This is a genomic window from Bilophila sp. (assembly GCF_057864385.1).
The window spans coordinates 57,672-114,960 of the sequence record NZ_DBMAFI010000003.1 but is presented as its reverse complement, the minus strand read 5'-3'; the positions used below and the strand labels follow the sequence as shown (position 1 = coordinate 114,960).

At 59.9% G+C, this 57,289-nt stretch carries 47 protein-coding genes and 1 pseudogene (1 of these 48 running past the window's edge); 26 read left to right on the top strand and 22 right to left on the bottom strand.

From position 1 onward, the window contains the following. Positions 1–48 precede the first annotated feature (48 nt). Positions 49–1,029 (top strand): LysR substrate-binding domain-containing protein, encoded by a 981-nt coding sequence (locus tag ACZM8Y_RS01755; RefSeq protein WP_482334424.1) that lies wholly within the window; start codon positions 49–51, stop codon positions 1,027–1,029. A gap of 370 nt (positions 1,030–1,399) precedes the next feature. Further along, the gene (locus ACZM8Y_RS01750) at positions 1,400–1,753 is read left to right on the top strand and encodes a hypothetical protein (protein ID WP_489501521.1); all 354 of its coding nucleotides are present in this window, start codon (positions 1,400–1,402) and stop codon (positions 1,751–1,753) included. An 889-nt stretch (positions 1,754–2,642) separates the two neighbouring features. Here ACZM8Y_RS01750 and ACZM8Y_RS01745 read toward each other — a convergent pair. After that, on the bottom strand, positions 2,643–4,541 hold the full coding sequence (locus ACZM8Y_RS01745) for a hypothetical protein (protein ID WP_489501520.1): 1,899 nt from the start codon (positions 4,539–4,541) through the stop codon (positions 2,643–2,645). Positions 4,542–4,773: 232 nt separating this feature from the next. Then, positions 4,774–5,565: a ParA family protein gene (locus ACZM8Y_RS01740; RefSeq protein WP_302554665.1), complete on the bottom strand. Its 792-nt coding sequence runs from the start codon at positions 5,563–5,565 to the stop codon at positions 4,774–4,776. A gap of 286 nt (positions 5,566–5,851) precedes the next feature. Between ACZM8Y_RS01740 and ACZM8Y_RS01735 the strand changes: the two genes are divergently transcribed. Continuing rightward, entirely contained in the window at positions 5,852–7,288 is a 1,437-nt protein-coding gene (locus ACZM8Y_RS01735) for a hypothetical protein (protein ID WP_479859332.1), read from the top strand. A 1,837-nt stretch (positions 7,289–9,125) separates the two neighbouring features. Here ACZM8Y_RS01735 and ACZM8Y_RS01730 read toward each other — a convergent pair. After that, a complete protein-coding gene (locus tag ACZM8Y_RS01730; protein WP_482334101.1) occupies positions 9,126–9,572 on the bottom strand; it encodes a flavodoxin in 447 nt (148 codons plus the stop codon). Positions 9,573–10,773: 1,201 nt separating this feature from the next. Next, positions 10,774–12,123: a replicative DNA helicase gene (dnaB, locus tag ACZM8Y_RS01725; protein ID WP_482334099.1), complete on the bottom strand. Its 1,350-nt coding sequence runs from the start codon at positions 12,121–12,123 to the stop codon at positions 10,774–10,776. Positions 12,124–12,337: 214 nt separating this feature from the next. On the opposite strand from dnaB, the gene ACZM8Y_RS01720 reads away from it, so the two are divergent. Beyond that, on the top strand, positions 12,338–12,646 hold the full coding sequence (locus ACZM8Y_RS01720; RefSeq protein WP_489501518.1) for a hypothetical protein: 309 nt from the start codon (positions 12,338–12,340) through the stop codon (positions 12,644–12,646). A gap of 14 nt (positions 12,647–12,660) precedes the next feature. On the opposite strand, the gene ACZM8Y_RS01715 is transcribed toward ACZM8Y_RS01720, so the two are convergent. Beyond that, a complete protein-coding gene (locus ACZM8Y_RS01715; RefSeq protein ID WP_482334097.1) occupies positions 12,661–13,587 on the bottom strand; it encodes a GGDEF domain-containing protein in 927 nt (308 codons plus the stop codon). Between the two features lie 3 nt (positions 13,588–13,590). Beyond that, entirely contained in the window at positions 13,591–14,112 is a 522-nt protein-coding gene (locus ACZM8Y_RS01710) for a V4R domain-containing protein (RefSeq protein ID WP_482334095.1), read from the bottom strand. Positions 14,113–14,485: 373 nt separating this feature from the next. Between ACZM8Y_RS01710 and ACZM8Y_RS01705 the strand changes: the two genes are divergently transcribed. From ACZM8Y_RS01705 to ACZM8Y_RS01685, 5 genes are all read left to right on the top strand, one after another. Then, positions 14,486–15,277 (top strand): hypothetical protein, encoded by a 792-nt coding sequence (locus ACZM8Y_RS01705; RefSeq protein WP_487480191.1) that lies wholly within the window; start codon positions 14,486–14,488, stop codon positions 15,275–15,277. 544 nt (positions 15,278–15,821) lie between these two features. Beyond that, positions 15,822–17,309, top strand: a complete 1,488-nt coding sequence (locus tag ACZM8Y_RS01700; RefSeq protein WP_482334845.1) for a helix-turn-helix transcriptional regulator — start codon at positions 15,822–15,824, stop codon at positions 17,307–17,309. Positions 17,310–17,930: 621 nt separating this feature from the next. Then, complete coding sequence (locus ACZM8Y_RS01695; protein ID WP_482334898.1) at positions 17,931–18,866, top strand: ABC transporter substrate-binding protein; 936 nt, start codon at positions 17,931–17,933, stop codon at positions 18,864–18,866. Between the two features lie 6 nt (positions 18,867–18,872). Next, complete coding sequence (locus ACZM8Y_RS01690) at positions 18,873–19,847, top strand: ABC transporter permease (RefSeq protein WP_487480140.1); 975 nt, start codon at positions 18,873–18,875, stop codon at positions 19,845–19,847. 62 nt (positions 19,848–19,909) lie between these two features. Then, a complete protein-coding gene (locus tag ACZM8Y_RS01685) occupies positions 19,910–20,614 on the top strand; it encodes an ABC transporter ATP-binding protein (protein WP_482330794.1) in 705 nt (234 codons plus the stop codon). Positions 20,615–21,024: 410 nt separating this feature from the next. Here the strand turns inward: ACZM8Y_RS01685 and ACZM8Y_RS01680 are convergent, their stop codons facing one another. From ACZM8Y_RS01680 to ACZM8Y_RS01660, 5 genes are all read right to left on the bottom strand, one after another. Continuing rightward, entirely contained in the window at positions 21,025–21,681 is a 657-nt protein-coding gene (locus ACZM8Y_RS01680; protein ID WP_479859914.1) for a GntR family transcriptional regulator, read from the bottom strand. 933 nt (positions 21,682–22,614) lie between these two features. Next, positions 22,615–23,616, bottom strand: a complete 1,002-nt coding sequence (gene cuyA / locus ACZM8Y_RS01675) for a D-cysteate sulfo-lyase (protein ID WP_482330802.1) — start codon at positions 23,614–23,616, stop codon at positions 22,615–22,617. Positions 23,617–24,000: 384 nt separating this feature from the next. After that, positions 24,001–24,375: a RidA family protein gene (locus tag ACZM8Y_RS01670; protein ID WP_482330805.1), complete on the bottom strand. Its 375-nt coding sequence runs from the start codon at positions 24,373–24,375 to the stop codon at positions 24,001–24,003. 58 nt (positions 24,376–24,433) lie between these two features. Then, positions 24,434–25,186 carry an aspartate/glutamate racemase family protein gene (locus ACZM8Y_RS01665; protein WP_482330807.1) on the bottom strand — a complete coding sequence of 251 codons (753 nt, stop codon included), beginning with the start codon at positions 25,184–25,186 and terminating at the stop codon, positions 24,434–24,436. 73 nt (positions 25,187–25,259) lie between these two features. Beyond that, complete coding sequence (locus ACZM8Y_RS01660) at positions 25,260–26,495, bottom strand: dicarboxylate/amino acid:cation symporter (protein ID WP_302553760.1); 1,236 nt, start codon at positions 26,493–26,495, stop codon at positions 25,260–25,262. 595 nt (positions 26,496–27,090) lie between these two features. On the opposite strand from ACZM8Y_RS01660, the gene ACZM8Y_RS01655 reads away from it, so the two are divergent. Further along, positions 27,091–28,485, top strand: a complete 1,395-nt coding sequence (locus ACZM8Y_RS01655; RefSeq protein ID WP_482330816.1) for a Na+/H+ antiporter NhaC family protein — start codon at positions 27,091–27,093, stop codon at positions 28,483–28,485. Between the two features lie 368 nt (positions 28,486–28,853). Here ACZM8Y_RS01655 and ACZM8Y_RS01650 read toward each other — a convergent pair whose 3' ends face one another. Both ACZM8Y_RS01650 and ACZM8Y_RS01645 read right to left on the bottom strand, forming a co-directional pair. Continuing rightward, positions 28,854–30,293 carry an aminotransferase class V-fold PLP-dependent enzyme gene (locus ACZM8Y_RS01650; RefSeq protein ID WP_479859072.1) on the bottom strand — a complete coding sequence of 480 codons (1,440 nt, stop codon included), beginning with the start codon at positions 30,291–30,293 and terminating at the stop codon, positions 28,854–28,856. A 54-nt stretch (positions 30,294–30,347) separates the two neighbouring features. Next, positions 30,348–31,099 (bottom strand): annotated as a pseudogene (locus tag ACZM8Y_RS01645) (NADH:flavin oxidoreductase). 343 nt (positions 31,100–31,442) lie between these two features. Between ACZM8Y_RS01645 and ACZM8Y_RS01640 the strand changes: the two are divergent. Together ACZM8Y_RS01640 and ACZM8Y_RS01635 are read left to right on the top strand one after the other, a co-directional pair. Then, a complete protein-coding gene (locus ACZM8Y_RS01640) occupies positions 31,443–32,384 on the top strand; it encodes a LysR substrate-binding domain-containing protein (RefSeq protein WP_482330826.1) in 942 nt (313 codons plus the stop codon). 689 nt (positions 32,385–33,073) lie between these two features. Beyond that, positions 33,074–33,550, top strand: a complete 477-nt coding sequence (locus tag ACZM8Y_RS01635) for an N-acetyltransferase (protein ID WP_482330831.1) — start codon at positions 33,074–33,076, stop codon at positions 33,548–33,550. A gap of 525 nt (positions 33,551–34,075) precedes the next feature. Here ACZM8Y_RS01635 and ACZM8Y_RS01630 read toward each other — a convergent pair. Further along, positions 34,076–35,449 (bottom strand): dihydroorotase, encoded by a 1,374-nt coding sequence (locus ACZM8Y_RS01630; protein WP_482330835.1) that lies wholly within the window; start codon positions 35,447–35,449, stop codon positions 34,076–34,078. A gap of 80 nt (positions 35,450–35,529) precedes the next feature. Here ACZM8Y_RS01630 and ACZM8Y_RS01625 point away from each other — a divergent pair, with 80 nt between their 5' ends. Continuing rightward, positions 35,530–35,790, top strand: coding sequence for a hypothetical protein (locus ACZM8Y_RS01625; protein ID WP_482330840.1), 261 nt, complete (start codon positions 35,530–35,532; stop codon positions 35,788–35,790). Here ACZM8Y_RS01625 and ACZM8Y_RS01620 read toward each other — a convergent pair. After that, entirely contained in the window at positions 35,761–36,513 is a 753-nt protein-coding gene (locus tag ACZM8Y_RS01620; protein ID WP_302553767.1) for an IclR family transcriptional regulator, read from the bottom strand. The genes ACZM8Y_RS01625 and ACZM8Y_RS01620 overlap by 30 nt on opposite strands. Positions 36,514–36,740: 227 nt before the next feature. On the opposite strand from ACZM8Y_RS01620, the gene ACZM8Y_RS01615 reads away from it, so the two are divergent. Further along, a complete protein-coding gene (locus ACZM8Y_RS01615) occupies positions 36,741–36,965 on the top strand; it encodes a hypothetical protein (RefSeq protein WP_482330847.1) in 225 nt (74 codons plus the stop codon). Here ACZM8Y_RS01615 and ACZM8Y_RS01610 read toward each other — a convergent pair. From ACZM8Y_RS01610 to ACZM8Y_RS01595, 4 genes are read right to left on the bottom strand one after another with little or no spacing between them, the layout of a single operon-like run. Further along, positions 36,962–38,542 (bottom strand): N-acyl-D-amino-acid deacylase family protein, encoded by a 1,581-nt coding sequence (locus tag ACZM8Y_RS01610; protein WP_479859252.1) that lies wholly within the window; start codon positions 38,540–38,542, stop codon positions 36,962–36,964. The genes ACZM8Y_RS01615 and ACZM8Y_RS01610 overlap by 4 nt on opposite strands. A gap of 40 nt (positions 38,543–38,582) precedes the next feature. Continuing rightward, on the bottom strand, positions 38,583–39,170 hold the full coding sequence (locus ACZM8Y_RS01605; RefSeq protein WP_009369029.1) for an indolepyruvate oxidoreductase subunit beta: 588 nt from the start codon (positions 39,168–39,170) through the stop codon (positions 38,583–38,585). Positions 39,171–39,183: 13 nt separating this feature from the next. Beyond that, a complete protein-coding gene (locus ACZM8Y_RS01600; protein WP_482330852.1) occupies positions 39,184–40,956 on the bottom strand; it encodes a thiamine pyrophosphate-dependent enzyme in 1,773 nt (590 codons plus the stop codon). A gap of 19 nt (positions 40,957–40,975) precedes the next feature. Beyond that, positions 40,976–43,171, bottom strand: a complete 2,196-nt coding sequence (locus ACZM8Y_RS01595; protein ID WP_482330854.1) for an acetate--CoA ligase family protein — start codon at positions 43,169–43,171, stop codon at positions 40,976–40,978. 190 nt (positions 43,172–43,361) lie between these two features. Between ACZM8Y_RS01595 and ACZM8Y_RS01590 the strand changes: the two genes are divergently transcribed. After that, the gene (locus tag ACZM8Y_RS01590; protein WP_489501517.1) at positions 43,362–43,574 is read left to right on the top strand and encodes a hypothetical protein; all 213 of its coding nucleotides are present in this window, start codon (positions 43,362–43,364) and stop codon (positions 43,572–43,574) included. An 81-nt stretch (positions 43,575–43,655) separates the two neighbouring features. Here the strand turns inward: ACZM8Y_RS01590 and ACZM8Y_RS01585 are convergent, their stop codons facing one another. Both ACZM8Y_RS01585 and ACZM8Y_RS01580 read right to left on the bottom strand, forming a co-directional pair. Next, positions 43,656–43,817, bottom strand: a complete 162-nt coding sequence (locus ACZM8Y_RS01585; protein WP_487480003.1) for a hypothetical protein — start codon at positions 43,815–43,817, stop codon at positions 43,656–43,658. An 850-nt stretch (positions 43,818–44,667) separates the two neighbouring features. Continuing rightward, a complete protein-coding gene (locus ACZM8Y_RS01580; RefSeq protein WP_489501516.1) occupies positions 44,668–44,880 on the bottom strand; it encodes a hypothetical protein in 213 nt (70 codons plus the stop codon). Positions 44,881–45,198: 318 nt separating this feature from the next. On the opposite strand from ACZM8Y_RS01580, the gene ACZM8Y_RS01575 reads away from it, so the two are divergent. The 8 genes from ACZM8Y_RS01575 to ACZM8Y_RS01540 all read left to right on the top strand — a co-directional run bounded on the left by ACZM8Y_RS01575 (position 45,199) and on the right by ACZM8Y_RS01540 (position 53,409). Continuing rightward, a complete protein-coding gene (locus tag ACZM8Y_RS01575) occupies positions 45,199–46,008 on the top strand; it encodes a substrate-binding periplasmic protein (RefSeq protein WP_479859814.1) in 810 nt (269 codons plus the stop codon). Between the two features lie 48 nt (positions 46,009–46,056). Then, positions 46,057–47,043, top strand: a complete 987-nt coding sequence (locus tag ACZM8Y_RS01570; RefSeq protein WP_479859813.1) for an amino acid ABC transporter permease — start codon at positions 46,057–46,059, stop codon at positions 47,041–47,043. Then, entirely contained in the window at positions 47,019–47,762 is a 744-nt protein-coding gene (locus ACZM8Y_RS01565) for an amino acid ABC transporter ATP-binding protein (RefSeq protein ID WP_009369024.1), read from the top strand. The genes ACZM8Y_RS01570 and ACZM8Y_RS01565 overlap by 25 nt, the downstream gene beginning before the upstream one ends. 8 nt (positions 47,763–47,770) lie before the next feature. Next, positions 47,771–48,790: an amino acid ABC transporter permease gene (locus ACZM8Y_RS01560; protein WP_279139219.1), complete on the top strand. Its 1,020-nt coding sequence runs from the start codon at positions 47,771–47,773 to the stop codon at positions 48,788–48,790. Positions 48,791–48,866: 76 nt separating this feature from the next. Continuing rightward, positions 48,867–50,051, top strand: coding sequence for a M24 family metallopeptidase (locus ACZM8Y_RS01555; RefSeq protein WP_347865187.1), 1,185 nt, complete (start codon positions 48,867–48,869; stop codon positions 50,049–50,051). Between the two features lie 160 nt (positions 50,052–50,211). Beyond that, the gene (locus ACZM8Y_RS01550) at positions 50,212–51,369 is read left to right on the top strand and encodes a M24 family metallopeptidase (protein ID WP_479859467.1); all 1,158 of its coding nucleotides are present in this window, start codon (positions 50,212–50,214) and stop codon (positions 51,367–51,369) included. 1 nt (position 51,370) lies between these two features. Continuing rightward, positions 51,371–51,823 (top strand): RidA family protein, encoded by a 453-nt coding sequence (locus ACZM8Y_RS01545; RefSeq protein WP_479859466.1) that lies wholly within the window; start codon positions 51,371–51,373, stop codon positions 51,821–51,823. Between the two features lie 719 nt (positions 51,824–52,542). Continuing rightward, a complete protein-coding gene (locus tag ACZM8Y_RS01540; RefSeq protein WP_482330875.1) occupies positions 52,543–53,409 on the top strand; it encodes a PhzF family phenazine biosynthesis protein in 867 nt (288 codons plus the stop codon). Between the two features lie 213 nt (positions 53,410–53,622). Here ACZM8Y_RS01540 and ACZM8Y_RS01535 read toward each other — a convergent pair whose 3' ends face one another. Beyond that, positions 53,623–54,804 carry a hypothetical protein gene (locus ACZM8Y_RS01535; RefSeq protein WP_487480001.1) on the bottom strand — a complete coding sequence of 394 codons (1,182 nt, stop codon included), beginning with the start codon at positions 54,802–54,804 and terminating at the stop codon, positions 53,623–53,625. Between the two features lie 416 nt (positions 54,805–55,220). On the opposite strand from ACZM8Y_RS01535, the gene ACZM8Y_RS01530 reads away from it, so the two are divergent. The 3 genes in view from ACZM8Y_RS01530 to ACZM8Y_RS01520 are tightly spaced (at most 50 nt apart) and all read left to right on the top strand, a layout consistent with a single transcriptional unit that may run on beyond the window. Then, positions 55,221–55,868 (top strand): FadR/GntR family transcriptional regulator, encoded by a 648-nt coding sequence (locus tag ACZM8Y_RS01530; RefSeq protein ID WP_482333941.1) that lies wholly within the window; start codon positions 55,221–55,223, stop codon positions 55,866–55,868. Continuing rightward, positions 55,865–56,113 carry an apoptosis regulator Bcl-2 gene (locus tag ACZM8Y_RS01525; RefSeq protein WP_302552224.1) on the top strand — a complete coding sequence of 83 codons (249 nt, stop codon included), beginning with the start codon at positions 55,865–55,867 and terminating at the stop codon, positions 56,111–56,113. The genes ACZM8Y_RS01530 and ACZM8Y_RS01525 overlap by 4 nt, the downstream gene beginning before the upstream one ends. A gap of 50 nt (positions 56,114–56,163) precedes the next feature. After that, positions 56,164–57,289: the 5' portion of a hypothetical protein gene (locus ACZM8Y_RS01520; protein WP_302552225.1), read on the top strand. Its footprint extends 278 nt past the window's final position; 1,126 of the gene's 1,404 nt are visible here — the first part of the coding sequence; the start codon lies at positions 56,164–56,166; its stop codon lies beyond the right edge, outside the window.

Sequence of the window (57,289 nt, the reverse complement as noted above, 5' to 3'; positions counted from 1 at the left end):
TGGCATTGCGGTTTGCCGCAGACAACCGGCAGCAAAGAGGAGGGGTTTATGACGCTTCGGTATCTGGAAGTTTTTTTGGCCCTGGCGAGGACGCCGAATATGCGGGACACTGCGGCCAAGCTGTTCATATCGCAAGCGGCGGTTTCCAGTGCGCTCCGGGATTTTGAGGCGGAGCTGGGGGTTTCTCTGTTCGACCGGATGGGCCGGGGCATCCGGCTCAACGACAAGGGGCGGCTGCTCGAAGAACGGCTGGCCCCGCTGTACAATCAACTCAAGAATGTGCTCGCGCTGGTGGCGAGTGACGAGCTGGCGGGCAAAATCCGCATCGGCGCGTCCACCACGCTGTCCGACTTCGTGCTGCCGCAAGTGCTGTATAATTTCAAGATGCGGCATCGCCATGTCGAAATCGAATGTGAGTCGGGGAATACGGCGGATATTGTGCGCCATGTGGAACACGGCCTGCTCGACGTCGGATTTGTGGAAGGGGACGTCCACAACCTCGCCGTGGAGATCACCCCCCTCGCCAAGGAATCCCTCGTGATCGTTACCGCGGACAAGGCTTTGGCCGAGGCCGGGCCGTACCCCATTGAGGCCCTGCTCAGCCGCCATTGGCTGCTGCGCGAACCGGGATCAGGGACGCGGGAAACATTCCTGCGCCAACTTACCCCGCGCGGCCTGCGTCCGCAGATCCTTCTCGAATTTGAGCATAACGATTCCATCAAGCAAGTTCTCCGCAATCCGGGCATGCTCTCCTGCCTCTCCCCGCGCATCGTGCAACGGGAAGTCCGCGCCGGCGAACTGTTCATCGTCGGGGTAAGCAACGCCCAGTTCGACCGCACCATCTACCGCGTTGAGCACAAGGCCCTCCCCTTTTCAAGCCTCAAGGAGGCGCTCTCCAAAGAGGTGGAATCCTGTCTTGAAGAAGAGGAACGCCTATGCCATCTCGCCTTGAAGGGCAACGAGCCTTTTCCGAAACATGAAACGGAAAAGGCGGCATCCCGGAAGGCGGCGCAACATGCTCATGTGTGAACCGTTTTCCGGCTCCTCCCATGCCGTGAAGCTGCGGGGCCGAGCACAACTAGCCTTCGTTCCCGGCCATAGACAGAAAGAGACCCCGCCAGCTTCCCCGCCGCTTTTTTTGGAATGCGGAGCCCGCTTTTTTACCTGCTCATAAGCAGCATGATACGGAGAACCCCCAACTCCGGATCAAAAGGGGAAACGATAACCTTTTCCCGCTTCCATCCCAAAGAGAGCCGATACACAGATCGAACGTAGGAAAATCTGGACAAAGATAATAAACGCGTGTTCGCTTCATGCGGCGAACGGCACTCAAAAAACAGCAGGCGGAGAAAATATTTTCCCCGCCTTTTTCATATCCTCCCCGGAAACCCGTCTTTCAATGATTCAACATCACACGGGAACCTTTTCTAAAGGGATTCATCACAGTTTCCATTCTCTACTTTCTTCATCATCCCTTCATTTTTCGCATATCTTTTTAAGTATGGTTCCAGCAGGTTGCCTGCACACAAATTATGGCACGCAAAAACTTTGGCAAACAGAGGAGGCCATCACCCTGCTTTCCGTATGTTCCTGCCTTAAGGCCAGTTACCACATTTTACTCTGCTGTAACATATTTTATGTTGATCCAAACATTACCGAAAAGGAAGCGCTGACCCGCTTTTGGGTTCCCCCATTGCGGCAATACGGGAAACAGGCTCTTTCTCATATTCGTCATAATGCCCACTTTCGGTAAAATGGCTCCCCATGTACGGTCAAATGACCACCTTTTTTCGGTAAATCCCCCACTTGAATACGGCTAAATGCCCACCACCAGCCTTTCAAATCCCTTGAGCATCAAGGGCTGAACGGGCCCCTATAAGGATTTCAATATTCCAAAGGAGTTCAATAAGAAAATAATTTTCCCTCTGCGGAAAACAGCAACTGCTAAGAATGAACACAGGTAGGTAGGAGAGAGAGAGAGAGAGAGAGAGAGAGAGAGAGAGAGAGAGAGTGTGTGTGTGTGTGTGTGTGTGACACTCAGCGGCGGAGGTTCAAAGCCGTATTATATGTGCTGAATGATGGTCATCGACAAATAATTACTCTTGATGATAGCTGATGATGGTCAGTAACGGTTTTTATAGTACAAAGGGAATTTTTTAGATAACTATTAATGACGGTCGATAACTGTCATTAGCTATTCCAAACAGTAAATTTTTTTAAAAGGTTTGGCTGTGTCATGATATGTGCTTGTTCCATCTCCACAGCACGCGGAAAATACGGCTTTTTTATCCGGTTTTCCCATTGACGGAATCCACAGCTAAAACATGTTGTTGGTTATCCCTTTGGAACTTCAAAGAAAAAAGCAGCAGCCATTTTCTATGGCACAGCCAAATGTTTTCACGTCGAAAATACTCTTCCAACTGCGGGAAACAGGCGGTCGCCGGAAGGCATAAGCCCCATTTATTTGCGCTGGCAATGCCGGATCGAGCGTCCCTTAAACTTTAAAATTATAACATAATTGTAATATGTTATAATGAATTGCTCCAGAGCATCCGGTGTGCCTAATGCTGGGGACAAGGGGCGGTCTGGTCTGTACTACATCCAGACCGGCCGCGGTTTTCTTTTGGTGAAAAAAGAGCGAATTACTTAAAGAGGCTGCGGGCTTCCGCGAGTTCACGTTCCTCTTCGGCTTTTTGACGGAGACGCAGCACTTCAGGATCTACATACCCTTCAGGACGCGGATAGTGCCCTTGCCGCTGCATGATGCGCAGCCATAGGGTGACATGCTCAGGGCCTGAGGAGACGCCATTGGCAAGCTCCCAATCAAGGTAGCGCAAACACCGCGGCACGTTTTCCGGTTCCCATCCCTGCAACTGATAGGCACGCTTAAGCTGTGTCAGATGGGCTGGCCCGAACCCCGCAGCCGCAGCAAAAGGCCACAAAATGGCGATGAAGTCTCCATCAGTATTCCATATGCAGGTGTCATCCAGCGGTAACGCAGGTGCCGCTTCAGGCGTTTTTGTGACTGCCTGTGATTGTTGCTGATAGGTTGTTGACTGTTTGATACGTGAAGGGACAGTCATTGTCGGTAATGGATTGTCATCAATGAATTCGACACATACGCCGTGTGCATCTCCGGTGCGGACTTGCGTTGTACAGATGACGCCTTCGCGTACAAGGCGGCTTATGGTGTTGCGGACTGTGCCGTAGGAAAGCCCGATCGCTGGGGCTAGGCGTTTAAGGTTGACGACGACTTGGGGGGATTGTTGCCTCAATGCGGTGAGCGCATCTAGAAGTATCTGCCGTGCTCCGCCAAGATGGGCATTTTGAAGTGTGGCCGCAGCTATGGACGGCGAAATGCCTTGGGGGACGGCGGATTGCGTGGACGTATGTTTTATTTGCTCTGAATGGAAAGAACTATCGGGGTGATCATGGGGAGTTGCTACACTGATGACTGTTTGTGACGATTTGAAGCTGTCATTTTGAGATGCGGGACGTGCAGCCACAGCGTTTGGGGAGACAACGGTCTTAGATTGAAAAGGTTCCGCTAAGAGTGGAGATTGCCCGTCAGGATAAAGGGACTCCATTCCTGTTGTCGTATAGAATTGATAGTCAGTGACAGTTTGTGACTGAGTATGTGATGCCTGTGTGTCTGCTGCGTGGCTGGCTATATCCTCCGGCTGTCTTACCGGATCAGCATGAGCGGAAGGCGCTTGGCAAATATCCTGCGATGTGTCTGTCACGATGTCAGACGATGACTGTTTGTGATAGGTGTATGACAGTTGTTGACAGTCTATATCTCTGGAAAGAAGAACCGTTGGCTGGCATGGGGCGGATTGTTTTTGACTGTCGTCAGTTGTTGTTTTCTGTATTAAGCTGTCATCAACTGACATTGATGCTTTTATACAATCCGAGATGTCATGCGCTGCCTGAATCTGTGCGGCAGAAGGTTCATCCCGGCTAGCTGAGTGGGAATATGCGGGGGGGGCATCCGGTGTGCAGGCAGCATTGAAAACCTCCCCTGAAGCTGGATGGGGTTCAGGGGAAGGGCTCAGGAATGGTTCTGTCTTCGCAACGGTGGCAGGGAGGGGGATTTCCTTTTCAGAAGCAGCAGGCAGCTCAGAAGGCTCTGCCGTCCCTTGTCCGGCTGTTTGAGAGGGGGTGGAGCCCGTCCCTTCAAGAGGCTGCAAGCCGCTGTCTGCTGCGGCACAAGCGGAGTCTGCGGGGGCACAAGCGGAGTCTGCGGGGGCAAGATTTCCCTCGGAGGGCCCAGCTACGGCAGATGTGCAGGGGGCCGCCTGAGGCGGCTCTTCGCAGATGGGCGCATCGGGATTGGGGGCCGGCGTTATTTCTTCCTCAGCAATGGGGGGGGCCGCTACTGGGGATTCGACGGTGCTTTCCGCATCGCCGGACATGGCATCTATGGCCTCATCAGATTGATGCTTCGGCGGCTGGCTCATTTTACGCATCTTGGCGGCCGCTTCCCGAAGGTCGGCACCTAGAGCGAAGGTAAAGTCCGGCATGCTTGATTTCTTAGCCATGTCAGTTCCTTACGGAAGGAAGAGGATAAAGTGCACCGGGAGGGGGAAAGCTGTTTCTGGCGGAGAAAGGATATTACTCATAAGTAGCATGGTACGGCTAATAACGAGATTCAATCCCTAACGGTACACGTTGCCTCTTCCGGGAAAGAATTAGATGTTACCAATCATTCAAATTAAAAAGAGGAATATGAAGCGCCAAAACAGGCCTTGCCCGCATGCCCATTTGGGATGCTCAGGCATTTTTGGGATCAAGCCGGGCTTCTATTTCTTGTGCCAACTCACGGTAGCTGCGGCAGGAAGAACAACCGTCATCGTAGTCGCAGACGGCAAGATTGCTCATAACGGCCTTGTTCAGCGTAGTATTTCTTGGGATGGTCGTACGGAATACCATTTCCTCGCCGAAAGTCCCAATCGCCACGTTGCGGATGGTCTTCGCGGCATTATTGCGGCCGTCGTACATAGTCAGCAGTACGCCCATGATCGCGAGGTTCGACTCGGTATCGGCACGCAGGGTTTCCGCGACCTTGATAAGATGGCTCACGCCGGAAAGGGCATAAGTGTCCTCAACTCCAACCGGAATAATGATATAGTCCGTAATGATAAGCGCGTTCGTCAGGAGCGCGCCCTCAATAGTGGGCGGGCAATCCAGCAGGATGTAATCGTAGGTGTTCAGTGCCGCCTTATCGAGCGCCTGGCGGAATCCGAAAAAGCGCTTGATGGAATTGGAAAGCGTACTTACCGTAGCGTACACGTTCAGATTGGCGGGGATCAGATCCAGCCCTTCATATTTGGAAGGCACGGCCGCCGCCGAAAACGAAAGCCCGGTAAAAAGATTTGCCACGGTGCGGGGTTGCTCGTATGGAGATATGGTTCCGAGGGTCAGCGAGGCGTTCCCCTGAGGATCACAGTCCACAACAAGCACACGGCGTTTGCGTTTAGCGAGGCAATACGCTACGTTAACAGTGCTCGCGGTCTTGCCCACGCCACCTTTGTGGTTTGCAAAAGCGATGACTTTCGCTGCCATGAGATCCTCCGATTTACGTATGATGTGTCGATTTTTTTGCACGATACACAAAAAAAGTCAATGATCATCCTGAATAAAAGCGGTAAATGTATGCGGAGAATGGCCGCCATCAACATTTTCTAGAGTCGGAAATGAGCGGCGAGGGCTGGGGAAAGAAAGGCCTTTTGCGGAGTTTGACACCTTTTTCTTCTATGGATGCGCGCCCGGCGCCTCCGGGTTTCAGCACCTTCCGGCGGCCCTTGTGCCGTTTGGACGGCAGGCTGGTGCTCTAATGCGGAATATTGCTATGGCCAATAAGATGAAATCCGTAGGTGAAGCGTTGCAGGGCTTTCTTGAGGCGGCTGGCCCCTCCCCCCTTTCCCCTGAGGAGCGGGAGCGCCTGAGGCTGTACAACCCCACGCTTGCCGCGCAGATCGATGCACTCGACTGGAAGGATGTTCCGGCTTTTATCGTTGCGATCATTGAAGAGTGGCGCAGAAATGGAAGCCCTTCCTCTAAGGCTTGCCGTCCGCTTGCCGCGCCTGATGAGCGGAAACGGCCCTTGCCTGTGAGCCTTGAGGAGCTCGCCCGCGAACAGGCGAGGGAGGCGGCGTGTGAAGTCGTCAGGGCGGCTTCACCGAAGCCCGTTCCTGCGCCCAGCCCTGTTGAGGCCGCTCCTCCAGCCCCCCTGCCTGCCCCTAAAGCTGAGGAACGCCCTTCACTTTGGTGCGGCTATCCAACCAGCATTGCACGCGTTTCGCCGTTTTTTCCGATGAATAACCTTGAAAAGGGGCGCCGGGATGCGCTGATGCGTGATCCCGACATTACTTCGCGTGAAAAAGGCGGCATTGCGGCGTCTGGGGCTTTCTTCTTTAAGGAACGCATCTCTTCTGGGCCGTGGGGTGATATCCTTTATACGGGGCCGAAACTCAGCGTTGAGGAGGAGGATGTGCTGATGGCTCTGCTGGCGATCATTGAATCCGGGGCTGAGGGGGTCGAGGCACGCCATGCCCGCTCGGCCGGAACGCTTCCCGCAAAGGATACGGAAGAGGGTTTTGTGCCTGTCGCCCCGGAGCTCCCCGAAGCCCCGTATGTTTCCGGAGGCGTGGAGGCTTTTCCGGAACCTGTGCGGTCGGCGTTCCCGGAGAGCGGTACGGGAAAATTTACCTATCGCGGCCCGTTGCTGCCGATCCTGCGTTTGATGGGGCATAAGAGGCCGGGGAAGAACCATTATACGCGCTTGGTGACAGGGCTCACATGCCTTGCGCACGGAACCATCGAATTGGTGGTGCGTGAAAGGGGGCAGGAGACGTTCTACGACCTTACGCACATTATCTCGAATTTGCGCCTGCGCGGAAAAAATGATGCGGAACGGGATATTTCAGTGACAATCAGCCCGTTCTTCCGGGAAATGTACGTGGCGAACAGGCTTACTTGGATTGACGTGGCCAAGCGCTTCCAGATCAGGGGAAGCATTGCGAAGGCCATGTACCGCTTCTGCCAGTCGCACAGGGAAAACCCGGTTTTCCGGGGGGATATCCGCACGCTGGCATTGGCGCTGAATATGGATCCGCGCTCGCCGTTAAAGGAAACGCGCCGGCAGATTCGGGATGCCATCGCGGAATTGGCGGAAAAGAAGGTGCTGGAGAAAACCAGTATCCTGACCAAGGGGAATATCGTGATCCTCAACCGTACAGCCGAAGCCCTTCCATCCCGAAGGCGGGGGCGCAGGAAAGAAGACTAGACAAACGAGGCCGTGTAAACGGCCTTTTTTATGCGTTGTCCTTTTGATGCCGCTCCGCCATTTCCATATCCGTATATACTCTTGGCCGTGCCGGGTTCCCTTCCCTGCACGGTGGGCGTTCAGACGTTTTGGGTATTTTTGAAAAATAAATATATTTTTCAATCTATTATCGTCAATCAGTGGGCATATTGCCGTATAGCTTCCCGTCGTGCGCTGTCCTTCGTTTTTTCTCTGGAAAGCCATATGACAGCTAATGTGCGTCATAAGCCGTCACGAACGCACTTTAGCTGTCACTGTCGATAACGTATTGTTTTCGTTGACACCTAAAAAAGGTTTTCGTGGATTTTTTATTGAGGCTCTCTGAATCCTTAGGAAAGGCGGATGCAGGGGGAAAACAGTTTCTATAATTAAATTTTTCATAATATTTCAATGTAATATATACAAAAAGCGAATATTTTGCCGAATCGTTTCCGATAGGAAGGAGCGGACATCCTCAGCTTCTTCGATGACACCTCGATAGCACATCTTCCCTGTTGTTTCTTTATATAAATATATTTTTATTCTACATGGTTATTGAGTATTAGTGGCCGTTTTGACGTGCTCCGTTTTCGTGTCTGGCAATGCCTGTCCGAAGCTATCATTGTCAGTCATTCACTGCTGGTTGCAGATGTTGTCTGACGGTAACAGATGGTGATGAACAGAAACAGTCCTTTCAAGGAAACTGAGGGAAAATTTTTCTGGATGGATGCCTGTTGCAAATTGTCAATGACAGATGCTGACTGGTGAAGATTCCTATGAAGACAGGGGAAAACAAGGGACTCCTCACGAAGGATCTGCCATAGTATGTGGTTGCTTCATCCTCACCGCACGGTGAAAAGACGGCCTTTTTCTCCAGCTTTCCCCTTGGCGGAATCCCCGGCTAAGGCATGTTGCTTGTTCCTTTGGAACTTCAAGGAAAAAGTATCAGCCGCTTTCTAGGGCACAGCCAAATGCGAAAAGAGCTCGTTCCGGGAAAACGCTGAGGAGGGGAATCAGGTAATGGAGACGAAAAAGGCTCCGTCATGATATGTAGTTGTTTCATCTCTTCAGTATGGCGAAAATACAGCCTTTTTTTCCAGTTTTTTCCGTTGGCGGCTTTAGAGGTATCCTATTGGTTCTTCCTTTTAAACTTTGAGAAAGGCTGTGCCATAGAAGACGGTTGATACGTTATTTCTTGAAATTTCAAAGGAATAGCCAATAAGATACCCCAATCATGGAGCCCATCAGCAAAAAATTGGAGAAAGAATCTGTATTTTCAGCATATTGCAGATATGAAACAGCCAGATACCATGACAGCGCCAAGAAAAAAACATCAGCCGTTTTTTAGGTTGTGCCGTCAATTATATAATCTATTGAAATTGTTTAATTGTTTTTAGGTTGTAAAAAGATTATTTTTAATAGTTTTAAATAATTATATGTGAAATAACGACACGACCTAGGACACAGCCTTTACGAAAAGCACGCCACCGGGGGAGGACTCCTTGGCTTTTTGGGAGGAAACGGTGCGGGGTGCGAATGTTTGAAGGGCCCTAGAGCGCAAGAAGGCACGGCGTACTGTACTTGTAAAGGGCCCTGCCCCAATGAGGCGTAACTCGGCGGCATTGGGCGCGGCATGGAAGAGGGGATGGTTTGGATAGCCATATTCCCTTGAGGGCTCAATGATGGAAAAAGTATCGCCCCGGTTCGGCGGTCGAACCGGGGCGCAAGGAGGAGGGGGGTGGGTCGGAGAGGTCGAGATGACTCCGGCCCGTTGCGCTCGCAAGGAAACGAGCATTTGGAAGGAAGATTTTTTGGGTTCCTACAACGCCTCAAGGACAGCCTTGGCCCATTCGTGGATTTCCGGCTGGTCGGACTGGGCTTGCCCATCGATTTTAAGGCCCTCAGCGACAACATTCGCGCCCAGCCGTTCAAGAGCGCCTTCGATGACGTCGACGGCCCCGCAGAAGTATGTGAAACTGCGGTCCCCCGTGGCGAAACAGGCTGTTTTGTGCCCCTTGGCGTTGATGAGGTCGAACTGCTGGAACAACGTATCAAAATCGTCCTGTAGGACGATTTCGTCGTCGCCCCATGCGGAACAGCCGAAAAGGATCATATCCCATCCGTCGCAAAGCCCGGGCGCGCTGGCGTCGGCGGCATTGAGAAGGGTGGGCTCATGTCCGGCCTCTTGGATAAAGCGTCCAAGGATTTCCGCGAGAGCTTCCGTGTTGCCGGTCGTGGAGCCGTAAACAATCAGTACTTTACTCATGCTCTACTCCATGATGAAACGGTTTTGTTCCCGTACACTCGCTCTTTTGGGCCGGAAAAGGCAATGAGAACACGCGAAGCTGAGAAAAGCCCATGTGTTCAGAAATTTCTTTGCCGGATGCCGAAGGACTGCTTCCGAGGGGGGGGATCGGCATCCGGCTGGAGAAGCCGGGCCAACCACCTCCCGGCTCCTGTGCCGATTTCTCGGCAACAGTTTGACTGGAGACGGGGGTACTGCCTGCTTCCTCGTCGTCCGTGAAAAGACAATAATGAAATTGAAATTCTTTTTCAAGTATAAAGTTCGCTTTTTTTCAAAATTCTTGAAAAAATATGCTATTACATTGAAAATACAGTATATTTTATCATGAAAAACACTGAAGCCTCTATTCTTTGGAGCTCCCAATAACGTACCAATGAGATGCCCCAATGATGGCGCCTTCAACGAAAAGTTACATAACCTAAAGTATATTCAGCCTATTAGAGGAATATAGCAAGGCTGTTCCGGCGTGATTTCTTGCAACGGAACGATGCGCCGAAAAATGCGAAAAACGGGGCGGTGGAAGCGCCCCGTCCGTATCCAGCGGGCAATGCCATAGGGAAGTCCTATTCGGGCATTGCGCCATGTGCGGGGAGAGGGCTGTGCATTTTCGCACGCCCTGCATTGCGGCCTTAGATATACAAGCCGGAGTGAACGGGGGTTTCCCTCAGCGGGAAAGCACATCAAAGGATGCTGTGGACAGGAGCCAGCTCCGCATAACATCCTCGGAAAGCGGGGAACACGCTTGAAACGGGGGCACCCTGACAGGTTTGGAGAAGGGGCCTTTTCAGAAGGCCCGTCATGGAATGTGGTTGTTTCATCTCCACAGAGCGGTGAAAAATACGGCCTTTTTTCCAGTTTTTCCCTTGGCGTGAGCCACGGCTAAGGCATTTTTCCGGCTATCCATTTGAAGTTTCAAGGAAAAAGCATCAACCATTTTCTTTAACACAGCCTTTCGGAAAAGCTCTCCTTCCCCAAGCGCCTTAGGCCGTGTCGTGAATTAGATATAATCTGTTGAAACTGTGTAACTATTTTTAAATCATAAAAAGATTGTTTTCAATAATTTCAAATAATTACATGTAAAACGACGACACGGCCTAGTCTCCCCCCAACAGGAATGTCTGTTCGGCAAATCCACCGTTGCTGATCAGCGATCCTTTGCCGATCAGCGATCTTTGGCGAGCGGTTCAAAGGCGGTGTACTGCGGCAGGAAAGCCAGTTCCACGGTTCCGATACGCCCGTTGCGGTGCTTGCCGATGATGAGCTCGGCGATGCCTTTTTTCGGCGTGTCAGGCTTATAGACTTCCTCACGGTAGAGGAAGAGCACGATGTCGGCATCCTGTTCGATGGCCCCGGATTCCCGCAAGTCGGAGAGCAGGGGGCGGTTGTCCTTGCGCTCCTCGACCTTGCGGTTGAGCTGCGAAAGCGCCACGACCGGCACGTTGAGTTCCTTGGCTATGGCTTTGAGCGAACGGGAAATATCCGAAATTTCGAGTTCACGCGAGTCCGTGCGCCGCGAGGAGCGCATAAGCTGCAAATAGTCCACCACGATAAGCCCAAGGCCATGCTCGGCCTTGAGCCGCCGGGCCTGCGAACGGAGTTCGAGGGTACTGATGGCGGGCGTCTCGTTGATGAACAGCGGCGCGGTTCGGAGCAGATCGGCGGTCTCAAAGAACCGTGCCCCCTCGGTTTTGCTCAGGCGGCCTGTGGAAAGCTGTTCCTGCGGGATTTTCCCCCACAGGCTGATCATGCGCTGGACAAGCTGGTGTTCGGACATTTCCAGCGAGAAGATGCCCACGGGCGCGCCTTCGCTGATGGCGGCACGCATGGCGAGGTTGAGGGCAAGGGCGGTTTTGCCCATCGCAGGGCGCGCCGCAATGATGATCAGATCCGAAGGTTGGAGCCCCCGCGTGATGGCGTCGAGTTCGGGATAGCCGGTAGCGAGCCCGGTGATCCCGCCCGCGGCGGGCTTGAGCACGGCGTCCACCACGTCCCCCACGAGCGCCTGCACGGGCCGGAACCCCCCGGAACTGGTACGGCTGGAGACCGCCATGACGGACTGCTCGGCCTCGTCGATGAGCCCGGCCAGATCCTTTGACGTGTCGAAGCCCGTGGAAACGATCTTGGCCCCCGCCTCGATGAGCCCGCGCTGGATGGATTTGTCCCGCACGAGCTTGGCGTAATACTCGGCGTTTGCCGCGCTGACATGCGACTGCGCCAGCTCCGCGATATAGGCCGCGCCGCCCGCCTGTTCCAGCGAACCCTGATCGCGCAGGTGTTCCGCAAGGGTAACGAGATCCACGGGCCGGTTGTCGGTATGGAGCCCAAGGGCCGCCGCATACAGCGTCTGATGTGCGGGCAGGTAAAAATCTTCCGGGTGCAGCATGGGGGCGATCTGCCCCATTGCGGAAGGGCGCAGGATCAGCCCGGCGAGCACGGCCCGCTCGGCTTCCGCACTGTGTGGGGGGACTCTGCGGGCAAGATCCGTTGTGGCTGTTTCAAATTCTGTCTTCATGGCGTTGTGTGGAAAAGGTTGGAGGCGCCGTCAGCGCCCTTTCTTCCCTTCCAAGGTAGGGCTTTTCGGCAAAAAGAGGAAGGCCCGCTGAATGGGGCCCGCATGGCCCGGCGGCCATGTTCCCGTTTGGAAACGGGCATCTTTTGTATGGGCGGAGGGAACATCCTTTTGCAGGCTTGTATTTTCTGAAATATTGGGAGGAGCCCCGCAGCCCGTGTCCATAAAGGGGGCGAGGGAACGGCGAACAGAGGCCCGCCTGCCTCAGCGAAGGGATGCCGCTGTTCCTCGGCTTCCCCTTCCGCATCCGGGGAAGGGCGGCGGCAAGGTATGGATGCAATGCCTGCTGTGCCGAAGGGCGGAGGGACGGGCATGGCATGCCGTATCGCTTTTATACCGACATCGGCGGGCAGCAGCGCCGGGGGCCTTTCAGGGGTTGATGATGGGCGGCCTTGAGGCCATCATCGCCGGAGGACGTGCCCGCGTTCCGCACGGCATGGAACGGGGCCGCCAACGGCTGCCCTGAACAGGGATGCCGTTTTATCCTGCGGAACAGATGCGGTTCCGGCCTTCCTGTTTGGCACGGGCAAGGCGATGGTCGGCGACTTGAATGGCATGTTCAAGGATTTCAACGGAATTGAACGTATTGAGCAGTTCGGATTCGCCGATGAAGGACAGGCCGAAGCTGGCCGTGACCTTCATTTCAGGGGCTGGCCCATGAGTAGGGGCCAGCGAGCAGATTTCCCGTAAGCGGTTGACGTGTTCGATGCTTTCATCCCTGCCGATTCGGGGGAGCAGGATGATAAATTCGTCGCCCCCGAAACGGCAGCACAAATCATCGTCATGGGAGGCTTCACGCAGGCGGCAGGCAAAGAGCTGAAGAACCCTGTCCCCGTTGGCGTGCCCAAAGTGTCCGTTTACGTTTTTAAAGTTGTCGAGATCGGCAAGGGCGAGGCAAAGTGCCGGATGGGAATCCTGATGGAATTCCTTCGCGCGCCGGAGTTCGCTCATGGCCAATTTAAAAAAGGTGCGCCGGTTGAGGAGCCCCGTCAGCGTATCCTCGTCCGCAGGCACCCGATACCGTTCGAGCAGCCGGGAAAGCTCCTCGGCCCTGCTGTGCATCTCCCGGCTCATCTTGTTGAATGCCTTGGAAAAATCTCCCATGAACGATACGGACTGCGAATAGTCCCCCTGCGAGACGCGTTCCATCTGCCATGTAAGGTGGCGCAGGTTGGCCTCCGTAGCCTTGAGCGATCCGGCTACGAAGCCGCGTGCCTTGTTCCCTCTGCTCAGGTCTCCCTTGGACAAGGCTTGTACGTGCGCGCGGATTTCGGCCAAATCACAACAAAGCTTGCCGAAAGGATCGTCTTCGGGCAATCCGGCGATGGAATCCGCAGACCACTGGGGATCCATGAGGATGGACGAAAGAATCGCTGTCGCTTCATCCGTCGAGAGGGGAGCTGTCATGAGTCACTCGGCAGCAGGTTTGACTTCAAAACGGCATGTTCTGTCGCCCGTACACCAACAGTCAACTTCTTTGGCTTCAAAAGGCTTGCCCGTAAAGCTCTCAAAAAGGCCGGAAATAAACCCTTCGTCATACGTACAGACGACATGGCCCAAATCCGGGAGCCCGGAACAGTCCAGATCCTCCGCCACGGTGAGCGTGAACTCCAGCTTATCCATGTCGGCATGTTCAATGTGGAGGATGCCGACCCCCATCTCTTCAAGGGCGGTTTGGGCCTTAGCGGCGAAATCGCTGAACGATGCGCATTTCCCAACATACCGTTTGCAGAATTCCATCCCGGCGAGGAACCCCGCTTTATATAACAACCTTTCAGATTGCCCCGTACCGTATTCAGCCTCAAGCACGTCGCGCAAGGTGTATTGGAAGAGCCTGTAGATTTCAAGGCGGGCCATTTTGCCAAGATTAGGGCGGCCAAGCTCTATGTCGCCAATATACTTCCAGTCAAAGGCATAAAGACGGTTTTCCATGGGTTCCCCGTGATGATGAAAGGCTGTGTCATAGAAAATGGTTGATGCTTTTTTCCTTGAAACTCCAAAAGGATAACAGGCAAAATGCCTTAGCCGTGTATCCCGCCGAGGGAAAACCGGAAAAAAGGCCGTATTTTCACCGTGCTGTGGAGATGAAACAGCCGCATGCTATGACAGGGCCACAAAAAAGGTTTGCAGAACATATCTTTGTCTTCAAATGAAATCAATACGTTCTTTATGACGGCGCCACAACCCTTTTTTGCGCCGGGCATCAACATTTCTCCATCAGCCTTGACAAAAGGGATGATTTCCTGTCTGGCACTGGCAGTACGCGGCGTTCCGCGCGGACACGATAATCAGAGAGGTTCCAATCATGAAACATATCCTTTTTGGGCTTGCCGCCGTGCTGTTCGCCTCTTCCGCAGCGCTGGCGGATGATCCGGCTGCGGCTCAGGAAAAAGCCGCCTCCGCAGCGCCTGCCCAATCCGCCGACTCCAATCCCGCCAAGCCTTCTTCCGGCGCTGCCGTTGACCATGCCACCAGCCCGGAAACCGCCGTTCCCGCCGGAGGCCCTTCCCCTGCCGCTTCCGCCGGGAGCGCTTCCCCTGCGGGGGAACGAGGCATCGGCCCATTCTCGCTCGGCATGTCCCAAGATGAGGCGAAAGCGCTCGGCGCAAAACCTACCGACAACGCGGATATGCTCCAGCTCCCGTACAAGTGGATGGAGGCCGACTGGACTTGCGTAGTGCAGTTCCAAGAAGGCAAGGCGGCTGCGGTGATCTTGTATGCAGATATGGGTGATCCGCTCCTCGCACGGATATTCGGCGACCTGCGCGCTCGCGGCTGCATGCCGATAACCGTACAGCCTGCAATGGGCCATGCTGATCTCTATCAGCTTGCGGCACAGGGAAAGAGCGACGATGAATGTTGGACAGCCATGCGCAAGCGCCTCAATGTCTTTTCCACCGCCACAGAGGGGGCCTGTTCCGTCCTGTTTACGACGCAGGGCTTTTTCAAAGCGCTTGCCGCCACCGTCAAAGAGCCTTCCCAAGAGGAAGCCATCCTCACTGGGCATACCGCCGATCCCGTCTACGCGGTGAATATTGATATGTCCGCGAATCAGCTTACCTATCTGGTCACTTCTTGGGGATTCATATCCAAATGACGGGTTAGGCTGCAAATAAAGGGCACGGCGTGTGACGCAAACGGGGGGTCCGGGACGGCTCAGGCTGATTCGGAACCCCTGTTTGCGTCTGGGGAGGCCCTTCGCGCATATCCGTCCTCTGAGGCTTTTTTAGGGCCGGTATGCGTGTGTTGTCCCCTTCGGCGCCTTTCAGCCTTACGGATAGGATTTTTATGGCCCTATAAAGGGCATGTATTGTTCCATCCCCACAGCACGGTGAAAATACGGCCTTTTTCTCCGGTTTTCTCCTTGACGGAATCCATAGCCAAGGCATGTTGCTGGCCATTTCTTTGGGGCTTCAACGGAAAAAGCATCAGCCGTTTTCCATGACACAGCCTTTTCATTAGATATATCTTTGCCGCTGTCGGCATGGGGCTTGATCCACGGCAGATATTGCCCCGAATGTATGGTATCTTACTATAACCAATAAAAATTTTTTAATTATGCCTTATTGCATATATTAAAAAGTCCTTGACAGGAACTTCTGTTTCAGAAAAGAGTTATATCAACTCATGGAGCTAGTCTGATGATGGATCTAGACAACTGCCCCTGTTCCGGGGTGAACCTGCCGCGGTTCGTGCAGCCGGTGATTTTAGCGGTATTGTCCTCCGGGCCGCTGCACGGCTATCTTGTGGTGCAACGCCTTGCGGAAACAAGCCTTTTCCGCAAGCAGCCTCCAGACGCCACCGGCGTCTACCGGATGCTGAGGAATATGGAGCAGGAGGGTGTGCTGAAGTCGGACTGGGAACTTGAGGGCAGCGGCCCCGCCCGTAAGCGGTACAGGCTAACGGAAAAGGGCGGGCACTGTTTCAACCAATGGATGCGCACACTGACCTCGCATCAGGCTTTCATCGCCAACCTGCTGCTGTTCTTGCAGGACGCGCGCTCCGGGATGCATTCGGAACCATGCCCTATGCCGGAGGATTCCGTTTCCCTGTCCCCACAAGATCTGTTCCGGCCCTCTGGTTCGCTTTTCCCGCCCGCCCCCTGCGGCTGCGGGGCGTCCCAGCCTGCTGCCGGGGCCAGGCCGATGGGCATCTATCCTTTCATTGACGCACTCAAAAACCGGGCGCTGCGCGGCATGGCCGTCTCGCGGGATGAGGTGCTGCGCCTGCTGGCCCTTGCGCCGGACTCGGAGGAAGCGGCTTACCTTGGGCGTGCGGCCAGGGAGGTTGCGCATATCGTGGCCGGCAATGAAGGGCGGGTGTGGAGCGCCATCGGCATCGACTGCCGCCCCTGTTCGATGAACTGCGGGTTTTGCGCGTTCGGTGAAAAGTGGGGCTTGATTGCCGAGCCGCATGAGTGGGACGACGAAGCCGTCATCAAGGCGGCACGGGCTTTTGTAGACGAGGGCGCGTCGTGGGTGACGCTGCGGACAACGGAATTTTATGGGCTCAACCGCCTTTGCGCGCTGGCGAAAAAGGTGCGCGGGGCCGTCCCCGGAGATTACGGGCTGGTGGTGAATACCGGTGAATTCGGGCCGGTTGAGGCACAGGCGATGCCCGCGTCGGGCATAGATGTCGTGTATCACTCCCTGCGGCTTGGGGAAGGTCAGGCGACATGCTTCCGGCCTGAGGATCGCAAGGCTACGCTGGCGGCGGTGCGGGATTCGGATCTCAAGCTGGCGCATCTGGTGGAACCCGTGGGGCCGGAGCACACGGATGAGGAGATCGCGGATGTGCTCATGGAGGCCCTTTCCAATGGCGCGGCCTTGAGCGGGGCAATGGCCCGCATCAACGTCAAGGGCACGCCCTTTGAATCGCACGCCCCCCTCCCGGATCGCCGCCTTGCCCAGATTGTAGCGATCACCCGTATCTGCGGGGGCGTGAACGTACCGGACATCTGCGTCCATCCCCCCTGCAAAGAGGCGCTTGAATGGGGAGCGAACGTCGTGGTTGTGGAGACCGGCGCCGTGCCCCGGAATGACGCCGAGTGTTCCGCCGAGTGGCAGGGGTTCACTGTTGCCGATGCCAAGCGGCTTTTCAGGGATGTCGGGTATGTCGTGAAGGGCTAGAGGAATGATTGGAGGGGGGAGGGGAACCCTTCTCCAGAAGGGTTCCCCTCCCCCCTCCAAACCTCCCCCTTCCCCTCCCAAGACTTTCGGCCTTATCGAATCCCTTATTTCAGGCGGGGGAATGGGCCGCCGGTTCCCGGCGGGATGTCCGGCATGGGCTGCCCGGCAACGGAAACCCTCATCCCCTCCCCATATGTATTTTTAAGGCGGCTGTGTTTAAGTTTACGGTTGATAACTTTTCAGCGAAACCACGAGTAAACAAGGCTTTGTTATAGTTTGTGGTTGTTTCATCTCCACAGTGCGGTGAAAATACAGCCTTTTTCTCCGGTTTTCCTCTTGGCGGAATACAGGGCTAAGGCATTTTGTCGGTTATCCCTGTGGAACTTCAAGGAAAAAAGCATCAACCATTTTTTATAACACAGCCATTTTTAATGCGGAAACGGATTTTTTTTCGGCAATGATAACCGTGGCGGATCACCTGACGCGACAGGAGCGATCCGTTTTCCTTCCGAACACTGTTCGGGAGGAAAACGGATCGCACTTGCCGGGGTTTGGGGGGCGGCTCGCCCCCCAAACAGGGGTCAAGGGGGCGGTAGCCCCTTGCCGCCGGAGGCGCACAACATGAGAAAGCTGCTCCTGACCTTGGTACTGGCCCTGGCCCTGTGTGTGCCGTCCCTGGCGGCGGAAACGTGGAACGTAGGCACATGGAAAACGGCCCAAACCATCCAGCCGTTCCTGTATGCGCCGTTTGCGGACGGCGCAGCGGTGAAGGTTCACCCGTTCACCAATCCGGGCGATCAGAAGGCCGCTTTGCTGGCGGGCAGCCTCGATATGACCGGGACTACGCTGGCGCTGGCGATTCAGGCCGCCTCGCGCGGGGAACCCATCGTACTCGTCGCCTCGCTCGGCAACAAGTGCTCCGCGCTTGTGGTGAGGAAGGACGGCGGCGTCAAAAGCGTCGCGGATCTGAAAGGCAAAAAAATCGGCTATGTACCCGGTACAATGCATGAAATCCTGCTGCGGGAGACCCTCACCCGCGCCGGGCTCAATCCCGATAGGGACGCTAGGCTTGTCCGCATCGACTTCTTTGATATGGGAACCGCCCTCAGCCGGGGGGACATTGACGCCTACCTGTCCGGTGAGCCTCTGCCCACGCTGGCGAAGCGGCAGGGCTACGGGGAAATTTTGGCTTACCCGTATTATGGGGAAGGTGTCGGGGCCATCAACAGCGGCATGATCGTGCGGCGCGATTTTGTGGAGGAAAAGCCGGAGCGCGTGATGGAAATGATCCGCGCCCACCGGAAGGCCACCGAACAATGCATGTCCGACAAGGCGTTTTGGCTCGGAACAGCATCGAAGATGTTCGGCGTGGAGCTTGACGTGCTGCGTGACGCCGCCGACAACATGGAACTTGTGTGGGACATGGATGATGCCTTTATGAAGCGGCTTTCCGCCCTCGGCAAGCGTATGCTGGAACTGGGCATCATCAAGAGGGAACCCGATTATGACGCGCTGGTGGATCGCCGCTTCGTGGATGCCCTGCGCGAAGGCAAGTAAGACATCATGAAGGCAGGATCGGCGGGCATGGGGCGGGAGGCGGAAGGCTGCGGGGGATTGCCCCATGAGGCCCCTTCTGTGCCGTCACCCCCAAAAGGCTTCACCGGGGAGCCGCGCCGGGGGGCTGCGGGGGCAGGCCCGGAGGGGCCGCCGCCTGGAAACCCGTTAAGGGCTTCCGGGCGCTTTGCCGGGGCGTGGGTTTTGAAGGGGCGCATCCTTCCTTGGCTCCTTCCGCTGCTTCTGTTCGTTTGTTGGGAATCGGCAACATCCGGCGGGCTTGCCCCGGAATATCTCCTGCCGTCGCCGGGGACGGTGTGGGAAACGGTGTGCGCGTATATGGGCGCGGTATCGGAAGGCCATGCGGATGCCTATGCCGGGCGCTTCTGGGGTGATGTGTCCGCAAGCCTCGGACGTGTGGCGAGCGGCTACCTGTTGGCGGCGATCCCCGGTGTGGCGCTGGGCCTGGCTTCGGGGCGGGTTCCCGCCCTGGCGAGCCTGCTTTCACCGATCATCAATGGGATACGCGCCGTTCCGGGCATAAGTTGGCTGCCGCTGGCGTTGCTGTGGCTTGGCATCGGCTTCCGGGCCACCGTGTTTTTGATCGCGCTGGCCGGTTTTTTCCCGGCCTACCTGAATGCGGCGGCGGGAGCGGCCTCAGTGCCCCCTGTGCTGATCCGTGCGGGTCGTATGCTTGGGTTTGGGCGATGGGCCATTTTTTTCCGGGTCGTGCTTCCGTCAGCCATGCCGCAGGTGCGGACGGGTTTACGGGTGGCCCTCGGCATGAGTTTTTCGTATTTGGTGCTCGGCGAGCTGACGGGCGTCCCGGACGGCCTCGGCGCCATGATCATGGATGCGCGGCTGGCGGGGCGCGTGGAGCTGCTGGTTTCGGGCATTATCCTGATTGCGCTGGTGGGGTGGCTATGCGACGTGTTGCTTGTGCGGGCGCTTTCGGCGGCCTCAGTGAGCCTGAGGCGGCAATGACGCCTTTTTTCGCCTGTTCCGGGATATGGAAATCCTTCCGTAAGGGGGGAGGATCTCGCCTCGTGCTGCCGGGTGTTTCAGTCGCCGTTCCCCGTGGCGGCGTATTGGCCCTGATCGGGGCTTCGGGATGCGGCAAGACGACATTGCTGAATATCCTTGCCGGGTTCGATGTCCCCGATGCCGGTACGGTGACGCTGGAAGGCAGGCCTTGCGGCGGCCCCGGTCCGGATCGGGCGGTCGTGTTTCAGGAACCTGCGCTGTTCCCGTGGCTGACGGCATTGGAAAACGTGGAGATCGGGCTTGAGGCCGCGGGCGTCCCGCCTGACGCCCGGCGTGCGCGGGCTCTCGATATGCTGGCGCTGACCGGGCTTTCTGGCCGGGAGGGGCAGATCCCGGCGGAACTTTCCGGAGGCCAGAAACAGCGGGTCGCACTCGCGCGGGTATTGGCCCTGTCGCCGCCTGTGCTGCTCATGGACGAACCCTTCGCCGCGCTGGACGCCATCACGCGGGAGCAGATGCAGTCATTGCTGATGGCGTTGCACGCGCGCATCGGCATGGGGATCGTTCTTGTGACGCATGATGTGGAGGAGGCGCTGCTGCTCGGCGACGAGGTCTGTGTTATGGCCTCCGGGCAGGGCATCGTGGCTTCCCGCCGTGTGGAGGCTCCCCGGACTGGTGAAGTTGCCGATCGGGAACTTCTGCGGGAGCTGAAGGCAATCTTGCGGCAAAGCATGGAAGGGCAGGGTGGCCCTTTTCCGGCATCGTGAAAGCTCCCCAGAAACGTGCCTGACGGATCAGCTTTCCGACGTATGTCTAGGCCGTGTTCACACCATGCTGAATTTTCCCATAATTGAAAAGGGTTGAAGAAAAATGCAGCTCACTCGAAAATGAGGATAACCATTTGTAAAAATATGTTTATCCTCCGTTTGTGTGAACAGGCTCTAGCGAAAAAACGTAGCCTGTAAGGTTATAAATGGCTCTGTCATAGTATGCGGTTGTTTCATCCCACAGTGTGGTGAAAATACAGCCTATTTCTCCAGTTTTCCCCTTGGCGAAAACTATGGCTAAGGCATTTTGCTGATTATTCCTTTGAAACTTCAAGGAAAAAAGCCTCAGCCATTTTCTATGACACAGCCTCATAAATCAATAACAGTATATAATCATTGTTTATTTAATATCATGCCTCTTTGCCGAACTGGGCCATGCGCAGACCGGTCTCCTTGTAATGTTCGCGGAGGACGGTTTCCACGTACTTGACATTACGGGAGTAGACGGCCTCGGCTACGGCATGGTGGCGGTCGGCGTATTCCCTTGGCGTAAACATGGTAATCCAGTGCTGATAATAAAGGTATTTGGATATGGTCGCACAGGAGGTGCGGGCCATTTCCACGAGCCGGGTATTGTCACAGGCCATGAAGAGGGTCGCGTGGAACAGCTCGTCGATTTCGGCAAGCTCGTCGAGTTTGGTGGCGTAGCTGATTTTTCCTTCCATCTGCCGGACGACGGCCCGGAAGGTTTCCATGTTTGCCTCGGTCCAGAGCGGCAGGGATTCAGCGACGCCCGCGCCTTCAAGGATGCCCGCAACGACGTAGCTGTCGTAGATTTCTTTTCCGGTCATCTGCCTGACGTGTTTACCCTTTTGCGGCTCAGAGGTGATCAGCCCCTCCTGAACGAGCACTTGCAGCGCTTCCCGGATGGGGGCCCGGCTGATCCCAAGCTGCTCAGAAAGGGCGGCCTCTTTGACAGGGGCGCCGATTTCCAGCGTACCTTTACGGATAAGTGAGCGGATATAGTTGGTTACCTGATTACAATATGTTTGCTTCGTAAAATCCATTGATGCTCCGAACAGATGCGGGGCTTGAAAGAGAGTTGCCCTATGGGGTTTCGTCATGCGGTTCGGGATAAAGTTCTACGTGGTTTCGGCATGTCGTGCAAGGCTGGGCGTTGTCTTTTGAGGAGAGGCTGCGCACTGTTTATGGGGTAGGCACGTTATGGAAAGGCACCGCCGGAGTATTTGATGGAAGCCATTTTACAGCAATTGATTTGGCTCTGTTATAGTATGTGGTTGTTTCATCTCCACAGTTCGGTGAAAATACAGCCTTTTTCTTCGGTTTTCCCCTTGGTGGGATCCACGGCTAAGGCATTTTGCCGGTTATCCCTTTGGAGCTTCAAGAAAAAAGCATCAACCGCTTTCTACAACATGGCCATTGATTTCATTGGCTCTGTCATAGCACATGGTTGTTTTGTCTCGGTAATATACTGAAAAATATATGCTTTTTCTCAAATTTTTCGCTGGCGTGCTCCATGACTGGGGGATTTTATTGGTTATCCCTTTTGAATTTCAAGAGATAAAGCATCAACCGTTTTCTATGACACAGCCATTTCATTTAAGGATCTGTCATAGCATGTAGTTATTTTATCTCCACAGCACACTGAAAATACAGCCTTTTTATCCAGCTTTCTATTGGCTGAATTCATGCCTAGGCCGTGTCGTCATTTTGTATAATTATTTGAAACTATTAAAAATAATCGTTTTGTGACTTGAAAAATAGTTAGATAGTTTCAACAGACTGTATCTAATTGACGACACGACCCAGGAAATAGGGAAACCGCAAGGGAAGGGTGGGAGTCAAGAAGCCGCAGGAAAAGGAGCGCGCCTTGGGGCGCTGGGGAGGCCGATCACGAGGGACAAAGAAGGCCGGAGCCTCTCCGCCGCTGTATGCGGAAAGGCTCCGGCTGGGGGGAGTATGGAATCAATAAAAGGCGGTTAGGCGCGGAAGGTGGGCAGATAGGCATACAGCGCCGGGGAGCCGCCGGTGTGGAGGAACAGCACGTTGGAGCCCTTGGGGAAGTATCCCTTACGGGCCAGATCGATGAGGCCGGACATGGCCTTGCCGGAGTAGACGGGGTCGAGCAGGATGCCTTCCGTGCGGGCGAGCATCTTGACGGCCTCGACCATGGCGTCGGTGGGCAGGGAGTAGCCGGGGCCCACGTAGTCGTCGAAGGCTACGACTTTCTCGGCGGGCACGCGGGCTTCGACACCGATATATTCGAGGGTTTCATTGGCGAGGTTGAGGACGGCGGCCTCCTGAACGGGCTTCTTGCGGTTGACGCCGATGCCTGTGACCGGGATGCCCGCGTTGTTGCCGACCATGCCCGCGATGATGCCCGCGTGGGTACCCGCGCTGCCGCTTGGGACAACCATGTGGTCAATGGCGAGGCCGCGGTCGAAGAGCTGGCGCAGGACTTCTTCGGCGCAGCTCACATAGCCGAGAGCGCCGATTTTATTGGAAGCGCCGCCGGGCACAATATAGGGCTTTTTGCCTTCGGCACGCAGCTTTTCGGCGAGTTTTTCCATTTCGCCGAGCATGTTGGAGCCGCCGGGGACTACGGTGACGGACTTCACGCCGAGAAGCTGGAACAGGAAGTTGTTGCCTGAGGCTTCGGGGTTGTAGCTGTCCTTCACGCGTTCTTCAAGGACGAGGTGGCAGTCGAGGCCTTCCTTGACGGCCCAGGCGAGGGTCAGGCGGCAATGGTTGGACTGCACGGCGCCGCAGGTGATGATGGTGTCCGCGCCCTGGTTGATCGCGTCGGCCATGCTGAAGTCGAGTTTGCGGGTCTTGTTGCCTCCGGCGGTGCCGGGAAGCAGGTCATCGCGCTTGATATAGACGTTGATGTCCGCGCCGAGGGCTTTGGAGAAGTTAGGAAGCGCTTCCAGAGGCGTGGGTTCGGTCACATAGCCGCGACGGGGGAACTTGGCGAGATTCATAATGGCCTCCTGTGGGTATGATGTGCTGCTGCCGCAGCATTTTTTGATGTTTTTTCAAAATGTCGACATTCGACAATTCGGTTGTGCCATCGGCTCCCTATCTTGTCAAGAGCCTTTATCCGAGAAAATGTCATTGTTTGATTTTTTTGTTATTTCAAAAAATTACACTCTAATACAAGCATGATTCAGCCGTGCTGGGCACGGGGCCGCGCACCAGTGATTCCGCTGGAAGAGAACCGGAAAGGATGCCGGTTTTCAGTGCGGGTTCGCGTTTTCTTGTTCCTTCGCGCCGTCCTAGGTCGGAAGAAACGTAAGCCGGGCCGCAAGCGGCAGAGGCAGTGTTTCCTTACTCCGTATGTTGGCGGAACCGGGGCATCTTTGGAGTCAGACGACGGCGAGCACTTCGATTTCAACCAGCCCGCCGAGGGGCAATTCCTTGACCGCCACGCAGGAACGGGCGGGAGGGTTCTCGGCGAATACTTTGGAGTATTCCGCGTTGACCAACGGAAAATCCGCCATGTTGGTGATGAACACGGTGGTTTTGACCACGTTTTCAATGTCCGCCCCGGCTGCGGAGAGGAGTGCCCGGATGTTCTTCAGGCTTTGTTCCGTCTGGGCCACGACGCCTTCGGGGAGTTTGCCCGTGGCGGGATCGATGCCGAGCTGTCCAGAGCAGTACAGGGTTTCGCCTGAGCAGACGGCTTGGGAGTAAGGGCCGATGGCTGCGGGCGCATCGGCGGTGGAGAGGATGGTTTTCATAGTGTTTTCCTTTGAGTCCTTATGAATATGGATGGTCTGGTTTGGCCGGTTGGGGCGTTCAGCGGAGCTTTTCGGGGGCGAAGGCCCTGACCAGCTCCCGTGCGAGGATGTCGGTGGCATCAATGAGCGGGACGCCGCCGAGTTCCTTTTCGGGGAGCGCGAGCGGGATCTCGGTGCAGCCGAGGATGATCGCGTCGGCGTTTCCGGCAAGGCGGCGGGCTTCATCCAGAAGATCGGCGCGGGCGCGTTCCGTGACCGGGTTCCGGGCCTTGATGCCGTACTCGCGGTTGCTGATGGCCTCCTGCACCCGGGCGCAGCCGTCCGGGGCGGGATGCAGGGCCACCAGCCCGGCGCGTTCGAGGCTGTCCTGATAGAGCCGGGTTTCCAACGTCGCCAGCGTGCTCAGGATGCCGATGCGCGCGCCTTCCCCGCAGCGTTGCCGCACATGGCGGACTACGGCGTCGATCATGTGCACGAAACGCACGGGCCGCCCGGTCGCGTTGAGCTTTTCGAGGGCCGCGTCCAATATCCTTGGGCTGTGGGCCGTGTTGCAGGGCATACCGATGACGGTCGCCCCGGCCTCCGCCAGTTCCGCCATGATGTCCCCTATGGCCTCGCCGGGATTGTCCACCGTCTTGCCGAGCAGGAAGGCCGGGCGTTCCCCGATCCGGTCAGGGAAAGAATAGAGCATGACCGGCAAGTGTTCTTGATCCGTCTCGGCTCTGGTGTGGTCAAAGAGTTTGCGCGTCAGATCCAGCCCCGCATGGGGCCCGACGCCGCCGACGATGCCGATCCGTTTATCCTGTCGCATGGTTGTCTCCTGTTCCCGCCGCGGAAGGGAGTTTTTTCGCGGCGTCCACTGCCCGGAAAGGTTTCCGGGCGGGTTATTCGGCCGCAGCGAGCCGTTCGCCGCGTTCAGGGTCGAAATCGTTTTCCAGCTTTGAAACAAACAGGGCGCCCGTGGCGTCGCCAAGCACGTTGATGGTGGTGCGGGCCATGTCCATGATGCGGTCGACGCCGGCGACGAGAGCGATGGCTTCCAACGGGATGCCCACCTGCGTGAAGACCATCGTGATCATGATGAGGGCCGCGCCGGGCACGCCCATGGAGCCGATGGAGGCGAGGACGGCGAGCAGGATGACGGTGAGCTGCCTATCAAGCGGCATGGGGATTCCGTAGACCTCGGCGGCGAAGATGGCGGCGATGCCCATGTAGATGGCCGCGCCGTCCATGTTGATGGTGTTGCCGAGCGGGATGGAGAAGGAAGATACGGATCGGGACGCGCCGAGCTTCTGGACGCTGAGGAGCGTGGTGGAGAGGGCGGCGGCGCTTGAGCAGGTGGTGAAGGCGATCATCATCGGGGAGGCGAGGCCCTTGAGGAAGCGGCTGGCGGTAAGGCCCGTGACCTTCACGCAGGGGAGGTAGACGATGAGAATCTGAAGGATGCAGGCGAGATACATGACGAGCACGAGCTTGATGAGCGGCAGGAGCACGCCGAGGCCGTGCATGCTTACGGTGTAGGCCATGAGGCCGAACACGCCGATGGGCGCGTAGAGCATGACGAAGCCCGTAACCTTGATCATGACGTCGGCCGCGCCGTCGAAGAAGTGGAGCACCTGCCTGCCCTTGTCTCCGATGACGCTGAGGCCGAAGCCGAAGAGCAGGGCGAAGAAGATGATCTGGAGCATGTTGCCCTTGGAAAGGGCTTCAATGGGGTTGATCGGGACGATGTTCAGGAAAACGTCGACGAGCGTGGGCGGGGCGACTTCCTTGGCCTTGAGGCCTTCCGTGGAAATGGACAGCCCGCTGCCGGGCTGGAAGATGTTGGCGAGCACAAGGCCGATGACCACGGCGACGGCTGTGGTAATAAGGTAATAGGCCAACGTCTTGCCGGCTACGCGCCCAAGTTTGCTTACGTCGCCGACGCTGGCCGCACCCGCGACGAGGGTGGTCAGCACGAGCGGCACCACGACCATGCGCACCAGATTGATGAACAATTGGCCTACGGGCTTGTACCATGAGGGATCAAGCCCCATCGCGGGGGTCAGCGCTCCGGCGGCGACGCCGAGAACCATGCCGATAGCCATCTGCGTGGGCAGACTCATCCGGGAACCCTTCATATGCTTCCTCCGTCTTTTCCCGCGGGATTGCGGGCTTGTTTGCGGAGCCGCAACGCTTGTACGTGATTGCGGCGTCTCCCTTGGCGATTTTTATTTGTCGATTGTATAAATGTCGACAATCGTTCATTCCGTTTTTCACATAAGAGCCCGTCCGTGTCAATACGGCGGACGATTTTTTCCATAACCTTTTTTAATAGATTTATATTACATCAAAAATAAGCCGTTCCCGAATGCCGTTCCTGCCGTTCTTTTGTTCAGAAATGCGGCAAAGCATTCAGGATACGTTGAAAGGCTCTCCGGTCCTGCTGCGGGGACGGTTGGGGGTATTTTTATAAAATAGAATAAATACAAATGGATAAAAATAACTCAAACATGCCGGTTTCGAGGGGAAGAATCATTGATGTATTTTTATTTTTGGAGATAACAACAAGAAAATAATAGTATTTTTATGCCTTGGCAGGGCTTCTTTTCAGGCTGATATGACAAGAAGGCTTGATTCTTTTTTCACGTAACTCTATATCCAAATCAGTTGTTGTCGAATGTCGACAATAGAACAAATACAGGCAACGCCTAAGCGGATAAGAAGGAGTGCCTCATGCAGGAAAAGAAGCTTGAAATGTACGGCGGATTGTTCGGCGGCCTGATCCCTCTCATCGTGCTGGTGGGAGGGCTCGTCTGGCTGTCGGTTGCGGAGCGGGGCGGCACCAAGCCCTTTTGGGCCTGCGCGTGGATCGCGCTGTGCGTTGGGATCTTCTTTGCCAAAAACAAGGAGGAATACTGCAAGGCGGCGATGCGGGGCATCGGCGACCGCACGGGCATCGTCATCGTTACGGCGTGGCTGCTGGCCGGGGTGTTCGGCCAGCTCATGGCCGCAGGTGGGCTTGTGCAGGGGCTCTTGTGGATGGGCATGACGACCGGGGCACAGGGCGGGGTCTTCGTGATGCTGGTCTTCCTCGCCGCGATGCTGTTCGCCCTCGGCACGGGCACGAGCACCGGCACCTGCATTGCCCTGTCGCCGGTACTGTATCCGGCGGGCTATTTCCTCGGAGCGGATCCGGCCATGCTCGGGCTGGCGATCCTGTCCGGCGCGGCTTTCGGGGACAATCTCGCGCCCATCTCCGACACCACCATCGTCTCGGCCTACACGCAGGGGGCCGAAATGCGCGACGTGGTGCGCAGCCGTTTCCCGCTGGCCATTTCGGCGGCGTCCATTTCCGCCGTGGTGTTCCTTGTGTTCGGCGGAGGCGGGGAAGTACGGCCCCTTCCCGAAATGCAGGCCGGCTTGAACCCGTCAGGCCTGTTCATGCTTTTGGCGCTTGCGGCTGTCGTCGTCTCGGCGCTCAAGGGGCGGCATATCATCGAATCACTCATTTACGGCAATGTTGCCGCCGCGTTCGTCGGTATGTTGATCGGAACCATCCGGCCTGCCGACATCTTCAGCGTCCCCGCCGCAAAGGGAGGTTCCACGGGCCTCATTCAGGCCGGGATAGACAACGTGGTCGGCGCGATCATCTTTGCGATCCTGATTCTGGCGGTGACGCAGATACTGGTGGAATGCGGCATCATGCGGCGTATCCTGGACTTTGCCCAGAGCACGCTGGTTACCGGCGTCCGGCAGGCCGAACTCTTCATCGTCGGCGTGACCATTCTGGCCTCGATCCCCATTTCCGCCAATGCCCCGGCGGAACTGCTGGTGGGGCCGAGCATCGTGCGGCCTCTGGGCGAGCGCTTCGGCCTTGCGGCGGCGCGGCGCGCCAACCTCATGGACTGCGCGGTGTGCACGATCTTCTTTGTCCTGCCGTGGCATATCGCGGTGGCGGCGTGGTACGGGGCGCTCTACAGCGCGGCGGAAACCTACGCCATCCCCGCCCCGCCCATCAGCGCGGCCCTGTACAATCCCTATTCATGGGCACTGCTCGCGGTGCTGCTGTTCTCCGCCTTCACCGGCTGGAACCGCAAGTACGCCAAGGATGAAGCACCCGCCGCATGACTTTGGCGGGGCTTTGCCCCGGAACCGAATGGGGCGGAGGGGAACCGCCTCCGCACTCCACAAGGGGCGAGCCGCCCTGCCAGCGCTGTCGCCCCTTGATCCGACATGAGCGCATCCTGCCGAGGCAGGATGCGCTCAGATCTTTTTTACTTTCAAAGAAGTTATATTAGTTATCCGGCTGCAATTTCGCGGACGGCCCTGACGAGCAGTTCGGCTTCCTCTTCGGTGTTGTACGGGGCGAATCCAACCCTGACCCAGCCGCCGATCCGGTCGACGCCGACCCTGTGGGCGAGCGTTTCCGCGTAATAGTCCCCATCGGCGGCAAAGATGCCGTATCGGTCGCAGAGTTTCCGGCATACGTCGCCGGGTTACTGCCCTTCCAGCGTAAAGGCGACGGTGGCGGTCTTGGGGCCTTCGGACTGGTACAGCGTCAGGCCGGGGACACCCGCGAGCCCTTGCCTGATTATCTCGGCGAGGGCGTTTTCGTGCCGTTCGATGCGCTCGAAGCCGGAGACGAGGCGTTCGCGGCGCGTAGAACCGGTGCCGAGCCCGGCGATGAAGTCCACGGCGGGCACGATGGACGCGATGGCCTCATGGCTTTGCGTCCCGGTTTCGAGCTTGCCGGGGGCCGTGGAGGGTGCCGGATGCAGGCGGTAGGTGTCGAGCGCCTCAAACACGTTTTTCCGGATTGCCGCGATGCCGATATGTCCCCCGAAAAACTTGTAGACGGAGCAGAACAGCATATCCGCACCGATGGCGTCCATGTCGATGGCCTTGTGCGGGGCGATGTGCACGGCGTCCACGGAGAGCAACGCGCCCACCTCGCGGCAGCGCCGGGAGATGCGGGCGACGTCGTTGATGGTCCCGACGGCGTTGGAGGCGTAGCCCACGGCGACGACGAGGGTGTCGAAGCCGGAGAGGGTTTCTTCCCGGCCTTTTCCGTTGCGGACGGTGACGGCGTTGTCCGCGCCGATGGAAAGGATTTCGTTGCCGGGCCGCAGGTTGATGCCGAGCGAGGCCATGCGGCGCAGCAGGAGCACCCGGGCGCACCATTCCATATCCTTGGCGAGCTGCGGCAGCATCTCAACCATGGTGACGGAGCGGCCCCGCGTGGCGAGGTATTCGGCGGTTTCACAGCCGATGAGCCCGCCGCCGAGCACGAGGACGTTCTCGCCCGCCTCAGCCCCGCTCAGGATGTCCTGTGCGGTGACGGCTCCGGCGGCGGAGGCGCAGAAACGTGGGATGACGGGCAGGCTGCCCGTAGCCACGATCACGGCGTCGGGGGACAGCTCGCGGACGCTTTCCGGCGTGGCCCCGCACGAGAAGCGGAACGCCACGCCCGCGCGTTGGGCCTTGCGGTACAGATAATCCGAAATAAAGCGCAGATTGTCCTTGTGCGGGGGGACGGCGGCAAGGTTGATCTGCCCGCCGTGCCGATCCGAGCGTTCGAGCAGGATGACCTCATGCCCCCGCTCGGCGGCGGTGGCGGCGGCCATGAGCCCGGCGGGCCCGGCTCCCACGACGACCACCCGGCGCGGCGTTTCCGCCTTCGGGACGGCGGGCATGGAGGCTTCCCGGCCCGAAAGCGGGTTGAGGGCGCAGGTAATGGGGATCATCTTGTCGGCATTGCCCACGCAGCTCTGCCCGCAGGCCACGCAGGGACAGATTTCGTCCTTGCGCCCGGCGGCGTATTTTTCCACCAGATGCGAATCCGCAATAAGCGCCCGGCCCATGATGGCGAAGTCGGCCAAGCCGTCGCGGACGACCCGTTCGGCGGTGTCGGCGTCGGAAATCCGGCCCGTGAGCATGACCCGTGCCCTGTCCCCAATCGCTTGCTTGACGGCGGCGCTGGTGGCGGCGTTCTATGCCCTGGGCATACAGGTAGGGGGCGTCATCAACTCAAAGCAGCATTGCATGCCCGCCGTGATGTCGAAGGCGTTGACGCCCCCGTCCGTGAGGGCGCGGCACAGCTCCACGGTGGTGTCGAGGTCGATGCCGTTCCCGGTGGGCACGTCCTCCATGGAGGTATGGCGGTAGAGGATGGGGAAATCTTCGCCCACCGCGGCGTGGACGGCGCGGGCGACCTCGGTGGGAAAGCGCAGGCGCTTGGCGAGCGATCCGCCGTACCCGTCGGTGCGGCGGTTGGTGAACGCGGACACAGCCTGTTCGAGCAGATAGCCGCTGGCCCGTGGATTTCCACGGTGTCGAACCCCGCTTCCACGGCGCGGCGGGCGGCCTGCACATAGGCATCGACCATGCCTTCGATATCCCCAGAGTCCATGACGCGGGCGTTTTCCGTAGGGGCGAGGCCGGGGATCATGGAAACAAGCAGGCGTGGACAGCCGGAAGTTGGCGGGTTCCCGAAGCGTCCGCCGTGCTGGAGCTGGATGGCGATCTTCCCATCGTGGCGGTGTACGGCGGCGGTGAGTTTGGAGAGCCCCTTGATCATGAAGTCGTCGGAAATGCCGAGGCCGAGATCAAAGCTGTTGCCGCTGCGGGCCACATAGGTGGCCTCGACGATGTTCATGCCTACGCCGCCCTTGGCGCGTTCCTCGTGGTACCGGATGAGCTTTTCGGTGGCCTCGCCGTTGACGGCCGCATGGTAGGAAGCCATTGCGGGCATGACGATGCGGTTTTTCAGCGTCATCCTGTTGATCCGAACGGGGGTGAAAAGAACGGAACTGGTCATACTGCTGTACTCTCCATAGCCGGGCCCGCGACAAGTTTATGAAGGAAAGGCCATATGTCTTTTCATATAACGCGAACGTTTTTCCTATGAGGCAGTTTGTTCCGAAGAAGGAAAGCCTGTTTGCCAAAAAACGGCTTCAAAGATAGGATGGGGCTTGGAAAAGGGTTGGTTATCTATGGATTCTTCTAATCTTATGATTACGGTATAGAAGAATGTGATAATTCTATCAAACGCAAAATCTTTATCCGCCCATTCATGAGATTAATGCATGAACCAGAATAGACTCCAAGTGTCCGGGCAATTCCTGTATTCGTTCACGGCGGTAGCCAAGCACATGAGCTTTACGAAGGCGGCCGAGGAACTCTGCATCACCCAGAGCGCGGTGAGCCATAGAATACGTTGTCTTGAGCAGGAACTGGGGTTCCCGCTCTTCCATCGTCTGACGCGCAAGATCATTCTGACCGAAGAAGGAAAGACGCTGTACGGCGCGCTGGACGCCAGCCTCAAGCAGATCCACGAAGCCGTCAGAAATATTCAGGAGGCAGAGCTGCAGGGGGCTCTCGTCATTGCCTGCGCCCCTTCCATCGCCGGTTGCTGGCTGCTGCCGTTGCTGCCGGAATTTCAGCGTGAGCATCCCAATATCTCCCTCCACATACGCAGCGGCAACGACCTCATCAGCTATGAGAACGAAGAGAACAATGCGGATGTGGCGATCTATTGCGGCGATTCGATTACCGACGGGCTGCACGCGACGCCGCTCCTGCGGGACAACCTGCTGCCCGTGTGTTCCCAGCATTATGCGCGGGAGCATGATTTGATCGAGAACCCCGAAGCGTTGCGCAACTGTGAGTTGATCCATGAGCATCCTGAGGCCGCGAACACGCCGTTTTATGCGGGGTGGGAGATATGGGCGAACTGGGCAGGGATTACGGGGCTGCCGCTCCAATCGGGCTACAGTTTCGACCGTGCCGAATTGGCTACGATAGCGGCAAAGCAAGGGCTCGGCGTTGCGCTCGGCCGCGAGTGGCTGGTCAGGGATGCCCTGCAAAAAAAGAACTCATCGTACCCTTCAATTTGGTTTTCCCCCCCGCAGACCTATTATGTGGTGTCCACGCACAAAGGCATCCAGCGGCCCAAAGTCCGGTTGTTCCATGACTGGGTTTTAGAGAAGGCCCGCCATTCAAAGCCGTACGGCAATGAGACTCTTTGAGGTGAAGGGGCGGAGGTAAGATATGCCGGGGGAGGAGGGAGGAAACCCCTCTGAAGAAGGGCTTTCCTCCCTCCTCCCCCGAACCCCCTCCTCCCATCTTCCCAAGACTTTCGTTCTTATCGAATCCCCCATCTCAGGCGGGAGAATGAACGGTATCTTTTGGGGACTGTTTTTCCCTGTCAAAGGTACCCGTCTTTCGTGTTGGAGCGGATCACATATGCGGGGGTCTGGGGGGGCGTTTGCCCCACCGGGCAGGGTCAAGGGGCGGCAGCCCATTGCCGCCGGAGGCCCCATCACAGGCTTTTCGCGCCGGGATCAGCCGGATGGGGCGGCCCCTTGCCGCAGGGGGCTATCCCATTCCCTTTCGGTTCCTCCCGCTCTGCATGGCGGCCCTTGCGCCGGGTGCCGCATCCCGGCTGCGGTTGGCCCCAAGGCGTGCCGTTGCCCAATCCCGCAGGGAAAAGGCGGATCGGTGATACCGGATATTGTGGCTGCCGGCAAAAACAGGTACATTATTCCGGGTAGTTTCAATCGAAAGGCGGAGGGGTTCCGAAGGGCTTCGGCGGCGCGGTGTGGATGGCGGCCCCGGAGATCGGAACCGCCGCAGGGGAGGCCCAAGGGCTTCCGGCTTGTCCGGGATGGGGCCACCCTTTTTGTTGAATCGCTTTTTGGGAGAGGAGCTCTGTATCATGCAGCCAGTCTTGCGTCCCGCGCGGATGTGCGATGCGAAAAAGATCCACGGATTGCTCATGGAATGTTCGGCTGAGGGCCTGCTGCTGCCGCGTTCGCTGTCGAACCTGTACGGTCAGATCAGGGATTTCCGCATCTTGGAAACCGGCGGCGGGGAATTCATCGGCTGCGCGGCGCTGGCGGTGATTTGGGAAAACTTGGCGGAAGTCCGCTCCCTCGCCATTGCCAAGCCGTGGCGGGGTAACGGGTTCGGCAACATCCTTGTGGATGAGTGCTGTAAGGACGCCCGCAGGATAGGCATCGACCGGGTATTCGCGCTGACGTATCAGGTGCGCTTTTTTGAGCGGAACGGCTTTTGTGTGGTAAGCAAGGATCTGCTGCCCCAGCGCGTCTGGATCGTCTGTGCGAACTGTCCCCGCTTTCCCGACTGCGACGAAGTGGCGGTGATGCGCCATCTGGATGCGGACGGTGCCTGAAGGCACGCCGGGTTCTGAGGCGTAGGCTTTCTCTGCCATATTTTGTGAGCCGTTATCTGCCGTAGGAAGGCATCGCGGCAGCGCCTTTGCGTTGTGGGGCAGGCCGCTTCCTTTTTGGCCCTGTTAGTATGTGGTTGTTTCAGCTTCACAGTGCGGTGAAAATACAGCTTTTTTCCAGTTTTCCCCTTGGCGGGCTCCACGGCTAAGGCATTTTGTCGGTTATTCCTTTGGAGCTTCAGGGGAAAAAGCATCAACCACTTTCTATAACACAGCCTCCTTTTTTCGTTGCTGAAAGTGTTGTTCATCGCCTCCGGGCTGGAGGGCGATTGCAGGCAAGGGGCCAAACGCACGCCGACGCCGAGCGGCTTGGATTCGGAGGGGCGGGCAAGGGGCCAAGTTTTCCAAGACAGCCTTCCTAGCTTTCGGAACGGCGGGGCCGATGCAGGCAGGGGGCCAAGGCTGGCGGAATCCGTCCAGCCTTGGCCCCCTGCCGTCGATGCCGGTTCCTATCGGCGGCCTGCTCCGTTAGGCGGGCAGGCTGCCGCGCAGGAAAACGCCGCGCCGGGCGTCGTCAAGGATTTTTCCGTCCTGATAGGCGACCGCGCCGCGCAGCAGCACGGTGCGATGCCTGCCGAGGCAGCCCATGCCCGCGAACAGGCTGTAGTCCACGGCCATGTGCTCGTTCCTGTCGGGGATGATCCAGTCGTCGCCGGGATCGACGATGACCACGTCCGCATCCGATCCGGGGAGGAGGGTTCCCTTTCTGGGGTACAGGCCGAAGCATTTCGCGGGGTTTTCGCACAGGAGCCGCACAAGGCCGGGGATGGTGATGCGGCCCTTGGCGATCCCCTCGTTCCACGTGACGCAGAAAAGCGTATCCACGCCGGGCGCGCCGTGCGGGGCCCGGAAGGTTTCGGCAAAGAGCGGTTCGTTGGCGGCGGTGGCGTGCCCCGCCGCGTCGGAGGCGACAACCTGTATTTCGCCGTTGCGGATCGCTTCCCAGAGCGCCTCACGGTCTGCCTCCTTGCGCAGGGGAGGGGACATCTTGGCGAGGTTGCCGCGCAGCGCAAGCTGGCTGTCGTCCAGCGTCAGATAGTGGGGGCAGGTTTCGGCGAAAAGCGTGGGCACCGTGCCCCACTTCCTGAACAGCCTGATGGCTTCGAGGGATTCCTTGCAGGTGACATGCGGCAGGTAGATGTTGCAGCCCGCGACAGAGGCCAGCGAAAGCACGCGGAAGATGGCCTCGGCCTCGGAAATGTTGGGGTGCGTCGCGGGGTAGTCGCGGGGATGCTCGCGCCCCTCGGCAACGGCCTTGGCTTCCAAATGCTCAAGGATGGCGTCGTTTTCCGCATGGAAGGCGAGGAGGGCCTTTTCTCGCGCGACCAGTTCCATGAGGTGCAGGATCTGGTCGTCCTCCAGTTTCATGCCCCGCTTCCTGTAGGATGTGAACGCCTTGAAGGAAATGACCCCACGCGCGGCCAGTTCGGGGATGGTTCTGTCGGCCTCCTCCATGACGTTGGCGGTCAGGGTGCAGTGCAGCCCGAAGTCGATGCAGGACCCGTTTTCCCCTTCCTTGATGAAGTCGTCGATGGCCTGAACCAGCCCGCCATGTTTGCCCCATGCGGCGACGGCCCCGATGTAGGGGATGACGGTGGTGACGCCGCCGGACAGGGCCGCCCGCGACAGGCGGTCGATGCGGTCGGCATAGACGGGGTGGTTGTGCGCGTCGATGATGCCGGGCAGCACGTAGCGCCCGGAGGCGTCGATGACCCGGTCGGCCCGCACTTCGGAGCCGCGCGGGAGGAGGCTTTCCACCCGTTCCCCGGAAATGAGGATGTCCAGCGGGCGTATGGTTCCGGCATCAACGACGATGCCGTTTGTGATCAGAGTCGTACTCATGGCGTGTCCCCAGTGAAGCACCCCTGCCTTGTCCGGCGGCCTGATGGCTTCCCCCCTCCCGTTGGCGGGAGCCGCCCCTCATGCCGCCCCCGAAGGGGTTCCGCCGAGGGGTGGGGCGGTTCCGCCTTGCCGCTTCATGCCGTCCCCGGAGGGGCCTCCGGCAAGGGCATTGCGGGAACCCCGGATGCCTCGCGGCGGAGCGGCGGGCACGCCCTGAACGGGTACCTTTTGCCGGGGGCGCGGGCAATCCCAAGGCGACCGAGGCCCTCGGATGCAGGAGGGCCTTTGCCGGGCACGGGCGATCCGGCGGGTCAGGCGACGGGCGCGGCGGAATAGCCTGAGGTCATATCCCAGACGGCCTTTTTCAGATGCTTCACGATGTTTTCCACACCGTACCCGCGGATGACGGAACAATGCCCCGAAAGGCTGATGGCCCAGAGCCCGCCGTGCGGGGTGAGGATGGGCACGGCGACGCAGTGGAGCGAGTCGCTGATTTCGGAGATGTCCTCGGCGTATCCCTTTTCCTTGGCGGCGATCAGGTCTTGCTTGAGGCGTTCCCCGTCCGTCAGGGTATGCAGGGTATAGGCCGTCCGCGGGACGGTGGCGATGTATTCGTCGATTTCCTCTTCGCTTTTCGTCGAGAGGAGAGCCTTGCCGAGCCCCGTGCAATAGGCGGGGAGCTGCTGGCTCAGATCGATGCGCGTGACGCAGTTGCGGGGGTATTCGCGGCGCAGGACGAGCACCTGCTTGTCCATGAACGTGGCGAAGCTGACCGTGGCCTGCTCGAACATGGCCACAAGTTCCCGCATATACGATCTTCCGGTTTCCACCATGTCGATCTTGCTGCTCACCATGGCGCCGAGCTGCACCACCTTGAGCGTCACCGAAAAAAGCCCCGTCTGGTCGTCCTTGCGGACATAGCCGAACTCGATGAGGCTGTTGAGGAAGCGGTGCACCGAGCTCTTTTGCAGAGACAGGGCCTTGCTCACCTCAAGGGCCTTGTGTGGGCCGTTGGCGCAGAGGAATTCCAGAACGTCGAAAACTTTTTGTGATGATGTCAGCATGGGAATCTCCGGGAAGGGATATTCGGCGGCGGGGAAAGCTCCGTCCTCCGGCATGAAAGTATGCCTACCCGTCATGAGAAAGGCAATACGTTCCGGCACCTGAAAGCTTTCCCCGCCGTCCTTTTCGGCGCAGGGATCCGAGAATTGTTTCCGCAGCCTGTTATGGCTGCCCGCATTCCGCACGGGCGGCCGTTCCTTATGTGCCCCGCGCTGGGGCGTCCCCTTCCATGACCGTGCGAGGCATTCCCCGGATCGCTGCGTGCCCCGCGCGCCGGGGGCGTCCCGGCCTCACCATCCGGCGGGCACGGGCCATTGCGTGTTCCGTGCCGGGGCTTCCCCGGCGCGGTTCCCTTCGGACGGCCTCTCCCGTCAGGCGGGCCTCCCACGGCACGGGGCCGTTTCCCTCGCGGGGAGGGCAGGCATGTCGTGCCCGCATTCCGCCGGGCGGCTAATCCCTGATGACCCGTCCGGGCCGGGCACCCGTAAGCGCGGCATCCTCCACCACGAACACGCCGTTGACGAGCACATGCCTGATCCCGGCGGGATGTACGCGGGGATCGTCATAGCTGTTCCTGTCGATGACGGTATCCGGGTCAAAGACCACCAGATCCGCATCGTAGCCCTCGGCGATGACGCCCTTGTTCCGCAGCCGAATCTTGCGGGCGGGGAGCGAGGTCATCTTGCGGACGGCCTCCTCAAGGGAAAGGACGCCCTGCTCACGTACATAACGGCCGAGGATGCGGGGATAGGTGGCGTAGGCGCGCGGGTGGGGCCTTCCGCTCATGAGCCCGTCGGTGATGAAGCTCACGGCGGGGTGGCGCATGATCGCGGTGATGTCCGCCTCGTCGAGCCCGAACGAGATCATGCCCACGGCGAGCTGTTCTTCCACCAGCAGGTCGAAGGCGGCGTCGGCGGGGTCGGCATGTCCCCGTTCGGCGGCGATCTGCGAGATGCTCTTGCCCACGCAGGGCTGGTTGGCTGCGCTGGCCACCGAAGAGACGAAGATCTTTTCCCAGCCCACGGACTGCGAGAAGTTTTCCCAGTCCATGCGCGTGTCGAGGTCATGCTTGATGGCGCCGCGCTCCTCGCGCAGGGCCCGCAGCAGGCCGTCCACGCCCCGGCTGTGGTACCACGGAGGGATGACCACATGCAGGAACGTGCTCCCCGCCGTGTAGGGGTACTGGGCCATCGTGACGTCGATCCCGGCGGCGCGGGCCTCGTCGATGCGCCGGATGAGCGCGGCGGAGCGGCCCCAGTTCTTTTTCCCGCGGATCTTGAAGTGGGTGATCATGGCGGGGATGCCTGAGCGTTCGCTGATGGCGATCACCTCTTCCACGGATTCGGCGATGGCGTCGGCCTCGTTGCGCATGTGCACGTCGTAGATGCCGCCGTGCGCCGCCGCGGCCTTGGCTACGGCCACGGTTTCCTCAAGGCTCTGGTAGCGGCTCGGAGGGTAGATCAGCCCGGCGGAGATGCCGCGCGCGCCCTCGTCCATGCACCGGGCGACCAGATCCCGCATGGCCCGGATTTCGTGGTCTTCCGCGGGCCTGTCGGTCATGCCCATGACGCTCAGGCGCACCGTGCCGAGCCCCACATACGAGGAGACGTTGAGCGGCGGCTTTGCGGCCTGCAGGCAGTCGAGGTATTCCGCGAAGCTGTTCCATGTCCACGGCACGTCGAGCGTCCCGGCGAGGCCGGAAAGGTGTTTCTTCCAGTCAGCCTTGTCGCCGTCCTTGATCGGCGCGAGGGACATGCCGTCCAGCCCAAGGTTTTCGGTGGTCACGCCCTGCATGATCTTGCAGTCCATGATTTCCCCGGCGAGGAGCGGCAATTCCGAATGGCTGTGCCCGTCCACGAAGCCGGGGCAGAGCGCCTTGCCGTCCACATCCTCCACGCGGCGGGCGCGGGCCGTGGAGCCGGGGGGGAGCACGGCGGCGACGGTGCCGTCTTCCACGCCCACATCACCGTAGAACCACGGGTTGCCCGTGCCGTCGATGACCTTTGCATTGCGGAACAGAATATCAAACATGGGAATGTTCCCCCACATGCCGCGGGACCCCGCGGCGGCGTTAGAACGTGTGGTTCAGCCCGGCATCGAATGCCCGGACATTGAGATCCCGCACTTTGGGCGCGACCCGGTCGGCGATGACGGAGCGCCAGACGTCGGCGTCGCCCCCGACGAGCTGGGCTAGCCCGCCCATCATGACGCTGTTGAACACGCGGGCGTTGCCCATCTCCACGGCAAGGGGCGTTGCCGGGATCTGCCGCAGGCCCGCGCAGCGCTCGCGGATGGCGGCTCGGATGCCGTCCTCGTCGGGATAGTCGGCCTGCCCGGAGCTTACCGACACGGGGTCGATGCGCCAGTCGTTGGCGAGCACGACCGTATCCTTATTCGTATAGACGAGCCGCCGCAGGCCCTCCAGCCATTCGAAGCTCAGGTAATAGTCGGCGGTGCCCCGGTCGATCATGGGCGCGCGGACGTTTTCGCCCCAGATGATGTGGCTGACCACGGAGCCGCCGCGCACCGCGAGGCCGAGGATGTCGGATTTCTTGGCGTCGTGGCCGAGCCGGAGCCCTACTTCGGCGAGGATGTCGCTGGCGAGGATGGTACCCTGCCCGCCGACCCCGGTGATGAGGAAACGGATGGTCTTTTTCATGGGGATGCGCTCCTTAGGCTTGTTCGGGGCCGGAGATGGCGTGGACGGGACAGATCTGGGCGCAGATGCCGCAGCCGACGCAGGTCACGGGTTCGATGCGGGCCTTGCGCTTCCCTGTCTTGGGGTGCTTTTCGTCGGACAGCACCACGGAGGGGCAGCCGCTCTGGATGCACTTGCCGCAGGCGATGCACTTGTCCGCATCCACCACGCGGGCGGGCTTGGGGCTGCGGGAGACGAACACGCAGTCCCCGCGCGTGATGAGTACGGAAACCCCGTCGTAGGCGGTGCACTCTTCAAGCGCCTTGCGGACGGCGGCGAGATCGAAGGCATCTGCGGTGAGCACCTTTTCCACGCCGCAGGCGCGGCACAGCCCGGCGATGTCCACAGGCGCCACGGTGCCGAGGGACAGGGTCGCCTCGATGCCGGGGTTGTCCTGATGCCCGGTCATGGCGGTGGTGCGGTTGTCCATGATGATGACCGTGCCCTTGCCCTTGTTGTGGACCATGTTCAGCAGCGGCGCGACGCCCGCGTGGAAGAACGTGCCGTCTCCGATGGTGCACACGGCGGGTTCCGGCAGCCCGGAAAGGCCCATGCCGTGCAGCACGCCCACGCTCGCGCCCATGGCCCCCATGGTGTGCTGGGCGTTGAAGGGCGGCAGGGTGCCGAGGTTGTAGCAGCCGATGTCGCCCGCCACCGGCACCTTCATCTGGGAAAGGTTGTAGAACGTGGAGCGGTGCGGGCAGCCGGAACACAGCAGCGGGCTGCGGCTGGGGAGGGATTCGGACGTGTCGCTGAATACGGGGGCCGTATCCTTGAGGATGCCCGCCCTGCGGCAGCTTTCGGCAATGTCTTCCGGAAGCAGTTCGCCGCAGATGGAGAAAATGTCCTTGCCGCGCGCGGGGATGCCCATAGCCCTGACCTGCTCCTCGATGAAGGGGTCAAGCTCCTCGACCACGATGACGTTGCGCACGCCGTCCGCGAATTCCCGGATCAGCTTTTTCGGCAGGGGGTAGCACATGCCGAGCTTGAGGATGGAGGCTTCGGGGAAGACCTGCTTTACGTATTCGTAGATGATGCCCCCGGCGATGAAGCCGTATTCGCGGTCACCCCATTCGATGCGGTTGCCGGGCCACGTGTTGCTCCATTCCTCGATGTCCAGCAGGCGCTGTTCAAGGATGTAGTGCCGCTTGCGCGCCCACGTGCACATGGAATTGTATTTTTCGATGTTGCGGGGGAAGGGGCCGACCTCGCGCCCGTAGGCGCCGGGGGTGCCGAGCTCCACCACGGACTTGGAATGTGAGGTGCGCATGGTCGTGCGGATGACCACGGGCGTGTCGAAGCGTTCGCTCATGTCCACGGCTTCGATCATGAAATCCTTGCATTCCTGGCTGTCGCAGGGTTCCAGCATGGGGAATTTGCCGAGCTTGGCATAGTGGCGGTTGTCCTGCTCGTTCTGGGAGCTGAACAGGCCCGGATCGTCGGCGGTGACGACCACGAGCGCGGCTTCCGCGCCGGTGTAGGCGGTATAGAACAGCGAATCGGACATGACGTTCATGCCCACCTGTTTGGTGGTCACGAGCGAGCGGCGCCCGGAATAGGCCGCGCCCGCAGCGGCGTCCATCGCCACCTTCTCGTTTACCGACCATTCGGAGTATATTTCTTTGTACTTACTGACGTTTTCAAGGATTTCCGAACTGGGTGTCCCCGGATAGCCGCAGGCGATCTCTATGCGCGCTTCCAGCGCGCCCCGTGCGAGGGCCTCGTTGCCGGACAGAAGTTTCTTCATCGGCTTTTCTCCATCAAGATTAGTCGGTTTCCCCGCAATGCCGTGCCGGAGCCACCTGCATCACGATGTCCACAATGCGTACGCCTTCCCCTTCCGGCAGCACCATGACCGGGTTCAGGTCGAGCGAAACGAGCCTGTCGCCCAGCGCGCAGCACATGGCTGCCACCCGGACGAGCACATCGGAGAGGGCTTCCACGTCGGACGCGGCGCGCCCCCGGAAGCCGGTAAGCAACTTGGCGGCCTTGAGCCTGCCGATCATGGCGCGGGCGCCTTCGGGGGAGAGCGGGGCCAGCTCAAGCGAAACGTCGTGCAGCAGCTCCACGAACACGCCGCCGAGCCCCACCATGACCGCCGATCCGAACCCGCCGTCACGGTTCACGCCGACGATGGTTTCCACCACGTCGCCGGATTTGCCGCCCGCGCTCCGTACCATGCCCTGCACGAGCATCCCCTCGCGCCGCGCGCCCGCATGGTGCTGGGCAAGGATGCCTTCAAGCTCGCGCCATGCCGCCGCGAATTCCGCGCCGGTGCGGAGGTTGAGCTTGACGAGGCCGGTCTCGGTCTTGTGCGCGATGTCGGGGGAGGCGGCTTTCAGGGCGACGGGATAGCCGATGCGCCCGGCTGCCGCCATGCCTTCCTCAAGCGAAACCGCAAGCTCCTCGTGATCTATGGCGATCCCGAAATGGCGCAGCAGGCGGGCGGAAAGCGCGTAGGGCAATACGCCCGAACTGGCGTCGAGTTCCGAAGCCAGTTCGGGGGGGAGTATGGAAGGAGTGGAGGAATCCTTCCGGGGGGAGGGAGATGCCGTTTTCGCCGCGCGCGCGGCGCACCAGTCTATCCAGCGCCGGACGGCGGGGATGCCCACGCCGCTGCCCTGCACCACGGGGACGTTGCCCTGTGCGAGGATATCGCCGATGGCAGGATCGATGCCGCCGGAGATATTGGAAACGACGATGACCGGCTTGCCGGAGGCGGCGCGCACGGAGACGGCGGCGCGGGCCACGTCCGAGAACTGCTCCACCTGTTCGGGGGCCATGTTGCCGGGGATGTCCTGCGAGACGATGAGCGTTTCCACATCCTCCTCGGCGGCGAGGATGCCGAGGCTGGCGGGGTAGGCCTCGCGCAGATCGCCGCTGCCCCACGCATCGAGGGGGTTGGCGATGGGGGCGTAGGGCGGGAGCACCTTGCGGAGCCGTTCCTTCCCGGCCTCGGAAACGGGCGGGAAGACGAGGCCGCTGTCCGCGCACACGTCCGCCAACATGCCCATTTCGCCGCCGGAAACCGTGGCCATCCCCACCTTCGGCGAACCGGCGGAAAGGCCGCGTAGCCCGCTGAACAGGACGGCGGTTTCGAGCAGATCGTCGAGGGTGTTGACCCGCATGACGTTGGCACGGCGGAAAAAGGCGTCGAGTATCCGGTCGCTTCCCGCGATGGCCCCGGTATGGGTGGCCGCCACGCGGCAGGCAAGCTCTGAGCGCCCGACCTTGAGCGCGATGACGGGCTTGCCCTTTTCCGCGGCGCGGGAACACGCGGCGGCGAAGGCTTCCGGGTCGCGGATGGTTTCGATGAACAGGGCGATCACATGCGTGGCGTCGTCGTCGACCAGATAGTCCATGTAGTCGGCGAGCCCGAGGGCCGCTTCGTTGCCGGAGGAAATGAGGCGGGAGAACCCGGCCATGCGGTTGGCGTTGCCGAGCGCCAGCAGCACCGCGCCGCTCTGGGCGATGACGCCGATGTCGCCGGGGCGGAACGCCTGCGGGAGCGGGGCGCTGTACATGCAGGTCTTGTCGGTGATGTTGGCATAGCCCACGCAGTTGGGGCCGCAGAACAGCAGGCCGGACTCATGGCAGAAATCGTGGATGCGCCGCTGCATGGCCCGGCCTTCCCCGCCCGTTTCGGCAAAGCCGCTGGCAAAACCCCAGACCCCCTTGACGCCTGCGGCGTGCGCCTCCTCAAGCATGGGCAGCAGCGAACGGCTGCCCAGCAGCACGGCGGCGCAGTCCGCCGGAGCGGGGAGATCGCGCAGGGACGCGTAGCAGGGATATCCAAAAATCTCTTTATACTTTGGGTTGATGGGATACACCGTACCCGTATAGCCGAGGCGCTGCATGTTCCTGAGAACGATGGAACCCGCCCCGCCGTTGGGGGATGCGCCGATCACCGCGATGGAGCGTGGCGTGAACAAGGGATCCAGTTTCCAGGGGGATTTTTTCACGGGAGACTCCTTTGTCCGGCAGTCGGGGAGTGCCTTGCGGCGTTCTGGTTTGGGACACCGGCTGTTTTTTATTGTTCACTATATGAACTAAAATTCATAATGCGAAAATATGAGGTTCGCCAAAAGAAGTCAAGCGGCAGGGGCGAAAAAGGGAAGCCTTGCCGAAAGATTTTTGCTTTTCCTTATCCACATGCAGGAAAAGCGTTTTTTGCTCGGAAGGCGGGATGTGGGCAGGCTGCCCGTTGCCGCCGCGCTTGGCGTGGGGAAAGGCGGCCCGTCCTTCCGGCAGGCTATTATGCGCCGCTGGAGGAAAGGCGGCTGTGGGCAGAGGAAGGCGGCAGGCGGAGGAATACGGTTTGGATACCTTGGGGGAAAGGCCGATATGAGCGGGGAGTCGGGCTGACGCCCATAACGGCATCGGCAATCCTGTATGGAAAGTCGGTACGGACAGAGGGTGGGCCAAGCAAGGATTTGATGCGCGTTATCAGACCGGAAAAGCGGTATGGGCAGGAAGGGGGTTATCCGCGCCGATGAACCCGGAAATGACGTCAGGAAAGTCGGTACGGACAGGGAAGTGGCGGAGGCGTTGCGGCGCAATGAGGACGCGTACGGATGGGGGCTTTCCGGGGAGGGGGACCGTATCCACGCCTGGATAGGGACAAACTGCGCCCGGCGTTGTGGGTGCCGTAGCCTTCGCCAGTATCCTTGTGGTGATAGGCGCAGGCCAGCCTTGCGCCCGGTAAAAAGCGGAGGCCCCATGACCCCGTAGGGACAGGCCATCTCCCTCACATGGCAAGCACATCTTCAGGCGTCCCCGTATCCCTGTAGGGACAGGCGCAAGGACACCCGCTGGAGTATGCACGCCGAGAAGGATTTGATGCGCTGTATCAGACAAAAAAAGCCGATACGGGCGGAAGGGGGGTATCCGCACCGGGGCGGTCTTGGTGCCCCGCCGGGTTTGCTTTTCCGGGACATCCAGCCCGGAAGCAGAGGCGGCGGGAGGCGGGTGGGAAGGCGGCTGTGGGGGGATTGAAGAAATGTGCGGTAAAATGTAATATTGTTAAATAGATATGATCTTATATCGCCAACTTGATAGTGTGCGGTGCGGCTTTCCGGGCCTCCGGCTTGATGGGCACCTTTGTCGGCCTTTTGCCGCCTGTAGGGGCTTCGATGCGGCTGTGGCCGGAGAGGATCTTTTGTCCGCCTATAGGCGCGGTTGGGTGGTGATGCCGTGGGCGTCCGTGAGCTTTTGGGTTTGGCTCTGTCATAGTATCCGGTTGTTTCATCTCCACAGCGTGGTGAAAATACAGCCTTTTCATTTTTCCTTTTGGCGGAATCCACAGCTAAGGCATCTTGCCGGTTATTCCTTTGGAACTTCAAGGGAAAAAGCATCAGCCATTTTCTGGAACACAGCCTTTGGCTTTTGTCGGCTGTGGGCCGGGGTGGGCCTTTCATTTCATCTTCTTCGCCTTGGGCCGGACTTTTGCATCGGGGCTTCAGTACTCCATCGCGGCTGTCTTTGAACGTCTGCTTTTGCCCGCCTGTGGGGGCGGCGCCTTGGCGCGGCAGGCGAGGCTCATCCAAATAGTTTTTGCCCGCCTATGGGGGGCGGCAGCGGGCGGGCCATACCTTCCAAGGCGCTGCCCGGAGCCCCCGTCCCCGCCGGGGATGCCGCCGTACCGCCTCCCGGTGGCCTGTATGGGCTTCATCCTGTCCCGCAGCGGAAGCCTTCCGTTGGCGGGGATGCCGCCATGCCCCGCCGTATTTTCCCATTGAAATTTTCGTGATGGATACGGTGCCCCCCCTCTTGACATCACGTTAGGAACCAGTTTAGTTTTGTATTACAAAATGAATTTCATATAATGAACCATACCACGGCAAACACCAGCAAGCGGGCCTCCCCACGCCTTGGGAGTGCCCGCGCAAGGGACAAGGAAACGCGAAAGCGCCTCCATATGCGGTTGATGCAAGCCGGGAAGCCCCCTTGGTTTCCCGGTGTGAGAGAACCCTCAACAGAGGAGTCAAGTATGAACCGGTTACATATTCTTGTCTTGTTGGCTGCAATGGCCTGTACGGGAATCGTGATGGGGGCGGCGAAGGCCGAAGCCGCCGATTCCGGCAAGGAACTGCGTGCCGCGGTCAACGCCACGGCCCCGCCTTTCGCCTTCATGGAAAACGGGAAGCTGGTGGGCTTCGAGGTGGATCTCCATGCGGAAGTCGCCAAGCGCATGGGCAAACAGCTCGTGATGACGAACATCCCCTTCGCCGGGCTCGCCCCGGGGCTCCAGGCCAAAAAGTGGGATGCCGCCGGGAATACGTGGATCAACAAGGAACGCCTTGTCATGATGGACTTTTCCGATCCGTGGGTTGACGCACAGCTCGCCTTCGTGACCCGGAAGAGCGACGCCATCACCAGCCCGGAACAGCTCAAGGGCAAGACCGTGGGCGCCGAGGCGGGCACCGCTGAACAGCGCTGGCTTGACGCCAATCAGGAAAAGTACGGCCCGTACACCATCCGCACCTACGACCGCTCCATCGACATCCTCATGGATCTCATGAACAAGCGGCTCGACGCCTACCTGCGCGAACAGACCCGCGCCCTCTATCAGATCAAGAATTACCCCATGCTCGGCGTGGCCTTCCCCGTGGGCGACGTGTTCGTCCAGGGCGTGGCCTTCCGCAAGGGCGATCCCCTTCGCGACGAATACAATACGATCCTCAACGGCATGAAGCGGGACGGGACGCTCGCCGCCCTGTATGAAAAGTGGCTCGGCGCGAAGCCCGGCCCCGATTCCTCCACTGTGCACGTGTACACGACCCCCTGGCAGCCGAAATAACCTTTTTGGGGCGGCGTTTCTGCGCCGCCCCTCCCGGCGGAGGACGCAATGCAGGCAGAGAACAGACACTCGCGGCAGAAGCGGCAACGGCTCTGGTATCAGCGTGACGGATTCCTGTGGGGGCTGGTGGCCGCCCTCATCGCGGCGGCGTGGGGCCTTCTCCCACCGGCGGGAACCTCGCTCGGCATCGGCGGCTGGCTCGGCATGGGCCTGTATATGCTGCTCGCCGCCGTCCCCATGATTGTGACCACAATGGACAAAAGGCGCCCGCAGGCGGCGGGGACGGCTGCCGCGCTCGGCTTTCTCGGCTTGCTCGGGCTGGTGTTTTACCGGTACTCCGGGGCACAGTGGGATATGCTCGGCATGATGTTCTTCAACAGGGAACTCATCGTCGAAACGTGGCCCATCCTGCTCGGCGGGCTTGAGAATACGCTGCTGATCTTTATCTGTTCGGCCGTGCTGTCCGTGACCATCGCGCCGATCATCGCGATCATCCGCACCCTGAACAACCCGATCTTCAACTGTGCCATCGACGCGTTCGTGGATGTGTTCCGCTCGCTGCCCATCCTCGTGCTGGTCATCTTCATCTACTATGCGCTGCCGTTCCTTGAAATCAACAGCACGCCCTTTGCGGCGGGCGTGTGCGGGCTTTTCCTCAGCGCGCTGGCCTTCATGATCGAATACTTCCGGGCCGGGATCGAATCCGTGAGCCGGGGGCATGTGGAGGCGGCCCGTTCCCTCGGGCTCGGCGTGATCCAGACCATGCGCTTCGTCATCCTGCCGCTTGCGATCCGCGTGGTGCTGCCGCCGCTCACGGGGCATCTGGTGGGGCTGCTCAAGGCCACGGCCTTCGTCTCCGTGGTGGGTATGCCCGAACTGCTCAAGCGGGCCATGGAAATCGTGGAATGGAAGGCCAACCCGACCCCCCTCGTCACCATCACCATCATGTATCTGATACTGCTTCTGCCGCTCATGTACGGAAGCACGTTGCTCGAAAGGAGACTCGCGAGATGGACAACACCGCATCGTGCATGATCGAAGTCTGCGACCTGCATAAGCATTATAAGGATGTCCACGTCCTGCGCGGCATCAGCACCACCGTCGCCAAGGGTGAGGTCTGCGCGGTCATCGGCCCCTCGGGATCGGGCAAGAGCACGTTCCTGCGATGTCTGAACAGACTGGAGGAAGCCAGCTCCGGGGAGATTTTCATCAACGCCCAGGAGATCACCGACCCCCACCTGAACCTCAACAAGATGCGCGAGAACATCGGCATGGTGTTTCAGGGGTTCAACCTGTTCCCGCACATGACCGCCATCCAGAACATCATGCTGGCTCCGGTCAACGTGCGCGGCCTCTCCCATAAGGAGGCCGAAGCGTACGGAATGGAACTGCTCTCCAGAGTCGGGCTCGCCGACAAGCACGCCTCCTACCCCGACATGCTTTCGGGCGGGCAGCAGCAGCGCGTGGCCATCGCCCGCGCGCTCGCCATGCGTCCCGAAGTCATGCTCTTCGACGAGCCGACCAGTGCCCTTGACCCGGAAATGATCGGGGAAGTCCTTGAAGTCATGATTGATCTGGCGAAACAGGGCATGACGATGGTGGTGGTGAGCCATGAAATGTCCTTTATCCGCGAAGTGGCGGATAAGGTGCTCGTGCTGGCCGACGGCGTGATCATCGAGGAAGGATCGCCGCAAGAGGTCTTCACCAACCCCCGGCACGAACGCTGCAGAAGTTTTCTCAGCAAGATCCTGTGAGGCCTGCCATGTCCAGAGATCCGCATCCGGCAGAGGCCGGAGGGGTTCCGCGTCCGCGCCGCCGCGCACGTATCGCCGGCCCCTGGTACCATTCTCCGAAAGCCGCCCTGTCCGGGCTTGCCGTCCTGATCGCGTGGGGGCTCCTCCTGCCCGGCGCGACGCCCGTGGGCGGCGGCATGAGCACGCTGGGGAGCCTTTCGCTGTTCGGCTATGCCCTCTTTTCCATCGTCGGCGGCATCGTCTTCCTGTCCAACAGGAATCTGGGGCGTGTGCTTTCCTCCTGCGCCGCCGTGGGGCTCCTCCTGCTCTGGGGCTGGCTCTTCGTCCGTTATTCCGGCGCGGACTGGTCGCGGCTGGCCTATGTGTTCTTCAATTTCGAGATCCTCGGAGAAGGCGGGATGAAGGCACTGGCGGGCGGGTTCATGACCACGCTTGAGGTGGGGATCATCGCCACGCTGTGCGCCTTCTGGCTCGGCGTTTTCCTGACCCTCGTGCGCTTCTTCGAGAACAAGGTCATGACCGGGTTCGTCAAGGTGTACGTGGATGTGTTCCGTGCCCTGCCCACCATCGTGCTGGTGTCCCTTATCCACTACGGCGCGCCGTTCATCGGCATCTACCTGCCGCTGATGGTATCCGGCATCCTGACCCTCACCCTGAACCACAGCGCGTTTTTCAGCGAAATCCTGCGTTCGGGCGTCAGCGCCGTGGGGCATGGGCAGCTTGAGGCGGCGCGCTCCCTCGGGCTCGGCACCTTCAAGACCTTCCGGCTCATCGTCTTTCCCCAGGCCTTCAAGACCGCCATGCCGCCGCTGACCGGGCAGTTCGTGGCGCTGCTCAAGGAAACCGTCATCTGTTCCGTGGTCGGCATCCCGGAACTGCTGCGCGAGGCGCTTGTGGTGCAGTCATGGACGGCCAACCCGACGCCGCTGATCATCGCCACCATCGGCTACCTGCTCCTGCTCGTGCCGCTGACCCGGCTCTCCCGGTATCTTGAGGCGCGCATGTCCACCGTCCGCCAGGCCTGTTGACGGGGGCAGCGGGATTTTCGTGAAGGGCGGCAACCGCCGCTCAACAGGCAACACTGTGTGAACACAAGGAGTATACATGCAAGCATCCATTCAATCCCGGCTCGCCGGAGCCATGCGGGAGCAGGGTATGCGGAGCCTCCTGCTGGCCGATCCCGAAAATTTCGGGTACGTTGCCGGCCCCATGCTCCCCTATGTCAAACAGACCCCGGACAGGGCCGTCCTCGCCCTGTTCGAGCCCGGAACGGACGAGGCGGCCTGCACCTGCTGGCTGTATCCCGATCTGGCCCAGCCCGCCGAAGCGCAGCTTGCCAAGGAGCCCTCCGCCGTCTGCGTGACCGTGGCGGAAGATGCCGTGGGCGCGGATTGCCTTATCCGTCGCCTCAAGGAAAGCCGCCCCGATCTGGACGGCGTGGTCGGCGTTGATTTCAGCCAGACCGCCGCTTCCGTATTCGACGCCCTGCGCGCGGCCTTCCCCGGCTGTTCGTTCAAGGATGCGGGCCCCATGCTGCGCGGCCTGCGCCTTGTGAAGCTCCCCGAGGAAATCGACCGCATCGAAATGGCCTGCCGTCAGGTGGATACCGGCATCATCGGCGCGATCAACCACATGGAGGGCGCGCATTCGGGCAGCGCCTACCGCAAGGGCTTTTACACCGTGCCCGAATTCATCGAGCGGGTACGCATCCACGCCTATGAGGGCGGCACAAGCATGAGCGGCAACATGGCGGCGGTGGCCGGGGAGGCCATCGGCGCCAACTACATGCCGCAGCGCGGATTCCTTCCCTCGGAAGGGCTCTGCCGGATCGAATATGCCTGCTGCCACGGCGGATACTGGGGCGTTACCGCGCGCCTGATCCACATAGGCGAGGACATGGACCCGCGCGTCCGCAGCGCCTGCGCCGACAACCTGAGCCTCAAGATGCTGGCGCTCGACATGCTCCGCCCCGGCGTTGCCTGTTCGGATATCCACGGCGCGGTGGTGAAGGAAGCCGCAAAGCGGGGCATCCCGCTTTCCAGCGCTTCCGGCATAGGCCACGGCGTCGGGCGCGGGGAGATCGAAGGGCCGTACCTCGCCGCCGACGATCCGACCGTGCTCTGCGAGAACATGGTCATCGCCCTTGATGTGGCGACACTGGGCCCGGAAGGGGAACTCCTCCGCTCCATCGACATCTATGCCGTGGAAAAGGGTGGGCCGCGCCTCCTGAGCTGGCATCGGAACTGGGATATGCCCTACATGATCACAGGGTTCCGCAGCGCCCACTAAGGGAGCACGCGCCCGTGGAAGATCGAGCGGCCATCCCCGCCCTCCCCGCAACAGGGAAAGGCACCGCTACACGACCGCCCAGCCGGGCGGGAATGGCCGGCTTCCGGCTTTTGATGCCGGGAAACGGCAAGCCATTGCCGACAGAGCCAAGGAGAAGAACTTGAATACGACCGTACTTGAAAAGATCCAGTCGGAACTGGAGCGCTCGGGCTGCGATGCGTTCCTTTTGACCGGCGGGGACAACATGCGTTACGCGGCGCAGGTGCACCTTCCGTTCACGGACGAGCATCCGGGCCTCGCATTCGTCCTGTTCGCCAAAGGCAGGCTCCCCCTCGTCCTGAGCCCGTCCCTCTGGGCCAGAAGCTGGGAACGGGGGATCATTTCGGATGTCCGCGCCTATCCGGGAAGCCTTGATGCCACGCACGCCGCTGCGGAACTGGCGGCTTTCCTCCGCCCGCTGGGGCTGGCCTCCATAGGGCTGGACATGAACCGCGCCAGCGTGGTCCTGCGCGATGCCCTGGGCGAATGGGCGCTTACGGACATTTCCGCCGCGATCAGCGCCATACGCCAGATCAAGAGCGCGGAGGAAGCGGCTTTCCTTGAGGATCTCGCCTACCGCGCCGACCATGCCATCCTGGGGGCCGCCCATCACAGCCTCGCCTGTGACGCCCGTGCGGAAAAGGGGCAGGCGGAGCTTATCCGTATGCACGCCCTTGAACGGGGCTTTGAGGCCGTCGGCTACAACGGGATTTCCCAGTCCGCCACCGGAGCCCATGCCAAAGACTATTGGGCCGAGTCGCCCAAGTTCGGTATAGGGCAGGGCAAGAAGACGGCCCGCGACGAAATGAACCGCCTTGACCTTCAGGCGTCGCTGAACGGCTATTGGGCGTTCGGCTCGCGGCTGATGACGATGGGCTGGCCTCTGCCGGAACAGACGAAAGCGTATGAGGGGCTTGTCGCCATGCGCAAGGCCGCCCTCGCCGCCGTGCGGCCCGGCGCGACCTGCGCGGATCTCTACGCCGCCATGCTGGACGCGGCGGAGCGGGCGGGCGTCACCCCCGTCACCGGCGTCCACTGGGGACACGGCATCGGCGTCGCCTCGCAGGAGGCCCCTTGGATCGCGCCGGGCGATGCCACCAAGCTCAAGGAGGGCATGGTGCTGGTGCTGAACCCGCATGTGCAGGGCCCCGGCGGAACCATCCTGTACTCCCGCGACACGGTACTGTTGGATTTCAACGGCTGCAAGATCCTCGGCTGGTACAAGGACTGGCGCGAGCCCTACATCGCGTCCGACTCCTATTACAGCGGCGGCGGTTGATATGGGCACGATTACGCGTATCGGGCGCGGCCCCGCAGGGCTCCCATTCTCGCGCATGACCCTCAAGGACGGCCGGTTCTTCCTGTCCGGGCAGGTGGCCCAGAACCCCGAAACGGGGCGCATCGACCACCCCGGCTGCTATGAACAGTCCCTCACCGTGCTTGGGAATATCCGCGGGATCCTTGCCGAAGCCGGGTTTGCCCCGGAACAGGTGGCGAAGATAACCGTCTTCCTCACGGACATGGGCCAGAAGGATGCGTTCGACCGGGCGTTCGAGCGGGTTTTCCGCCGCGCCCCGGAGGAAGGGGATCCCCCCGGCTTCCCTGAAGGTCCCGGTATTGGGGAAGGCGGCGCGGGGCTGTCCTGCGCCCCGGCCTGCACGTGTGTCGGCGTGGCCGCGCTTCCGAACCCCGCCGCCGTGGTTGAAGTGGAGCTCGAAGGTTTTGCCGGATGACGGCCGTTCGCGGCAGCTCCCCCGCCCGAACGCATTCGGCTTCCCGCCCGCAGCGATTGTTTTTGGAACCGCTGCGGGCGGCCCTCCTGATCCCCGATGCATCCCTTTCCGGCGTCTGCGTGGGGCCCTTTTCCGCGCCTTCCCCTGCGGGGGCTGCCTCCGGGTGCGGTGCTTCCGGGTTTTCGCCTAGGCCGTGCTCTTTTGTATATAACTATTTGAAATTATTTAAAATAATTTTTTATAGCTTAAAAATGGTTGAATAATTTCAATAGATTATATCTAGTTAGCGACACGGCCTAGGCTCTGTCATGGCATGTGGTTGTTTCACCTCCACAGTATGGTGAAAATACAGCCTTTTTCCCCGTTTCCCCTTTGGCGGAATCCACAGCTAAGGTATTTTGTTGGTCATTCCCTTGGAACTTCAAGAAAAAAGCATCAACCATTTTCTATGGCACAGCCTTCGCCCATACCCTGATTGGGGCTGTGCCATATACCTTGTTCACTCCTGTTTCCACGGGATTGGTTCCGTCCGTGCCCCGGATGGGGGCGTTTGAACGTGTTCATCTCTTTTTCATCCTGAATTGGCTCCGCCTGTGCCCCGGATGAAGGCTTGTCCCCGTGCGGAGCTTCCAACCCAACCTGACGTGCGGCGCAGCCCCTGCCGCCGCGCCCGTCCCTCCATTAAAAACCGTAACATGCTGCCCCTAAAGGAATATGTTATGCCCAATTGTACCTTTCACATCGTGGATGCGTTCACTGCGGAGCCGTTCACCGGCAACCCCTGTGCCGTGGTGACGGACGCCGACGGCATCGATCCCGCCGACATGCTGCGCATCGCGCGCGAGACCAACGCCCCGGAAACGGCGTTCGTGCTGGCCTCCGACAAGGCGGACGTACGTGTCCGCTATTTCATGCCGCGCGGGGAAATCCCCTTTGCGGGGCATCCTACCATTGCCACGGGGCACCTTTTGCGGGAACTGGGCGTGCTCAAGCCGGGCACCGCGCGGTTCGAGTTCGCCATCGGCGTGCTGCCTGTGGACATCCGCCCCGACAAGGTGATCATGACCCAGCCCCCCGCCGTCCCAGACACCTGCGCCGACGCCGGGACAACGGCCCAAGCGCTCGGGCTTCAGGCTTCCGATCTCCGGGAAGGGCTTCCGTGCCAGCTCATGCGGGGGGGTGTCAGCTTCCTGATGGTTCCCGTCCGGGAGCTTGCGGCGCTCCGGCGGATCAATATAGACAGGTCCGCCCTCAAAGCTGTTTTGGCACCCCTCGGCGTGTCGGCGGCGTACGTGTTCGCCCCCGAAGGTGTGGAGCCTGAAACGGATGTGCACGCCCGGCTTATCGATCCGGACAACGCCGGGGAAGATCCTTTCACCGGATCGGCCGCCGGGTGCATGGCTTCCTACATGCACGCGCACGGGCTGTGTTCCGGGACGCACATCCGGCTTGAGCAGGGCCATATCCTCGACCGGCCGGGAACCGGAGAGCTGGAACTGATCCTTGCCCCCGATGGTGGGAAGCTCGAAGCCGTGCGCCTCGGCGGAACGGCGGTGATCTCCGCCAGCGGCACGCTCCGCTGGTAAGGGAAGCCAACGACGCCATCCGAAAGGCACGATAACACATCAGGGGAGCTTCTGCGAGGAAAGCTCCCCTTCATTATGCCTGCACCCAGGGAAGCCATCATATGAATCGTGGAAACGGTATGTGGGACTTGTCATTATGCCTGCCCGCAGGGAGGCTATCGCAGTCCTTCTTTTTCACGTCCGCCTCCCACGACCAAAGCTGTTTTAAGGGCATCAGCCTTTGCGCCATGCGCCGATCAGCCTTTCAAAAGGCCCCATGAGGCTGGCGAAGCGGGTTTCGGCGTCCGCGCCGAAGGAGCCGGGCCGGAGGCTGGCGAGGATGAGGACGGCGTGCAGGCCCTGCTCCGTATAGAACGGTTTGGCGAAATAGGAGCGGATGCCGTGGGGGGCGAACAGCACCCAGTCGATGGACTTGATGCTGTCCAAGGTATCCTCCACGGTGAGCGAGCGCAGGCCGAAGCGTTCGATGTCCTGTGCGATGGTACCCTCGTAGGCGTGTTCCGCCCCCCAGCGCAGCTCGCGGAAGGCGGGGCCCGCGCCGTACACGACGACCTGCCCCTTGTGGGACTGGATGTCGGAAAAAAGGAGGCCGTCCAGCTCTCCGGCGTAGGGGGCGAAAAGGTTTTCCAGCCCCTCGCGGAGCGGGCGGGGCGCGGTTTGGGCGTCTTCTCCGGAAGGCGGGCAGGCCGCGCTTTTCCGGTTTTCGGGGATGTTCAGGAGCGCCACGCGCACGACCCGCCCTTCCCCCGCGCCGCCGCAGGGGGTGAGGCGTACCTTGGCGCTGAACAGGCCGCGCTGGGCGTTGCTGAACGTGAGCGTGCCCGCCCACGCGTCGTTGGCAAGGGCTTTGTTCCCGGCTTCAAGCAGCTTTTCGGCAAGCCCGCCGGGGGCGATATCGGCGAGGCTCAGGGTGTTGGGATCGCGGGATGCCGCCGCGAACAGACTGCGGGCCGCGTCGTTGATGATCAGCAGCCCGCGCGTGGGGATGTCGAGCGCGAAGACGGGATAGCCGATGCCGCCGATGTCCATCTGGCAGGTTCCGGGCCGCCCGTCCGCCGAATACGCCGCCGGGAGGAAGGCTTCCTTGAGGAATCCGTAATAGAGCGTGTCGTTTTCGCCGGGCCAGCCTTGCAGGATGTACGTCCCGTTGCCGCTCGTCAGCCGGAAGGTGACGGCGGCGGGGCGGCGGGCGGTGAGCATGTCCCAGAATTCCATGAGCAGGGCGTAATCTTCGCGCCGCACGGCTTTTTTCCGGTAACGGGCGTCCTTGAGCAGGCGCGGCACGTCGAGGCCGGGGATGCTCCAGCGGTTGAAGACCTTGAGGCGGGAATGGGGGATGTCGATGCTCCAGATCAGGCCGGGGAATCCGGCGATCCACGGGGAAAACTGCTGCATGCGAAGCTCCAGTGTTTGGGGCATTGTGATGGATTTCTAAAGAAAGGCAAGAGTGGGCCGAGGGAGGATCGGGGCGCCGGGCTTCCCGGCGGGGCTGCCGGTGGGGAAGGAAGAGGGGAGAAAAAGGAGGCCGGATACTATTGGTTCATCCAATTGAAGGTGTACCCGGAAAAAGGGGCTTTTGGAGCCCGAAAAAAAGCCTTCCGGTAAGTAAAAGTGGTCATATAGCCGTCCTTTTTGTTTTTCAGCGGCTATCTGGTCCAACCACTTTTACCGTTGAAGTCATGTAAAAACAATATGTTATATACATGTAGCGTAATTTTGAAAAAAGGGTTGATCGGATTTGCCGGGAGCCCGTATGCTGAAAGCATGAGAATCATTCCATAGCCGTTCCCATAACAGCGGGCAAGGACTGCATGGACAAGCAGGAATGCATAGAACGACAGCTGGAAAGCGCTCTCTTGGAAGGCCGCTGGGGGGTGTTTGAGCGCCTCCCGTCCGAGCGCGGCCTCGCCGAGGCTTTCGGCGTGAACCGGGCCACGGTGCGCGCGGCGCTGCGGGCGCTGGCGGGCCGGGGCATCCTTGAAACGCGGCGCGGCAGCGGGACCGTGGTCCGGGCCCTGCCGGGCGATGCGCGCCATGCCGCCGGGACGTTCGCGGATTATCTCGCCGCGTTCCGCATCCTCATGCCGTCTCTGGTGGCCGCATCCCTGCCCGCCGTGTCCCCGTCCGTGATTCTCGAACTGGAGCGTTTGCTCCCCTCCGCCGGAGCCTCGCTCCGCAACGGAGACATGAAGACCTTTATCCAAGCGCAGATCCGCTTTTTTTCCATATTGATCCGAGTATTGGGCAATCCGCGCCTCGAAGACGCGGCCAGCCGCGTGCTGCCTGATGGGCTGGCGCTGGCGCGGCTGCTGCAGGAGTGTACGCTGCCTCAGTGCGAGAACGTGTTCGCGCAGCTGGCGCGGCTGTTGAGCGCCCTGCGCCACGCCGACGCCGATGCCGCCTCCAAGGCCGTGGAGGGGTATGCCTCCATCCTGCTGGCCTTGCAGGAGGCGCGATGAGCCGTATGAGCCGCCGTGCCTTTCTCAGGTTCCGGTTCTCCGAGGAGGATGCCGGGGAGCGTGACGTGCCGGGAGGGTTTCCCCCGGAAGCGTCCCTGCCCCCGGAATTTAGCCCGGCGATGCTGCGGGCCGAGGCCGAGCGCCTCGGGCTGGACCCGGATCGGACAGGAGCCGGGGAACTTGCCTCGGCGGTTATGCGCGCCATGTATGCCCGCGCTCCGGAAGGGGCCGGGCGGACCGGATAAGGGAGCTCCGCAAGGGCGGGGCGCAAGTCATGCATCCGAGGAGGATAACGATGTCAGGACAGCAACAGATTCCCTATCTTGAGGAGCGCAAGCTCATCAAGCGGTGGAGCGGCCCGTGGCCCATGTTGGCGAACATGGCGTTCACCCTGCTGATTTTCGCCGTGACGTGGTGGGTGTTTCAGGATCCGCGCGGGATCATGCGTTTCTACACGCCCTATGTCGGCTACAACTATTGCCGCTGGTGGCTGATCATCCTGATCTGGATGGCCTACATTTTCGACTTCTGGCCGTTCCGGCGCGACTGGGTACGCAGCGCCCACCCGCTCCAGAAGGGGCTTGTGCTGGCGCTGGTGTCCGTTGGCATCATGATCGCCATGATTCACGGCTTCTTCGAGGGCGTGCTCGGCAACTTCGCCTTCGCCTATTTCAACCCGGCGCAGCTCCAGAAGCTCGGCCTCACCGATTTCTACTCGACGGAATACGCGGCTCAGGCCTGCATGATGTTCGCGGTCATCGCCTCGTGGATCAGCCCGGCGTGGCTCGTGGCGCTTGAGGGCCAGCCGTGGGCGGGGCTTTCCCAGCCCGTGCGCGGGTTCAGCATCTGGCTCGGCACGTTCTGCCTCAGCCTGCTCATCTATTTTATGACCATGCACAACCACATGGGCATCCTGTATTACCCGTGGCAGTATTTCACCGCCATCTGCCCGCCGTATTGGGAGCATTTCGCGGAAACCGTGTCCGCCAACTTCCATGTGGCGTGGATCATGTGCTGCACCGTGGTGGTGTGGTTCATGGAAGGCATCTGGGAGCGTTTCCCGTTTACAATGATCAAGACCCCGTGGCTGCGCCGTCTGGCCCTGTTCTTCGGGATCATCGCCATCTCGTGGGCGCTGTGCTTGTTCTTCTGGTACATGCAGGAACTCGTTTGGGGCGACGCCATCCGCGGACACCGCCGCGACGCGGCCCCCGACTGGCGCTGGCTGCATGTGGGCGAGACGGCTATCTTCTTCCTCGTCCCGGCCCTGTTCCTCCAGTTCTACTGCGGCAACTGGCCCAACCGCTTCAGCACGCCGATCAACGTGCTCGTCCGTTCCCTGCTGGTGACGCTCGGCGGCATCGCGATCTACTGCCTCTACTACAAGTATGCCCATTTCGTGCTCGGCACCCAGAAGGGTT

What these genes read in the sequence shown, in the direction of transcription:
- ACZM8Y_RS01600 (WP_482330852.1), bottom strand. Translation starts at nt 40,956, where the DNA reads ATGAAGAAACTTCTGTCCGGCAACGAGGCCCTCGCACGGGGCGCGCTG.
- ACZM8Y_RS01665 (WP_482330807.1), bottom strand. Translation starts at nt 25,186, where the DNA reads ATGCGACAGGATAAACGGATCGGCATCGTCGGCGGCGTCGGGCCCCAT.
- ACZM8Y_RS01735 (WP_479859332.1), top strand. Translation starts at nt 5,852, where the DNA reads ATGGCCAATAAGATGAAATCCGTAGGTGAAGCGTTGCAGGGCTTTCTT.
- ACZM8Y_RS01705 (WP_487480191.1), top strand. Translation starts at nt 14,486, where the DNA reads ATGAAACATATCCTTTTTGGGCTTGCCGCCGTGCTGTTCGCCTCTTCC.
- ACZM8Y_RS01745 (WP_489501520.1), bottom strand. Translation starts at nt 4,541, where the DNA reads ATGGCTAAGAAATCAAGCATGCCGGACTTTACCTTCGCTCTAGGTGCC.
- ACZM8Y_RS01680 (WP_479859914.1), bottom strand. Translation starts at nt 21,681, where the DNA reads ATGGATTTTACGAAGCAAACATATTGTAATCAGGTAACCAACTATATC.
- ACZM8Y_RS01710 (WP_482334095.1), bottom strand. Translation starts at nt 14,112, where the DNA reads ATGGAAAACCGTCTTTATGCCTTTGACTGGAAGTATATTGGCGACATA.
- ACZM8Y_RS01525 (WP_302552224.1), top strand. Translation starts at nt 55,865, where the DNA reads ATGAGCCGTATGAGCCGCCGTGCCTTTCTCAGGTTCCGGTTCTCCGAG.
- ACZM8Y_RS01610 (WP_479859252.1), bottom strand. Translation starts at nt 38,542, where the DNA reads ATGTTTGATATTCTGTTCCGCAATGCAAAGGTCATCGACGGCACGGGC.
- ACZM8Y_RS01690 (WP_487480140.1), top strand. Translation starts at nt 18,873, where the DNA reads ATGAAGGCAGGATCGGCGGGCATGGGGCGGGAGGCGGAAGGCTGCGGG.
- ACZM8Y_RS01625 (WP_482330840.1), top strand. Translation starts at nt 35,530, where the DNA reads ATGCCGCCCCCGAAGGGGTTCCGCCGAGGGGTGGGGCGGTTCCGCCTT.
- ACZM8Y_RS01630 (WP_482330835.1), bottom strand. Translation starts at nt 35,449, where the DNA reads ATGAGTACGACTCTGATCACAAACGGCATCGTCGTTGATGCCGGAACC.
- dnaB (WP_482334099.1), bottom strand. Translation starts at nt 12,123, where the DNA reads ATGAAGACAGAATTTGAAACAGCCACAACGGATCTTGCCCGCAGAGTC.
- ACZM8Y_RS01555 (WP_347865187.1), top strand. Translation starts at nt 48,867, where the DNA reads ATGCAAGCATCCATTCAATCCCGGCTCGCCGGAGCCATGCGGGAGCAG.
- ACZM8Y_RS01740 (WP_302554665.1), bottom strand. Translation starts at nt 5,565, where the DNA reads ATGGCAGCGAAAGTCATCGCTTTTGCAAACCACAAAGGTGGCGTGGGC.
- ACZM8Y_RS01590 (WP_489501517.1), top strand. Translation starts at nt 43,362, where the DNA reads ATGCAGGAAAAGCGTTTTTTGCTCGGAAGGCGGGATGTGGGCAGGCTG.
- ACZM8Y_RS01695 (WP_482334898.1), top strand. Translation starts at nt 17,931, where the DNA reads ATGAGAAAGCTGCTCCTGACCTTGGTACTGGCCCTGGCCCTGTGTGTG.
- ACZM8Y_RS01605 (WP_009369029.1), bottom strand. Translation starts at nt 39,170, where the DNA reads ATGAAAAAGACCATCCGTTTCCTCATCACCGGGGTCGGCGGGCAGGGT.
- ACZM8Y_RS01580 (WP_489501516.1), bottom strand. Translation starts at nt 44,880, where the DNA reads ATGAAGCCCATACAGGCCACCGGGAGGCGGTACGGCGGCATCCCCGGC.
- ACZM8Y_RS01570 (WP_479859813.1), top strand. Translation starts at nt 46,057, where the DNA reads ATGCAGGCAGAGAACAGACACTCGCGGCAGAAGCGGCAACGGCTCTGG.
- ACZM8Y_RS01640 (WP_482330826.1), top strand. Translation starts at nt 31,443, where the DNA reads ATGAACCAGAATAGACTCCAAGTGTCCGGGCAATTCCTGTATTCGTTC.
- ACZM8Y_RS01540 (WP_482330875.1), top strand. Translation starts at nt 52,543, where the DNA reads ATGCCCAATTGTACCTTTCACATCGTGGATGCGTTCACTGCGGAGCCG.
- ACZM8Y_RS01755 (WP_482334424.1), top strand. Translation starts at nt 49, where the DNA reads ATGACGCTTCGGTATCTGGAAGTTTTTTTGGCCCTGGCGAGGACGCCG.
- ACZM8Y_RS01545 (WP_479859466.1), top strand. Translation starts at nt 51,371, where the DNA reads ATGGGCACGATTACGCGTATCGGGCGCGGCCCCGCAGGGCTCCCATTC.
- ACZM8Y_RS01670 (WP_482330805.1), bottom strand. Translation starts at nt 24,375, where the DNA reads ATGAAAACCATCCTCTCCACCGCCGATGCGCCCGCAGCCATCGGCCCT.
- ACZM8Y_RS01530 (WP_482333941.1), top strand. Translation starts at nt 55,221, where the DNA reads ATGGACAAGCAGGAATGCATAGAACGACAGCTGGAAAGCGCTCTCTTG.
- ACZM8Y_RS01700 (WP_482334845.1), top strand. Translation starts at nt 15,822, where the DNA reads ATGATGGATCTAGACAACTGCCCCTGTTCCGGGGTGAACCTGCCGCGG.
- ACZM8Y_RS01575 (WP_479859814.1), top strand. Translation starts at nt 45,199, where the DNA reads ATGAACCGGTTACATATTCTTGTCTTGTTGGCTGCAATGGCCTGTACG.
- ACZM8Y_RS01615 (WP_482330847.1), top strand. Translation starts at nt 36,741, where the DNA reads ATGACCGTGCGAGGCATTCCCCGGATCGCTGCGTGCCCCGCGCGCCGG.
- ACZM8Y_RS01655 (WP_482330816.1), top strand. Translation starts at nt 27,091, where the DNA reads ATGCAGGAAAAGAAGCTTGAAATGTACGGCGGATTGTTCGGCGGCCTG.
- ACZM8Y_RS01565 (WP_009369024.1), top strand. Translation starts at nt 47,019, where the DNA reads ATGGACAACACCGCATCGTGCATGATCGAAGTCTGCGACCTGCATAAG.
- ACZM8Y_RS01535 (WP_487480001.1), bottom strand. Translation starts at nt 54,804, where the DNA reads ATGCAGCAGTTTTCCCCGTGGATCGCCGGATTCCCCGGCCTGATCTGG.
- cuyA (WP_482330802.1), bottom strand. Translation starts at nt 23,616, where the DNA reads ATGAATCTCGCCAAGTTCCCCCGTCGCGGCTATGTGACCGAACCCACG.
- ACZM8Y_RS01730 (WP_482334101.1), bottom strand. Translation starts at nt 9,572, where the DNA reads ATGAGTAAAGTACTGATTGTTTACGGCTCCACGACCGGCAACACGGAA.
- ACZM8Y_RS01620 (WP_302553767.1), bottom strand. Translation starts at nt 36,513, where the DNA reads ATGCTGACATCATCACAAAAAGTTTTCGACGTTCTGGAATTCCTCTGC.
- ACZM8Y_RS01560 (WP_279139219.1), top strand. Translation starts at nt 47,771, where the DNA reads ATGTCCAGAGATCCGCATCCGGCAGAGGCCGGAGGGGTTCCGCGTCCG.
- ACZM8Y_RS01660 (WP_302553760.1), bottom strand. Translation starts at nt 26,495, where the DNA reads ATGAAGGGTTCCCGGATGAGTCTGCCCACGCAGATGGCTATCGGCATG.
- ACZM8Y_RS01635 (WP_482330831.1), top strand. Translation starts at nt 33,074, where the DNA reads ATGCAGCCAGTCTTGCGTCCCGCGCGGATGTGCGATGCGAAAAAGATC.
- ACZM8Y_RS01715 (WP_482334097.1), bottom strand. Translation starts at nt 13,587, where the DNA reads ATGACAGCTCCCCTCTCGACGGATGAAGCGACAGCGATTCTTTCGTCC.
- ACZM8Y_RS01650 (WP_479859072.1), bottom strand. Translation starts at nt 30,293, where the DNA reads ATGCTCACGGGCCGGATTTCCGACGCCGACACCGCCGAACGGGTCGTC.
- ACZM8Y_RS01750 (WP_489501521.1), top strand. Translation starts at nt 1,400, where the DNA reads ATGATTCAACATCACACGGGAACCTTTTCTAAAGGGATTCATCACAGT.